Origin of the sequence: Mycobacterium sp. 1482292.6, assembly GCF_001672995.1 — a bacterium.
In the GTDB taxonomy this organism is placed as follows: Bacteria; Actinomycetota; Actinomycetes; order Mycobacteriales; family Mycobacteriaceae; genus Mycobacterium; species Mycobacterium europaeum_A.
Genome location: NZ_LZKV01000033.1, coordinates 1 through 54,451, shown reverse-complemented (window position 1 = coordinate 54,451; position 54,451 = coordinate 1). Strand labels below are relative to the sequence as shown.

Sequence of the window (54,451 nt, the reverse complement as noted above, 5' to 3'; positions counted from 1 at the left end):
TTATTCGTAGGCCGGGTAGCCGTTCTGCCGCAGCACGGTGGCCAGGTGCACGGCGTTGCGCGCCGCATTTCCGGTGGCCGACGCGACCGGCTCGGGGACGCCGTCGAGGTCGGTGTAGTCGGTGCCCTGCATCGCCTCGCCGTTCCAGTAGGTGCAGCCCTGCGCGGCGATCGAGAACCCGATGTCGTTGAGCGCCTGAAACAGGTCGGCCACGATCTTGTGCGCCCCGTCCTCGTTGCCCACGACCGCGGCCAGCGCCACCTTGCCCACCATCGCCGGTCGGCCCGCGTCGTCGGTGTCGGACAGCTCGGCATCGAGGCGCTCCAGGACGCGCTGGGCGACGCTGGACATGTGGCCGACCCAGGTGGGCGTCGACACGATGACGATGTCCGCCGATTTGATCTTGTCCAGCAGCGCCGGCCACTCGTCGCCGGGACCCATGTCCGCCTCGACCCCGGGCAGCAGCGCCAGGTCCACGCAGCGCACCTTCTCACCCTCGACGCCCGCGCTGCGCAGCTGATCGAGCAACTGGTCGGCGAGCAGTTCGCTGCTGGACGGCGCCGGGCTCTTCTTCAACGAGCAGACCAACGCGATGGCGCGCAGGGACGGGGTTGCGGCTGAGGACATGGTGCTCACGTACCCCGACCGGGCAACGACAAACGAGGCCCGCGCCCGAGCGGCCTATCCCGGCACCCGGTGCAGCACGCAATCACCGCACAGCGAACCCGCGGGCAGCCGATAGAAGAGGCAGCAGCTGCGGCGCCGGAATCCCAGCTGCGGGCCGGTGATGACACCGGATCCGGCCAGCACGCCGGTGTCCAGCAGCGACCCGGTCAGCTCGGTGGTCTTGCGGTGCAGGTCGGGCCGCGCCGCCACCAGGGCCCGTGCGACGCCCACCAGCGCGGAGGCGATGTTGCCCGCGAGCAGGGCGGGCGCCAGGTTGACCCGCAGGCCGGCGGCGAGCGGTTGCAGGTGTTCTTCGACGACCACCCGGTACAGCGCGTCGTGCGAATCGACGGGCTGCCCGACGGGCCTGGGCAGTCGTAACCGGGCGTCGTCGTCGGCGCGTTGCAGGTCATCGAGGTCGGGGACGACGCCGTGGCCGATCGCGCAGGCGAGCACCGGTGACCACAGCCGGGTGGCGTGGGCGAGGTGGACCAGCGACGCGCCGATCCGCAGGTCCGTCGTGTGGTAGCGGCGGGCGGTGGCGTCGATCAGGTCGGCGCAGCCGTCGGCGTAGGACCGCGCGACCGGATGCCATCCCGCCGGGTCCCCACCCACGGTCAGCGCGAAAAAGCCTCCGTAGGAAGCCGTTTCGGCCAGCTGGGGGGAGATGTCCATGGGTTCGCGACCGCCTCTCGGGGGGATCCGCCCCCGAAGAGGCCCGTCGGCGCCTTTCGATCGCCGATGTTGCCACACGCGCCGGGGCGCAACGGCGTGTCGAACTTGAATCGAACACCTGTTCGGCTAGTGTGGTGAGCGTTCGGCCAGTCAACTTGTCGGTGACCTTCTCTAGTGTCACCGCCAACCGACCGATACCGGTCAGACGAACACCGACTATAGGAGAGACACCATGGCGCAAGCCCCCGACCGCGAGAAGGCTCTCGAACTGGCGATGGCCCAGATCGAAAAGAGCTACGGCAAAGGCTCGGTGATGCGTCTCGGCGACGAGACGCGTCAGCCGATTTCGATCATCCCCACCGGATCCATCGCGCTGGACGTGGCCCTGGGCATCGGCGGGCTGCCCCGTGGCCGGGTCGTGGAGATCTACGGCCCGGAATCGTCGGGTAAGACCACGGTCGCCCTGCACGCGGTGGCCAACGCCCAGGCCGCCGGCGGCGTCGCCGCCTTCATCGACGCCGAGCACGCCCTGGACCCGGAGTACGCCAAGAAGCTCGGCGTGGACACCGATTCCCTGCTGGTCAGCCAGCCCGACACGGGGGAGCAGGCCCTCGAGATCGCCGACATGCTGATCCGCTCCGGCGCGCTGGACATCCTGGTCATCGACTCGGTGGCCGCGCTGGTGCCGCGCGCCGAGCTCGAAGGCGAGATGGGCGACAGCCACGTCGGGCTGCAGGCCCGGCTGATGAGCCAGGCGCTGCGCAAAATGACTGGCGCGCTGAACAATTCGGGCACCACCGCGATCTTCATCAACCAGTTGCGCGAGAAGATCGGGGTGATGTTCGGCAGCCCCGAAACCACCACGGGTGGAAAGGCGTTGAAGTTCTACGCGTCGGTGCGCATGGACGTGCGCCGGATCGAGACGCTCAAGGACGGCACCAACGCGGTCGGTAACCGCACCCGGGTCAAGATCGTCAAGAACAAGGTGGCGCCGCCCTTCAAGCAGGCCGAGTTCGACATCCTCTACGGCCAGGGGGTCAGCCGGGAAGGCTCGCTGATCGACATGGGCGTGGAGCAGGGCTTCATCCGCAAGTCCGGCTCCTGGTTCACCTATGAGGGCGAGCAACTCGGCCAGGGCAAGGAGAACGCCCGCACGTTCCTGAAGGAAAACGACGAAGTCGCCAACGAGATCGAGAAGAAGATCAAGGAAAAGCTCGGCATTGGCGCGGTCGTGACCGATGGCTTGTCCGATGACAGCGTCCTGCCCGCCCCCGTCGACTTCTGAGCCCTCCCGCGAGGAGCAGGCGCGAGCGCTGTGCCTGCGCCTGCTCACCGCGAGAGCGCGCACCCGCGCCGAACTGCGCGGCCGGCTGGCCAAGCGCGGCTATCCCGACGACGTCAGTGCGCGGGTGCTCGACCGGTTGGCCTCCGTTGGCCTGATCGACGACGCCGACTTCGCCCAGCAGTGGGTGCAGTCCCGCCGGACCCACGCCGGGAAAAGCAAGCGCGCCTTGGCCGCCGAACTGCACACCAAGGGCGTCGACAACGACGTGATCACCTCGGTGCTCGCCGGGATCGACGCCGGCGCCGAGCGGGACCGGGCGGAGCAGTTGGTCCGGTCCAAGCTGCGCCGGGAAACGCTGAACGACGACGATGCCCGGGTGACCCGCAGGCTGGTGGGGATGCTGGCGCGCCGTGGCTACAGCCAGAACATGGCGTGCGAGGTCGTCTTCGCCGAGCTGGCCGCCGAGCGGGAGCGGCGCCGGGTCTAGCCCTGACGTGCGGTTTCTCGCGTGCCGACCGGCCGCCGTACCATGGCCGGGTGACTTCGATGGTGCGAGAGACCGTGGCGGCGGACGCCGCACCGGCGCGCACCTACCAAGTCCGCACCTACGGCTGCCAGATGAACGTCCACGACTCGGAGCGGTTGGCGGGCCTGCTGGAAGCGGCCGGATACCGACGCGCGGCCGAGGGTGCCGACGCGGACGTCGTCGTGTTCAACACCTGCGCGGTCCGGGAGAACGCCGACAACAAGCTGTACGGCAACCTCAGCCACCTGGCGCCCCGCAAGCGCGGCAATCCCGAGATGCAGATCGCCGTCGGCGGCTGCCTGGCCCAAAAGGACCGCGACGCGCTGCTGCGCAAGGCGCCCTGGGTCGACGTCATCTTCGGCACGCACAACATCGGGTCGCTGCCCACCCTGCTGGAGCGGGCCCGGCACAACCAGGTCGCCCAGGTGGAAATCGCCGAGGCGCTGCAGGAGTTTCCGTCGTCACTGCCCAGCGCTCGCGAATCCGCCTATGCCGCTTGGGTTTCCATCTCGGTCGGATGCAACAACAGCTGCACGTTCTGCATCGTCCCGTCGCTGCGGGGCAAGGAGGTCGACCGCAGCCCGGACGACATCCTGGCCGAGGTCAGGTCACTGGTGGCCGACGGCGTGCTCGAGGTCACGCTGCTGGGCCAGAACGTCAACGCCTACGGGGTGTCCTTCGCCGACCCGGCGCTGCCGCGGGACCGCGGCGCCTTCGCCCGCCTGCTGCGGGCCTGCGGCGACATCGACGGGCTGGAGCGGGTGCGGTTCACCTCGCCGCACCCGGCCGAATTCACCGATGACGTCATCGAGGCCATGGCGCAGACGCCCAATGTCTGCCCCGCGCTGCACATGCCGCTGCAGTCCGGGTCGGACCGGGTGCTGCGCGCGATGCGGCGCTCGTACCGCGCCGAGCGCTACCTCGGCATCATCGACCGGGTCCGGGCCGCCATGCCGCACGCCGCCATCACCACCGACCTGATCGTCGGGTTCCCCGGTGAGACCGAAGCGGACTTCGCGGCCACGCTGGACGTGGTGCGGGCGGCCCGCTTTTCGGCCGCGTTCACCTTCCAGTACTCCAAGCGGCCCGGCACCCCGGCCGCTGAACTCGACGGGCAGATCCCGAAAGCCGTTGTGCAGGAACGCTATGACCGGCTGATCGAGCTGCAGGAGGCGATCTCGCTGGAGGGCAACCAGGCGTTGATCGGTCAGACGGTCGAATTGTTGGTCGCCACCGGCGAAGGGCGCAAGGACAGCCGCACCGCCCGGATGAGCGGGCGGGCCCGCGACGGCCGGCTGGTGCACTTCGCCGTCGACACACCGGGCGACATCAGGCCCGGCGACATCGTCACCACGGCGATCACCGGGGCCGCGCCCCACCACCTCATCGCCGACGCGGGCGTCCTCACCCATCGCCGCACCCGGGCGGGTGATGCCCAGGCCGCCGGGCAGCGCCCACGCGGCATCGGCCTTGGCATGCCCGCCCTCGGGCCGCCCATCGGCCCGGCCGAACCCCTTGGATGTGCACGATGAAAAAAGAGACGAACAACGAAGATTTGCAGCTCGGCGCCCTGCGCACCGAGATCGAGGCCGCCGAACGCCGGGTGGCTCGCGGAATCGACCCGGGCCCGCGGGCCTTCTTCGTGTCGATCCTGGTGTTCGTGCTGCTGGCGTCGTTTGTCTTGCCGCACACCGGCGACGTGCGCGGCTGGGACGTGCTGTTCGGTAGCCACCACGCCGGTGCGGCCGCCGTGGCTTTGCCGTCGCGGGTGTTCGCCTGGCTGGCGCTGGTGTTCGGCGTGGGCTTCTCGATGCTGGCGCTGGTGACGCGGCGCTGGGCGCTGGCCTGGGTCGCGCTGGCCGGCACCGCCATCGCGGGCGCCGCGGGCATGCTGGCGATCTGGTCGCGCCAGACCGTCTCCGCGGGCCACCCGGGGCCGGGCTGGGGTCTGATCGTCGCCTGGCTGACCGTGCTCGTGCTGACCTACCACTGGGCGCGGGTGGTCTGGTCGCGCACCATCGTGCAACTGGCCGCCGAGGAGCAGCGGCGCCGCGTCGCGGCCGCGCAGCAGTCGACCTCGCTGCTGGACGGTCTGGACGAGCCCGCCGCCGGGACCACCGACGACCCCGGACCGACCAAGGGCGCCTGAGGGCGCTAAGGCTTGCGGGTCAGGGCCTCAACGGCCGCCTGCGCCCACTGCCGCCACTGCTCGGCGTTGGCTCGAGCCTCGTCGGCCTCCTTGGTCCGGCCCGCCGCGGCGGCCTTCTGAGCCTGCTGTTCGTACTGCTCGGCGCGGGCCTGGAACTGCTCGGCGCGGGCCTGCGCCTGCGGGTCGGACCAGCCGACGTCGCCGGCGTCGCGCACCTTCTTCTCGACCGCGCGCAGCCGCCGCTCCAACTCGGCGGACCGCTCGCGCGGCACCTTGCCAATCGCATCCCACTTCTCGGTGATCGCGCGCAGCGCCGCGCGGGCGGCGTCGTGGTTGCTGGTGTCGAGCTTCTCCGCCTCGGCCAGCAGCGCCTCTTTGGCGGCCGCGTTGGCCCGGAACTCCGCGTCCTTTTCCGCCGTCACGGCGTTGCGGGCGGTGAAGAACACGTCCTGGGCGGCCTTGAAACGCCGCCACAAGGCGTCGTCGACCTCCCGCGTCGCCCGCCCGGCCGCCTTCCACTCGGTCAGCAGTTTGCGGAATTCCGCGCTGGTCGCGGTCCAGTCGGTCGAGTCGGACAGCTCCTCGGCCCGCTCGCACAGGCGTTCCTTGGCCTGGCGGATCCCCGAGCGCTCCCGGTCCAGCTCGGCGAAGTGCGATCCCCGCCGCCGGTTGAACGCCTCCCGAGCCGCCGAATAGCGCTTCCACAACGCGTCGTCGACCTTGCGGTCCACGCCGGTGATCGTCTTCCACTCGTCGAGGATCGCGCGGAACCGGTCGCCGGTGGCCTTCCACTGCGTCGAGTTGGCGGCCAACTCCTCGGCCTCCGCGGCCAGCGCCTCCTTGCGGGCGGTCTGGGTGGCCCGGTGCTCCTCACGGCGGGAGCGCTCCGCGGCGACCGTCGCCTCGGCGTGCTCGGCGATGGTGGTCAACCGGCCCGCCAGCGCATCGATGTCACCCAGCACGGCCGCCGTCGGCAGCGTCTCGGCCAGCTCGGCCGCGTGCGCCTTGATCTTGCGCGCGTCACCACTTCCCGACGCCAGGCGCTCCTCCATCAGGGTGACCTCGGTGGCCAGGTCATCGAAGCGCCGGCCGAAGTGGGCGAACGCCGCCTCCCGGTCGCCGGCCTGCCAGGAGCCGATGATGCGCTCGCCGGCGCTGCTGATCAGCCACACTGTGCCGTCGTCGTCCACGCGGCCGAACTGGTGCGGATTGCTGGGCGGCGGCATCACCAGCGGGTGCGCGGTGGTGGGTCGCGGTGTCGGCCGGGGGCCGGGACGCGGCCCCGGGCGCGGCACTGGCCGAGCCGAATCGTCGCGAGGCTCGTCAGACGTCATGCGCTCGTCACTACCTTTCGCAACCTTCCGCGCGGTCCGAGTCCCGCGCACCTGCCGCGCGTAGCGGCACCATAGTCCTGCAGCTGCCGGAACCCCCAGGGTTCGCCCAACAGCCGTCTAACGATATTCAAGCAGCTTGCCCTGCCCCACGCCGCCACCTTGGCATTCCTGACCGGACCGGCACCAGCACGGCGCCGGCACCCTGTGGATGCTTCGGCGGCGGTGGCCATCGCCTCCCCGCCGGCCCGCGACCGCGCGCGTAGCCGCCTTGAGGACCGCGACCGGCGGCGCGCCGGGCGGGCGGGGAGATGTTGTGACACTTGTCCCATCCGGGGCGGCGCGCGGCGGGCGAAAGACGCTGGCAGCGAAAGGCCTTTGCCATCGCGCACAGCTACCTGTGTAGTTCTCTTAGAGTTATCCCACGCGTTGCATAGATTGCTGAAGTAGTAGTTGAACGGTTACCTGCGGCGCAGTTAGCAACGTGTGGAACGTCATAGATTTGTAGTTGAACTGAACGCAAATTGTGCGTGTATTTGCCTGCGCCCCGGGGAAAGCTGGGTCGGACAGTCTAGGGGCGGAGGGGTCGAGAATGTCGAAGGTTGATGTCGCGGCGTTGCTTGCAGTGTGCGCGGCGCTGGCATCCGCGGTCGGCGACGTGATCCGGCAGCGCTCCGCGCACGAGATCACCGACAAGCCGGTCGGCCATCTGGAACTGTTCCGCATGTCGTTGCGGGACGCCCGATGGTGGCTGGGCGGCCTGGCCGCGATCGCCAACTACAGCCTGCAGGCCGCCGCCCTGGCCTGGGGTTCGGTGGTGCTGGTGACCGCCCTGCAGGTGACCGCGCTGCTGTTCGCGCTGCCCATCTACGCGCGCCTCGCCCATCACCGGGTGCAACCCCGGGAGTGGATGTGGGCGCTCATCCTGGCGGCCGCGCTGGCGGTCGTCATCATCGTCGGGGATCCGGCGGCCGGCGTGCAGCGGGCGCCGCTGCAGACCTGGATCATCGTCGCCCTGGTGATGGTGCCGCTGCTGGTGGCCTGCGTGGTGACGGCGCGGCTGCGGGCCGGCAGCCCGTTCGCGGCCGTCCTGCTCGCGGTGGTGGCGGGCTCCTCGCTGGCGCTGTTTGCGGTGCTGACCAAGGGCGTCGTCGAGATGTCCGAGCGCGGCCCGGTGGCCGTGCTGACCTCGCCGGAGTTCGTGCCCTGGCTGCTGGTGGCCCTGTGCGGGATGATCTTCCAGCAATCGGCGTTCCGCGCCGGCGCGCTGACCGCGTCGTTGCCGACGATGACGGTGGCCAAGCCGGTGGTCGCCGGCCTGCTCGGGGTGCTGGTGCTGGGTGAGACGCTGAATGCCCATGGCCCCAAGGCGTTCGTGCTGGTGGGCGCGGTCGCCGTCGTCATCGGCGCCACGATCGCCCTGGCCCGCGGCGAGGCCGCCAGCATCGATCAGTCCGATTCCCGCGGAGACGGTGCCTCGCGAAAAGTGCCGCCCCGGGCGGCACCGACCGAAGGCGACTTCGGCCCCTTCAGTGACCGTCTGGTGGTGGCCGACACCTCCGGGTGGTGACCTCTGCGGCCACGTTAGTTTGGTGGCGTGCTCAGCGCGATCGCGATCGTCCCGTCGGCGCCGGTCCTGGTGCCCGAACTGGCCGGAGCGGCCGCCTCCGAGGTGGCCGAGCTTCTCGCCGCGACGCTTGCCGCGGCGGCGCTGTTGCCCGACCGCTGGGTGGCGATCGGAACGGGTCCTGACGACGACGAGTTCGGTCCCGACACCGTGGGCACGTTCGCCGGTTTCGGCGTCGACGTGCCCGTCCAGTTGTCTCCGCGGCCCCACGACGCCGCGACGCCGGTGCCGCTTCCCGTGTGCGCGTTGCTGGCCGGGTGGGTGCGTGGCCAGGCGCAGCCGCAGGCCAGCGCACGGGTCCGGGTTTACCGCGGCGACCGCGACGCCGCCGCCGCGTGCAAGCTCGGCAACCGCCTGCGCGCGCAGATCGACCGGTCACCCGAGCCGGTCGGGGTGCTGGTGGTGGCCGACGGCGCGAACACGCTGACACCGGCCGCCCCCGGCGGGTACGACCCCAACAACGCCGCCGCGCAAGAGGCCCTGGACGACGCGCTGGCCAGCGGCGACGTCACCGCCCTGCGCCAGCTGCCGGACCAGATCCTGGGACGGGTCGCGTTCCAGGTGCTGGCCGGCCTGGCCGGTCCCGGGCCCCGATCGGCCAAGCAGCTGTACCGCGGAGCGCCCTACGGGGTGGGTTATTTCGCCGGCGCCTGGCAGTTGTGACGGCCGTGCGCCCCCTGGCGATCATCGGGCCCACGGGCACCGGCAAGTCGCAGCTGGCCCTCGACTTCGCCGACCGGGTCGAGCGGCTCGGTGTGCGCGCCGAGATCGTCAATGCCGACGCCATGCAGCTCTATCGCGGCATGGACATCGGCACGGCGAAGCTGCCCGTCGAGGCCCGCCGCGGCATCCCACATCACCAGCTCGACGTCCTCGACGTCACCGAGACCGCGACCGTCGCCCGCTATCAGGGCGCCGCGGCGGCCGACGTCGAAGCGATCGCGGCCCGGGGCGCGCTGCCCGTCATCGTGGGCGGCTCGATGCTCTACATCCAGTCGCTGCTCGACGACTGGTCGTTTCCCGCCACCGATCCCGCGGTGCGCGCCCGCTGGGAGCAGCGGCTGGCCGAGGTGGGGGTGGGCGAGCTGCACGCCGAGCTGGCCCGGCGCGATCCCGCCGCGGCCGCGGCGATCCTGCCCACCGATGCCCGGCGCACCGTGCGCGCCCTGGAGGTGGTCGAGCTGACCGGTCAGCCGTTCGCCGCCTCCGCGCCGCGGATCGGCGCGCCGCGGTGGGACACCGCCATCGTCGGGTTGGACTGCGACACAACGATTCTCGACGACCGGCTGGCGCGGCGCACCGACGCGATGTTCGATCAGGGTCTGGTCGGCGAGGTAATCGGACTGCTGGAGCGGGGTTTGCGCGACGGGGTCACCGCGTCGCGTGCGCTGGGCTACGCGCAGGTGCTCGCCGCCCTGGATGCGGGCGGTCCGGCGGGCCCGGATGCGGATCGGCTGCGCGAGGCGCGCGAGCAGACCTTCGTCGGCACCCGCCGGTACGTGCGGCGCCAGCGGTCCTGGTTTCGCCGGGACCACCGGGTGCAGTGGCTCGATGCCGCCGATCGCGCCCCGCTCGTCGACGCCGCCGTGCGGGCCTGGCGCCACGTATCCTGAGCAGGTGAAATTCGCCAAGGGCCACGGCACCCAGAACGACTTCGTCGTGCTGGCGGACCCGCAGGCCCAGCTGAGCCTGACCGCGCAGCGGGTCGAAGCGCTCTGCGACCGCCGCCGCGGGCTGGGCGCCGACGGGGTGCTGCGGGTCACCACCGCCGGTGCGGCGCGCTCGGCCGGCGTGCTCGACCGGGTGCCCGACGGTGTGGACCCTGGCGACTGGTACATGGACTACCGCAACGCCGACGGATCTGTCGCCCAGATGTGCGGCAACGGCGTGCGGGTCTTCGCGCACTACCTGCGCGCCAGCGGCATGGAGTCCCGCGACGAGTTCGTGGTCGGGTCGCTGGCGGGCCCGCGGCCGGTCGTCGTGCACCGCGCCGACGCGACCACCGCCGACATCAGCGTCGACATGGGCAAGGCCAACACCCTGGGCCCAGGGAACGCGGTCGTTGGCGGGCGGCGGTTCTCCGGCCTGGCGGTCGACGTCGGCAACCCGCACCTGGCCTGTGTGGACCAGGATCTGACGCCCGACGCGCTGGCGGCGCTGGACGTGGCCGCGCCGGTCAGCTTCGACGCGACCCAGTTCCCGGACGGGGTGAACGTCGAGATCGTCACCGCACCCGCCGACGGGGCGGTGCACATGCGCGTGCACGAGCGGGGAGTCGGCGAGACGCGCTCCTGCGGCACCGGAACGGTGGCGGCCGCCGTCGCCGCGCTGGCCGGTGCCGGTGCGGCCACCGGCGCCCTGACCGTCCGGGTGCCCGGCGGCGAGGTCGTCGTCACCATCACCGAGGCCACCAGCTTCCTGCGCGGACCGTCCGTGCTGGTGGCCCAAGGAGAACTCAGCGAGGAATGGTGGCGCGAACAGCAGCGTTAAATCGAGTGCACAAAACCTTTTTCGCGTGCATCATCTTGTATTGCCTATGACACATCCCGAATTCCGCGATCACTCTCCGGCCGCACCGGAGCCCAGCACGGGCGAACTCGCCCTCGAAGATCGGTCGGCGCTGCGCCGCGTCGCCGGCCTGTCCACCGAACTCACCGACATCTCCGAGGTCGAATACCGCCAGCTCCGGCTCGAGCGGGTCGTCCTGGTGGGCGTGTGGACCGACGGCACCGCCGCCGACAGCGAGGCCAGCATGGCCGAGCTCGCCGCCCTGGCCGAAACCGCCGGCTCCCAGGTGCTCGAGGGGCTGATCCAGCGCCGCGACAAGCCCGACCCGTCGACCTACATCGGCTCGGGCAAGGCCCAGGAGCTCCGCGAGGTGGTGCTGGCGACCGGCGCCGACACCGTCATCTGCGACGGTGAGCTGTCCCCGGCGCAGCTGACCGCCCTGGAGAAGGCCGTGAAGGTCAAGGTCATCGACCGCACCGCGCTGATCCTCGACATCTTCGCCCAGCACGCCACCAGCCGGGAGGGCAAGGCGCAGGTCACGCTGGCCCAGATGGAATACATGCTGCCGCGGCTGCGCGGCTGGGGTGAATCGATGTCGCGGCAGGCCGGTGGCCGCGCCGGCGGCAGCGGGGGAGGCGTGGGCCTGCGCGGTCCCGGTGAAACCAAGATCGAGACCGACCGGCGGCGCATCCGCGAGCGGATGGCCAAACTGCGCCGCGAGATCAAGGACATGAAGCAGGTTCGCGATACCCAGCGCAGCCGGCGGGTGCACAGCGACCTGCCCGCGATCGCCATCGTCGGCTACACCAACGCCGGCAAGTCGAGCCTGCTCAACGCGCTGACCGGGGCCGGGGTGCTGGTACAGGACGCGTTGTTCGCCACCCTGGAGCCCACCACCCGGCGCTCCGAATTCGAGGACGGCCGGCCGTTCGTGCTCACCGACACCGTCGGATTCGTCCGGCACCTGCCCACCCAACTGGTCGAGGCGTTCCGCTCCACGCTGGAAGAGGTCGTCGACGCCGACCTGCTGGTGCACGTCGTCGACGGCTCCGACGTCAACCCCCTGGCGCAGATCAACGCGGTCCGCCAGGTGGTCTCCGACGTCATCGCCGACTATGGGACCGACCACGACGGCGGCGCCCCGCAGGAGCTGGTGGTGGTGAACAAGGTCGACGCCGCAAGCGATTTGGCGCTGGCCAAGCTGCGCCACGCCCTGCCCGACGCCATGTTCGTCTCCGCGCGCACCGGCGACGGGATCGACGCGCTGCGCCGCCGGATCGCCGAGCTCGCTGTGCCCGCCGACACCGCCGTGGACGTGGTGATCCCGTACCACCGCGGCGACCTGGTGGCGCGCCTGCACGCCGACGGACGCGTCCAGACCGAGGAGCACAACGCCGAGGGCACCCGGATCAGGGCCCGGGTCCCGACGGCCCTGGCCGGCCGGCTGCGCGAGTTCTCGGCCGACTAACGGGCGTTTGCCCCACGACCGGGCGATGTGCTGCGTCGCGGCGCCCGAGACCCCCGACGAGGGCGGTAGCCGACCCCGCCAGCCGCCGACCAACCGTCCGGTTGGTATATGTTGGGCTGCAGAATCCCAGTCGCCGGAGGTCTTCCATGAGCAGCGCCATCAAATACCAGCGCACTCTTTTCGAGTCAGAGCACGACCTGTTCCGTGAGTCCTACCGGGGCTTCCTCGAGCGCCACGTCGCGCCCTATCACGACGAGTGGGAGAAGGCGAAGATCGTCGACCGCGGCGTCTGGCTGGAGGCCGGCAAGCAGGGCTTCCTCGGCATGGCGGTGCCCGAGGAGTACGGCGGCGGCGGCAACCCCGACTTCCGGTACAACACGATCATCACCGAGGAGACCACCGCGGGCCGCTACAGCGGCATCGGTTTCGGCCTGCACAACGACATCGTGGCGCCGTACCTGTTGGCCCTGGCCACCGAGGAGCAGAAGCAGCGCTGGCTGCCGAAATTCTGTACCGGAGAGTTGATTACGGCGATCGCGATGACCGAGCCGGGCACCGGCAGCGATCTGCAGGGCATCAAGACCCGCGCGGTCAAGCAGGGCGACCATTACGTGCTCAACGGGTCAAAGACGTTCATCACCAACGGAATCAACTCCGACCTGGTGATCGTGGTCGCGCAGACCGACCCGGAAAAGGGCGCACAGGGCTTCTCGCTGCTCGCCGTCGAGCGCGGCATGGAGGGCTTCGAGCGCGGCCGGCACCTGGACAAGATCGGGCTGGACGCCCAGGACACGGCCGAGCTGTCGTTCACCGACGTGCACGTGCCGGCCGAAAACCTGCTGGGCCAGGAGGGTATGGGGTTCATCTACCTGATGCAGAACCTGCCGCAGGAACGGATCTCGATCGCCATCATGGCGGCCGCGGCCATGGAACAGGTGCTGGAGCAGACTCTGCAATACACCAAGGAGCGCAAGGCATTTGGCAAGCCGATCGGCAGCTTCCAGAACAGCCGGTTCGTGCTCGCCGAGCTGGCGACGGAGGCGACCGTGGTCCGCATGATGGTCGACGAGTTCGTGCGCCTGCACCTGGACCACAAGCTGACCGCCGAACAGGCCGCGATGGCCAAGTGGTACTGCACCGAAAAGCAGGTGCACCTGATCGACCGCTGCCTGCAGCTGCACGGCGGTTACGGCTACATGCGTGAATATCCCGTTGCCCGTGCCTATCTGGACGCGCGGGTGCAAACCATCTACGGCGGCACGACCGAGATCATGAAGGAAATCATCGGCCGCAGCCTCGGTGTATAGCGTTTCGTTTGCTGGGTAGCTTCGGCAGCCGCGGTCGAATTTGTCGACCAGCGGTCGATGCGGGCGTGAATTCGGTGGTGGTTCCCATACCGTCGGCGGATGTGTCTCGGGTACGCCGGGCGCGTCGTCGCGCATAGTCAGGCCCGCGATCGCCCCGCGGGCGACGCCTCCTGCACCGCGGGCGGCCGCGTCCGGCGCAATTCGGCTGTGCGAGTCGGCAGTCCGGCGGCGTTCCTCGAGCGCGCGCTCCGGCCGCTTTTCTGTGCGATATCCGCAACACAGCGCGAACGGTGGCCCGGCGGGTCGCGATTGGGCCATGGGCACGCATCATTTCGACATCGGTGTGGTATCCGTTTTTGTAAAATTCGTGATTTGACTTCGCATTTCTTGTTGGTTGGAGCAAAGTTATGCGAGCCCGGCGGTAAGGCTGATCGTGCGCGGGTCCATTTTCCGCGCAAGCACGGCCCGCTCGCCGGTTATGCAGGTAAGGGCATAGCCGCAGATAGATCCCTATCCGCCGGCTGGGAGGCTTGGTGAAGGTGCAGAGAGGTCACATGCGCAAGCTGATCGGAAGCGCGCTGGTCAGCTTGACGACCACCGCACTGGCCGCCGTGCTGCTGGCCCCCACCGCGGTAGCGAGTCCTATCGGCGACGCCGAAGCCGCGATCATGGCCGCCTGGGACAAGGCCGGCGGCGACACCTCACCATTGGGCGCTCGCAAGGGCGACGTGTACCCCGTCGGGGACGGTTTCGCCCTGGACTTCGACGGCGGCAAGATGTTCTTCACCCCGGCCACCGGAGCCAAGTTCGCCTACGGGCCCGTCCTCGACAAATACGAGCAGCTCGGCGGGCCGGCCGGCAGCGACCTGGGCTTCCCGACCATCAACGAAGTGCCCGGTCTATCCGGCCCCGACAGCCGGGTGATCACCTTCTCGGCCAGCGACAAGCCGGTGATCTTCTGGACACCCGAGCACGGCCCGTTCGTGGTGCGCGGCGCGCTGAACACCGCCTGGGACAAGCTGGGCAGCTCGGGCGGGGTGCTGGGCGTGCCGGTCGGCGACGAGACCTACAGCGGCGAGGTGTCCTCGCAGAAATTCAGCGGCGGCCAGGTCTCGTGGAACCGGCAGACCAAGCAGTTCACCACCGAACCGCCGGCGCTGGCCGATCAGTTGAAGGGTCTGCAGGTGGCGATCGATCCCACCGCGGCGATCAACACGGCGTGGCGCGCGGCGGGCGGACCCAGCGGGCCGTTGGGCGCCAAGCAGGGCGGCCAATATTCCGTCGGCGGTGACGGGATCGCTCAGAACTTCGCCGGCGGAAAGGTGTTCTTCACGCCGGCCACCGGCGCGAACGCCGTCGAGAGCGACATCCTGGCCAAATACGAGTCGCTGGGCGGCCCGGTGGGCAGCGACCTCGGATTCCCCACCACCAACGAAACCGACGGCGGCATAGGCCCTTCCAGCAAGGTCTGCACCTTCTCCGCCGCCGACAAGCCGGTCATCTTCTGGACGTCGGAGCACGGCGCGTTCGTCATCCGCGGCGCGATGAAGGCGGCGTGGGACAAGCTCCGCGCCCCCGCCGGCAAGCTCGGCGCGCCGGTCGGCGACCAAACCGTGAACGGCGACGTGATTTCGCAGCAGTTCACCGGCGGCAAGATCTCATGGAACCGGGCCAAGAACACGTTCAGCACGGAACCGGCCAACCTGGCGCCCCTGCTGTCCGGCCTGCAGGTGTCGGGTCAGAACCAGCCCAGCAATTCGGCCATGCCGGCGCACGCCAAGAAGTTCACCTGGCACTGGTGGTGGCTGATGGCCGCCATTCCGGTGTTGGTGCTGCTCGTACTCCTGGCGTGGGTGCTGTTCGGCTGGCGCCGGCGCCGGCCCGGCCAACCCGACGTTGCGGGCTATGCGCCCGACCGCGGCCGCGACTTCGGCTACGACGCCGACGGCCCGTGGGGGCACGACGATTCCGAGCACGACGCCGAGTCGTTCGCGCCGCTGAGCGCGCCGGCCGAACCGGCGCCGGACGTCGGGCGGGTCAGCTGGCAACGTCAGGCTCCGGCCGAGAGCGATTACGGATTCGAGCAGGACGACCCCGACGCCGTCGACACCGACTCCATCCCCGTCGTCTCCGAGGAGATGCTGTCAGAGGCCGACTATCCCGCGGCCGAGTCCGACTACACCGACTACGCCGACGAAGTCCCCGAGCTCGCCGAGCCCGAGACCGCGGACGACGCGGCCTACGTCGACGCCGAGGACCCCGACGCCGACTATGCGCGCCAGGCCTACCCGGACGACGAGTATCCCGACGTCGTCGTTCCCCGCACCCCACCGGACACCGACGCCGTGACCGGCGCCCTGGAGACCGCCGAGCCCGAGGACGACTACCTCGACGTCGCCACGCCCGAGCCCGACGTCGAGTCGGGGGCCGCCAGCGCCACGGGAGCCGACGCGGCGGACGCCGTGGGCGCCGGTGCAGTCGCCGCGGGGACGCCGGCGCGTAGCGGTCGGCACGCCGCCGCCGACGACGCCGAGGACGGCTCGGAAAACGGTCTGGCGGGCCCGGACGGCCGGCCGACGATCCATCTGCCGCTCGACGACCCGTACCAGGCGCCCGACGGATACCCGATCAAGGCCAGCGCCCGTTACGGGCTGTACTACACGCCGGGCAGCGACCTGTATCAGGACACGCTCGCCGAAATCTGGTTGTCGAGCGAGGAAGTCGCGCTGGCCAACGGCTTCACCCGGGCCGACTGACTCCTCGCGCGTCAGACCTTGCGGATGACCGTGACGACCTTGCCGAGCACGCTCGCGTCGTTGCCGGGGATGGGGTCGAACGCCGGGTTGTGCGGCATCAGCCAGACCTGACCGCCGGCGCGTTTGAACGTCTTGACGGTGGCTTCGCCATCGAGCATCGCCGCGACGATGTCGCCGTTGTCGGCGACGTTCTGCTGACGCACCACCACCCAGTCGCCGTCACAGATCGCGGCGTCGACCATCGAATCGCCGACCACCTTGAGCAGGAAAAGCGTTCCCTCGCCGACCAATTCGCGCGGCAGGGGAAAGACGTCCTCGACGGCCTCCTCGGCCAGGATCGGTCCGCCCGCCGCGATACGCCCGAGCACCGGGACGAACGTGGGTTCGGGCAGGGCATCCGAGCCGGCCACCTCGGTGGCGGGCGCCGCCACCTCGTCGTCGGCCCCGCGGACATCGACCGCTCGCGGACGATTGGGATCGCGCCGCAAGTATCCCTTGCGCTCCAGGGTGCGCAGCTGGTGTGCCACTGATGAGGTCGACGTCAGGCCGACGGCGTCGCCGATCTCGCGGATGCTCGGCGGGTAGCCGCGGCTGGTGACCGACGCGCGGATGACATTCAGAATGGTGCGCTGCCGCTCGGTCAGCGAAGGATCCACGGAGTGCAACCGGCCTTCGGGGCCGGGCGGAGAAATGTCGTTGCTGTCGCCCATGGCACTGAATGTAGCCGCCCGACGAACAAGAATCAAACATGTGTTCGAGTGGCGTGTCGCCCTGGATGGAACGCCGGCGGAGAAGGCCCAAAGTCGGGTGAATCACAAATGTGTAACTCTTCGGGATATCGGGTATTTGGGCCTCGTGACAGTGGTAGAGGCCGACGAACTTGTCGGTGGTGTGATCTAGCGTTTGCTCGTGCGACACGCTTCGCTCAAATGTTCGGGTTTCGAACACACAAGCGATTAGTGTCGAACACACGAGCGAGAGCTAGTTGACCGGAGGAACGAAGATGACAGTCATCCACACGCCTGCGCCGCGTATCAGCAGTCTTCGGCGCCCGATCAACGGACCCGTCCAAGGCGTTCGGTACGGACGCGACGGACTGGCCCGGTCTCGCAGGCCCGCGCCGGCCCGCCCGGCGGGTGCGGCGACGCGCTACTACGGCACCGGGGTGGCGATGTCGGTCGCTCCGCACCGCAGGCGGGCCACCACCTGGGCGTCGACGATCGGGCTGGCAGTGGCCGCCGGAGCGATCACGCTGTGGCTGGGTCTCGTCGCGAACGTCGGCCAGGTGCTCAATGGCGACTCCGCCAACTCCGCGGCCCACGTTCCCGACCGGCTCGCGGTCGTCCGCGTCGACGCGGGGGAGTCGCTACAGGACTTCGCGCACCGGGTCGCGCCCGACGCGCCGACCACCCAGGTCGCCGACCGCATCCGCGAGCTCAACGACCTGCACTCGCCCAACCTGATGGCCGGCCAGACCCTGATCGCTCCGGTCGGCTGACAACCGTTGTGCGAAAACGGCTTCGTTAGCCGTGCAGATCGGCGCGCGGGTACGCTCAAAGTCCTGCGGTTGTTTGTCGGCACGGTGAAGGAGCGGTCATGCACTGTCCGTTCTGCCGTCATCCCGACTCCCGGGTGATCGACTCGCGCGAAACCGACGAAGGCCAGGCCATCCGCCGGCGCCGCTCCTGTCCCGAGTGCGGACGACGTTTCACCACGGTGGAGACCGCGGTCCTGGCGGTGGTCAAGCGCAGTGGCGTCACCGAGCCGTTCAGCAGGGAAAAGGTGATCAGCGGCGTCCGCCGCGCCTGCCAGGGCCGCCAGGTCGACGACGACGCGCTGAACCTGCTGGCCCAGCAGGTGGAAGACACCGTGCGCGCCGCGGGTTCCCCGGAGATCCCCAGTCACGAAGTGGGTTTGGCCATCCTCGGGCCGCTGCGCGACCTCGACGAGGTGGCCTACCTGCGGTTCGCCTCGGTGTATCGCTCATTCGAGTCCGCAGCCGATTTCGAACGCGAGATCCAGGCGCTCCGGGATCACCGCGGAGTGGCCACCCCGGGCTGACAGCGCTCCCCGGGCCGTCCCGGCCCGCATCGTCGCCCGGGTCTGAATCGCCCGGCTCCTCCCTGGGCCGTCCCGGCCCGCATCGTCGTCCGGCTGGGTCTGAATCGCCCGGCTCCTCCCCGGGCCGTCCCGGCCCGCATCGTCCCCCGGCTAGGCTCAAATTCATGCCCCCTGACTTGCATCCCGACCTTGCGGCGTTGGCCCCGCTCCTTGGGACCTGGTCCGGCCAGGGCGCGGGAAAGTACCCGACGATCCCGTCGTTCGACTACCTCGAGGAAGTTGTGTTCGCCCACGTCGGTAAACCGTTTCTGGCCTACGGGCAGAAAACCAAGGCGGTGGCCGACGGCAAGCCGCTGCACGCCGAAACGGGATATCTCCGGGTGCCCCAACCGGGCCACGTCGAGCTGGTCCTGGCGCATCCCAGCGGCATCACCGAAATCGAGGTGGGCACCTACTCGGTCAGCGGTGACGTCATCGAAATGCAGATGGCCACCACGGCCGTCGGACTGACCCCCAGCGCCAAAGAGGTGACGGCGCTTGGCCGTTCGTTCCGCATCGACGGCGACGAACTGTCCTACACCGTGCAGATGGGCGCGGTCGGGCAACCATTGCAGGACCACCTCGCCGCGGTGCTGCACCGGCAAGGCTAGACCGCCCGCGTGGCCCGAGCCGTCAATCCAGGTGTCGCACACCGTCGTTGACGACCCGCCCGGCCACCCCGACCCAGCCTTCGGCGCTCCACGTCGTTTCGATGGCGGAGCCCCTGCCCTGGGTGATCCGCAGGCTCTGGCTCAAGTAGTCGGTGATGCGCATCGCCGCCGAACCGGTGGCCTCGTCCTCGACCACACCGAGGTTGGCGGCGAACATCCGCACCCGCAGCGATCCGGTCGCCCGGTCGGTCCAGGCCCACAGGTAGTGCGCGGTGTCGTCGGGGAAGTCCGCCGGGTCGGCGGCGAGAACCTCGTCGGGCGAGCGAACTCGTGCAGGGCGAAGTCGGGCGCCCAATCCGCGCGGGCGTTGATGCGGGCGCGGTCTTCGTCGTAGCCCACCTGCACGAGGCCCGCGGGTACCCGCAGGGTGTTGATCGGTGAACCGTTCTCGCGCAGCCACCACGTCGCGCCGACGGTCGGGTGGCCGGCGAACGGCAGTTCGGTGCGCGGCGTGTAGATGGCGGCGTGTGCGGTTGAGGAACCGGTGGGCGGGAGGTCCACGAAAACCGTCTCGCTGTAGCCCAATTGGGTTGCCAGCCGCTGCCGGTGGGCGGGGTCGACCCGGCGCGCGTCCACCACGCCGAGCGGATTACCGAAGTTGCCGTCCGAATCGGTGAACACCCGCAACACCGTCACGTCGATCCCCATGGCCCGACTGTACGGCGCCGAAGGCGTCCGCATCGATCATGGGATCAGGTGGCGCTGCGTTCGTCGGACCCCATGGCGTTCAGTACGGCGACGCGAGTGGGCGCGGGGCCCGAGACGGCCCGCTCGCCGCCGCCGGTGCGCAGCAAGCTGCGCAGATTGGCCTGATCGTATTCGGCGGGGTCGGTGGAATCGATGAAGCGCTCGACGACGTCGATGAAACGGGCCGGGTCATCGTGGAAGGGGAAGTGGCCGGAGCCTTCGAAGATCTCCAGCCGCGAGCCGGGCATCGCGGCGTGCGCCATCCACGCGTGCCGGACCGGGACCACCACATCCTTTGTGCCCCAAACGATTTGCACCGGGATGGCCTCGGTCAAATAACATCGGTCGAGCATGGTGACGATCTGCCCGCGCCAGTCCACGACCGCCCGCAGCGTCCGGCTGAACGCCGCGGACGCCGTCGGTTCGGGCAGGTCGTCGAGGATGCGCAGCACGTTGGGCAGATCGCGGGCCAGGCCGCTGCTGCCCAGCGCCATGCCCAAAACGCGTCCCATCAGCTGAACCGCCGGCAGCACCAGCGGTAGCCGCAACAGGGCGATCGCCTCGCTGCCCATCGGCAGCGACGCCCACCGCAAGACGAAGTTGACGTCCTTGGTCACGCCACCGGCACCCACCAGGATCAGCCGCTCCACCAAATGCGGGAATTGATAGGCGAATTGCATGGCCACGCCGCCGCCCAGCGAGTGACCGATGATCGTCACCCGCTCGATGTCGAGCACGCTGAGCAGGTCACGCATCCCGTTCGCGTAGGCCGCGATCGAGTAGTCGGCGCGCGGCTTGTCCGATCGCCCGTGCCCCAGCAGGTCCGGGGCGATCACCGTGAATCGCTGGGCGAGCTTGGCCTGCACGGTATTCCACGTGGTCGAGTTGTCGCCGATGCCGTGGATCAGCAGGATCGCCGGCCCGGAACCGGCGATGCGGTAGGCCCGCTTGTAACCGTGGATGGTGCGGAACTCGAGTTTGGGTGCGGTCACTTCACGCACCGGGCGGAGCGTGGGATTGCGCTTCCGCTCGGTCATATCGCCAACCTTGGTGTCGGGCCGGGCTAAGGCGGTCTGGCTAGGGGCTGGTGCTGCGGGGGTCAGGCATGGTCGTCGTCGTCGAACTTCTTCTCCGCTTGCTGGGCCAGAAATCGCTCGAATTCTGCGCCTAGCTCATCGCCGCTAGGCAGATCCTCGTCGCGAGCCAGTAACGATCTGTTCTCCTGAGCGTCGATGAAGGCATCGTACTGGCGCTCCAGCGCGGTCACCACTTGAGCGACCTCCGCGCTCGCCTCGACCTGCTCGTCGATCTTGGCCCGGATCACCTCGGCTGCCTCGGTCAACGCGGTCAGCGGCAGCTCCAGCGACGCGGTCTTGGCGACCTGCTCGAGCAGCGCCTGCGCGGCGGCCGGGTAGTCGGTCTGGGTGAGGTAGTGCGGGACGTGCACGGTATAGCCGACCACTTCGTGACCGTGCTGGCCCATCCGGTATTCGAGCAGGTTGGATGCGCTGCCGGGAACCTGGATCTCCGAGATCCACGGCTGGAAGTTGGCGATCAGTTCCGGATTGTTCGAGTGGGCCGTCATGGTGGTCGGCCGGGTGTGCGGAACCGCCATCGGGACGGTGCCCAGGCCGATGGTCTGGCGCACGCCGAGGCGCTCGGCCAGCAGGCGCACCGCGGTGATGAAGCGCTCCCACTTCAGATCGGGCTCCATGCCGGCCAGCAACAGGAACGGGGTGCCGACCGTGTCGCGCAGCGCGTAGAGGTTCAGCTCGGGCTCTTCGTAGTGGGTGAAGTGATCGGTCTTGAACGTCATCAGCGGCCGCCGGGACCGGTAGTCCAGCAATTCGTCGATCGCGAAGGACGCGACCAGCTCGGTGTCCAGCACCGCCTTCAGATGCGCGGACGCCAGCTTGATGGCATGACCGGCGTCGGAAAAGCCCTCCAGGGCGTGCACCAGCACCGGACCGCGGCCGTCGGACGTCGACAGCTGCGGCGCCGGCAGCTCGAGCTCGTACATCCCGGCCTGCCCCGGCTGGTACCGGTCAGCTGGGTCTTGGTGGTGAGCCATCTGCGATCGCCTCCTCTCGGGGTCCTTCCAGGGTGCCCTACCAAGTGTCCCCCGAATCAGGCGGCACCCACATCGCTCAGCGAACTTTGCGTCACGCTTATAGCTGAAACGTGATAAGTCTCAGGCGTAATCCGAAAGCAACGCGCGAAGGCTCACCCAGGGGCGCGCCAGCAAACCGCGCGGCGCACCGCGACATGTGTGAGTCGGCTTGCCGCCCCCCGGTCAGGCATGATGAAGGCGATGCGCATTCGGATCCTGATGCTCTGCTCGGTGCTGGGGGTGGCGACGTCGCTGACGTCGTGTCACCGGCCCGTCGAGCATGTTTCGGGTGCGCCGGTATCCGCCCCGCGCGTCGGCGGTCCTGTGCAGCGGCTCAGCCAGCCCGAACAGAAGGCCGTCGCCGGTCCGGTCGAGCCGGATCGGCGCATCGGGGCGATCTTCATCGATGGCGGCCCGCTGCACGTGTGCACCGGTTCCGTGGTGCATTCGACGGGTGGCAACCTGATCATGACCGCCGCGCACTGCCTGGCCGGAGCGTCGCTGATCACGTTCGTTCCCGGTTTCGCCGGCGATGCCCCGCCCGGTCCCGCCGATGTGTGGAAGGCCGACGCGGTCTACCTGGACCCGCGCTGGACGGCCAGCAAAGACCCGCACGCCGATTATGCGATCGCGCGGGTCAGCAACGACGCAGGTGCCCCGGTCGAGTCGCGGGTCGGCCTGGCGCTGACGCTGGGCGTGACGCCTCCGCCGGGCAGCCGCGTCACCGTGCTGGGGTATCCGGCCGGCGTGGGGGGCTCGCCCATCGGGTGTCAGGCCAGCACGTCGGTCACCGACACCGGGTTTCCCGCGCTGGCGTGCGAGGGGCTGGTGGACGGCACCAGCGGCGCGCCCTGGGTCAGCGGGACGACGCTGATCGGGGTGATCGGCGGTCTGGAGCGGGGTGGCTGCGCGGCGAACATGTCGTATTCGGCGCCGTTCGATGCGCACACCGCGGAGCTGCTGGCCCGCGCCGAGGCCGGCGGCCCCGGCGATCCGGTCGCGGGCGACCTGCAAGACGCCTGTTAGCGGCGATCGCCAGCGCGGCCGTGGCGATCGCCAGCGCGGCGCAGCCGGGCGCAGCGGGTCGCCACTCCAGTTCGCAGCCGGGCTAGTGGCGGGTCGCCACGGCTAGTGGCGGAACTGGTTGAGCGCCCGGACCTTGTTCATCACGTCGAGCGCCGCTACCTTGTACGCCTCGGAGAACGTGGGGTAGTTGAACACCGCGTCCACCAGGTACTCCACCGTGCCGCCGCAGCCCATCACCGCCTGCCCGATGTGCACCATCTCGGTGGCGCTGGTGCCGAAGATGTGCACCCCGAGCACCTTGAGGTCCTGGGTGGACACCAGCAGCTTGAGCATCCCGTAGGAGTCGCCGGCGATCTGGCCGCGGGCCAGCTCGCGGTACCTGGCCACGCCGACCTCGTAGGGGACTGCGTTCTTCGTCAGCTCCACCTCGGTGGCGCCGACGTAAGAGACCTCGGGGATGGAGTAGATGCCGATCGGTTGCAGCTCTGTGATGCCGTCACTCGCCTCCCCGAACGCGTGGTAGGCGGCCAGGCGGCCCTGCTCCATCGACGTGGCGGCCAGGGCGGGGAAGCCGATCACGTCGCCGACGGCATAGATGTGGGGCACCTTGGTCTGGAAGTTGTCGTCGACGAAAATCCGTCCGCGGTTGTCGGCTTCCAGTTCGGCGTTGTGCAGATCGAGATGATCCGTCTGGCCCTGCCGCCCGGCCGAATACATCACCGTCTCGGCGGGAATCTGCTTGCCGCTGGCCAGGGTGGTGACGGTGCCCGCCGACCCGACGTCGACCGCGGTCACCTCCTCGCCGAACCGGAACGTCACCGCCAGGTCGCGCAGGTGGAACTTCAGCGCCTCGACGACTTCGGGGTCGCAGAAGTCGAGCATGTCCTCGCGCTTCTCCACGACGGTGACCTTGGTGCCCAGCGCGGCGAACATCGAGGCGTACTCGATGCCGATGACGCCGGCGCCGACCACCACCATCGAGGTGGGCAGCGACTTGAGATCGAGGATCCCGTCGGAGTCGAGCACCCGGTGTTCGTCGAACTCGACGCCGGAGGGCCGCGCCGGCCGGGTGCCGGTGGCGATGACGACGTATTTACCAGTGATGGTTATCTTTTCGCGCCGCGACGGGTCCTCGACCTCGATGGTGTGCGGGTCGATGAAACGCCCGTGACCGATCAGCAGGTCGATCCGGTTGCGCATCAGCTGGTTGCGCACCACGTCGACTTCCTTGCCGATCACGTGCTGGGTGCGGGCCAGCAGATCGGCCGGGGTGATCTTCTCCTTCACGCGGTAGCTGGCGCCGTAGAGTTCGCGCTGGCTCATCCCGGTGAGGTAGAGGACCGCCTCGCGCAACGTCTTTGACGGGATGGTGCCGGTCTGCACACACACGCCGCCGAGCATCTGGCCGCGTTCGACGACGGCGACCGACTTTCCGAGTTTGGCCGAGGCGATGGCGGCCTTCTGGCCGCCGGGCCCGGACCCGATGACCACCATGTCGTACTCTTGCGCCGAACTCATGGCTTAAACAGTAAGGCAGCACAACGCACAGTGCTGGGTTCATCCACAGGTCCGCCGCCGCACCCGCGCACCTGAGCACCGCCTGACGGTGGCCGCCGTCAGCGTGGTGCCCATGACGACGCATCCAGCAGACTTCGAACTGTCCCGCCCCGGCGCACTCATCGCGGCGCTGCCGGCCGTTCTCGGCTTCGTTCCCGAAAATTCATTGATATTAGTGTCTTTGGGCGACGGTGAACTCGGGTCGGTGATGCGCGTCGACCTCTCCGAGGAGGTCATCGACCGGGTGGGACACCTGGCGGAGGTCGCCGCGGCGGCGGCCCCCGAGGCCGTGATCGCGGTGATCGTCGACGCGGACGGTGCCTACTGCCCAAGCTGCAACGAGGAATACCGTCAGCTCTCGGTGGCGCTCGCAGAAGCCTTGTCGGAGCACGACATTGAGCTCTACGCCACCCACGTGGTGGACCAGGTGGCGCTCGGCGGGCGGTGGCATTGCGCCGAGGGCTGCGGGTCGAGCGGCGTGGTCGAAGATCCCGCGGCCTCGCCGCTGGCGGCCGCGGCGGTGCTGGAGGGCAGGCGGCTCTATGCGCGTCGTGCCGACCTGCAGGCGGTCATCGCGCCCGACGACCCGGCGCGCAGCGCGGCGCTGGCCGCCGTGGTCGGCAAACAGGCCGCCCGGCGCCGGGCGGCGCATCGTGCGCATCCGGTGCGCTGCACCCGCCGCGACGTGGAGGCGGCGATGGCCGCCGCCTCCCGGGTCGCGGGCGGGGAATCGCTGTCGGACGCGGAGGTGGCGACGCTGGGCTGTGCCCTGTGCGACGCACAGGTGCGCGACATCTTGTATGCCCTGGCGGTGGGGGAGAGCGCCGGCGAGGCCGAGTCGCTGTGGGCACTGCTGGCGCGCACGTTGCCCTCGCCCTGGCGGGTCGAGGCGCTGGTCCTGATCGCGTTCAGCGCCTATGCCCGCGGCGACGGCCCGCTCGCCGGAGTGTCGCTGGCGGAGGCGTTGCGCTGTGACCCCGACCATCGGATGGCGGGCATGCTGGACACCGCGTTGCAATCCGGTCTGCGGCCCGACGACATCAGGGAACTGGCGCTGACCGGTTACCGGCTGGCCAAGCAGTTCGGCGTGCGGCTGCCACCGCGCCGGCCGTTCGGCCGCAGGGTGGGGTAGTGGCAAGCGCGGCGACGGGCGCCAAGCGCCCGGGTCAGACCTTCTCGACCTTGACCGCGTGCGCCATCTCGTGCGGCAGGGTGACGTTCTCGTGGCCCGGGATGACGATGGTGACCCCGGCGGCACTGGTCTCGACGGTGACGCGCGCGTTCGGGACCACACCGGCGTCCTTCAGGCGGGAGATCAGGTCGATGTCGCCCTGGACGTGCTCGGTCAACTGCCGCACCACGACCGCTACCGGCGCGCCGGCGGGCAGCTCGGTCAGCCGGACCAGGGGGCCGTCCTCGGACCAGGACTCCGGGCCCACGCCCAGGTCCAGGAGCCCGGGGATCGGGTTGCCGAAGGGCGAGGTGGTCGGGTTGTTGAGCACCTTCACCAGCCGCCGCTCGACGTCCTCGCTCATCACGTGCTCCCAGCGGCACGCCTCGGCGTGCACCTCTTCCCAGGGCAGCCCGATGACGTCGACCAGCAATCGCTCGGCGAGGCGGTGCTTGCGCATCACGGCAATGGCCAGCGCCCGGCCCTTGTCGGTGAGCTCGAGGTGGCGGTCGCCGGCCACGTGAAGTAAACCGTCCCGCTCCATGCGCGACACGGTTTGGCTGACAGTCGGCCCGCTTTGATCCAGGCGTTCGGCGATTCGGGCACGCAGCGGCGTCACGCCCTCTTCTTCGAGGTCGTAGATGGTCCGCAGGTACATCTCGGTGGTGTCAACCAGGTCGTTCATTCAGCACCCTCCGTCGACGCTGAGTCTACTTGGCCAGCTGCGCGAATGGTTGTAACGCCTCCCAGGCAAGCAGTATGCCCGCCGCGGACGCGGCGGGCATACCGTCTGCTACCTAGCTCGAGTGAGGTGTTAGCTCGCGTACGACCGTAGCCTGTCGGCGCGCTCCCCGTTGCGGAGTTTGGACATTACGTCCCGCTCGATCTGGCGGACCCGCTCGCGGGACAGGCCGAACAGCTTGCCGATCTGGTCCAGGGTGCGCGGCTGACCGTCGTCCAGGCCGAAGCGCAGCCGGATGACCTGGTGCTCACGCTCGTCCAGGGTGGCCAGCACGCTGCGGATGTCGGTGTGCAGCAGCTCGGCGATCACCGCGTTCTCGGCCGACATCGCCTCGGCGTCCTCGATGAAGTCGCCCAGCGGTGCTTCCTCCTCGGAACCGACCGGCATGTCGAGGCTCACCGGGTCGCGACTGTGCTCGAGCAGGTCGTTGATCTTTTCCACCGGGATGCCGGACTCGGCGGCCAGTTCCTCGTCGGTGGCCTCGCGTCCCAGGTTCTGGTGCATCTCGCGCTTGATCCGCGCCAGCTTGTTGACCTGCTCCACCAGATGGACCGGCAGCCGGATGGTGCGGCTCTGGTCGGCCATGCCGCGGGTGATCGCCTGACGGATCCACCACGTCGCGTAGGTCGAGAACTTGAATCCCTTTGTGTAATCGAACTTTTCCATCGCGCGGATCAGCCCGAGGTTGCCCTCTTGAATCAGGTCCAGCAACGGCATGCCGCGACCGGTGTACCGCTTGGCCAGCGACACCACCAGACGCAGGTTGGCTTCCAGCAGGTGACGACGCGCCGCCTGACCATCCCGCACCACGGCCTCTAGATCGCGTTTACGGTTCTCCCCGAGGCGCTTACGCGTTGCGAGCAGGTGTTCGGCGTAGAGCCCGGCCTCGATGCGCTTCGCGAGTTCGACCTCACCCGCCGCATTGAGCAGTGCCGTCTTACCGATTCCGTTCAGATATACGCGCACTAGATCCGCTGCGGGGCTTTGAGCATCCAGATCGCCGTCAAATCTGCTCGTGCTGGCGTTCGCCATAGCGACCTCCCGTTCGGCTTTGTTCTGTCATCGAGTTCAACGACAGATCAGCTCTGAGAGTTCCCAGCGATTCCCTATCTCACACGTCTTGACGTGCAGAAATGTGCCGTCGACCTGAGAAAGTCCTGAGAAGTCCGCGACGGCGGCACCTTCGGCGAAACGACGGCTAGTCGGGATCAATTCCGCCGCGGGCGCCGGGAGGCCAGTCCGGTTGCGGCGGTCGCGGCGCCTCGAGCGCGCGACGTTCGGCCCGCGGGAACAGGGGAATGTGCTGGCGGGCGTCGTCGAACCGGCGCGGCTCCTCGGCGCTGCGCGGCGGCCGATCGTTCGCGATCAACACGGCCATCCAGGGCAACGGGATGGAGGCCGCCACGATCGCCAGGGAGATCAGCCCGTTGTGCCACGCGCCGTAGGCGACCGCAGCCAGGATGAGCGCCGGGATGCGGAATGCCATCAAGGTCAAGTACTTACGGACCCGCGCGCGATGCTGCTCCTCGTACGAGGTCGCGGCGGCGGTGATGAGCACCGGGCGGCTCTTGTTGCCGTCGAAGTCATCGAACCGGTCGTCGAACCCCGGATCGGAGCCGTGCTTCATTTCTCCACTGTCCCACAACTCGCCGATTCCGGCTCGGACGGTTTCTGGGCCGCGCGCAGCGCCCGGCGAGCAGTGCACAATGTCAGATATGCAGACCCAAACGATCGAACGCACCGAGACCGACGAACGCGTCGACGACGGGACCGGCAGCGACACCCCGAAGTACTTCCATTACGTCAAGAAGGACAAGATCGCGGAGAGCGCGGTCATGGGCAATCACGTCGTGGCGTTGTGCGGCGAGGTATTTCCCGTCACCAAGGCGGCCAAGCCGGGCTCACCGGTCTGCCCGGACTGCAAGCAGATCTACGACCGGATGAAGAAGGACTGATCTAGCCGGGCGGCTCCGCCGGCGCGACCTCGCGTTGCGCGGTGATGGGATTCTTGGTCACCGGATTGGACAGCGTGTCCGCCGCCTTCGCCAGCGCGGGCGAGCGCGACAGCAGCCATCTGCGCAGCCGGTGCGCATGCGTCCTGGGCGCGGGGAATTCCTCCTGGATGGCGGCATTGAGTTCGGCGCCGATCATGATCGCGAAGCCCCCGAAGAACGAGAACAGCAGGAATGCGATCGGCGTCGAGAGCGCGCCGTAGGTGTAGCCCGTACTGGTGATCCACTGCAGGTAGATCCGCAGGCCCAGAGTGGCGATCACAAACACCGCGGTGGCCAGCGCCGCGCCGAAGATCAGCCGATGCGTCGGCAGCGGCTCCGGCAACGACACGCGGTACAAGATCACGACCCCGATCATCAAGACGAGGATCAAGGCCGGGTAGTAGCCGTAGCGCAGCGCGTTGGCCAGGCTGACTGGAATGTGCTCACCCACCTTGCGTGGCCCTTGGACCACCAACGGCGCCGTCGCCACCACGAACACCAACCCCACCACGTAGAGGAACAACGCGAACAGGCGTTGGCGCACCGGATGGCGCAATGGCGTCTGGTCGTGCGCCTCGACCACGGAGTCAACGAACGACGAGATCGCCGACGACCCCGCCCACAGCGAGATGATGAAACCCAGCGACACCACCTCGCCGCGGGCGTTGTTGGCGATGTCGCGCACGGTCGGCTCGATGATCTCGTTGACCACGCTGCGGGAGAACACGCTGTGCGCCGTCGAGATCAGCTGACGCAGGATGCTGGGCAGCATGTCGGGGCCGAACAGCGGAGCCACATACGCCAGCGTGCCCAGCAGCCCGAGCAGCAGCGGCGGAAGTGACAACGCCGACCAGAAACCAGCCTGAGCCGACTCCGAGAAAATCGAGTCGTCCCAACTCTTGGAAAGAGTCCTCAGGGTGATTCGCCAAATGTGGTGGCGCGACGGTTTTGCGACCTGCTCGCTCATACCCGTCCAGCATTACCGAAGATCGCTCGCACCGCCCACATTGGCGATGGGCGAGTTCGCCGCGGCTTAGCTTTCGCTGAACTCCAGCACGGCGTCCAGCTCGGTCAGCTTCGCCTCGTGCTCGTTGGCGTGGTGCTGGCAGAAGAGAAGCTCCAGTCCGGAAGGCAGCTTGGCGCGCACTCGGGCCGCAGCACCGCAGCGGTCGCAGCGGTCGGCCCGGGTCAGTTCTGGACTCGTCAGAGTTGCATTCATGGCTTCTCCGTTCTCGTACATTCACTTTCTCAGACGTATGGCGTTTTCGCCTTGTTCCCCGATCGTTATCGGGTGTGTCGTTTCTCACGGCCTGGTCAGGTTTGGTTTGGGCGATCTCTAGGGTTCGAAGTGTGACCTTCGCCTCGGACGTCCTGGTGCATCTGTGCGGAACCGAGCAGTGGGCGCGGGCGCGCCGGCTGGGCGGCATCCTGCCGGAGGACGCCGGCGGTGGTGCGTTCATCCATCTGTCGACGCCCGAGCAGGTGCACCTGCCGGCCAACCGGCTCTACCGCGGCCGCGAGGATCTCGTCCTGTTGCACATCGACCCGGCGCTGCTCGCCGCGCCGGTGCGGTGGGAGCCGGGTGTACCAACCGATCCCGAGTCGATGTTGTTCCCGCATCTGTACGGCCCGCTGCCGGTGGCCGCCGTGGTCCGCGTCACCGCCTACCCGCCGGCCGACGACGGCACCTTCGCGCCGGTGTCGACGTAGGCGTCGGCTTCGATCTCCACCAGTAACTCGGGGGCGATGAGCGCCGCGACCTCGACCATGGTGGCCGCGGGCCGGATCGCGCCGAAGACCTGCTCGTGCACCGCTGCCACCTCGCGCCAGCGCGAGATGTCGGTGACGTAGATGCGGGTACGCACCACGTCGGTGAGCGCCGCCCCCGCTTGACCCAGCGCAATCTCGATGCGGCGCAACGCATCTCGAGTCTGGGCGGCGATGTCGCCGGCGGGCCCGGCGCCGGTCGTTCCGGCCACCGCCACGTGCGGCCCGACGCGCACCGCGCGCGAGTAGCCGACCGCCGACTCGAAGTCGGAGCCGGACGAGACCATTGTGCGGTTGGTAGGCATGCGCCTCACGGTACGACGGCAGAGCCGCCACCGCAGCCGAATTTCTCGGCGGCGGCGCGCGTTTGACTTACCGGATCACACCGACGTCGAGATGGCTTGCGCGCCAATCGTTTCGGTGCGAACGGCTAGTCGAGGTAGTCGCGCAGCACCTGGGAGCGGCTGGGGTGGCGCAGCTTCGACATCGTCTTGGACTCGATCTGGCGGATGCGCTCACGGGTCACGCCGTAAACCTGCCCGATCTCGTCCAGCGTGCGCGGCTGGCCGTCGGTGAGGCCGAACCGCAGGCGTACTACGCCCGCTTCGCGCTCCGAGAGCGTCTCCAGCACCGACTGCAGCTGGTCCTGCAGCAGCGTGAACGACACCGCGTCCACGGCCACCACGGCCTCGCTGTCCTCGATGAAATCACCCAGCTGGCTGTCGCCCTCGTCGCCGATGGTCTGGTCCAGCGAGATCGGCTCGCGGGCGTATTGCTGGATCTCCAGCACCTTTTCGGGCGTGATGTCCATTTCCTTGGCCAGCTCCTCGGGCGTGGGCTCGCGGCCCAGGTCCTGCAGCAGCTCGCGCTGGATACGGCCCAGCTTGTTGATGACCTCGACCATGTGCACCGGGATACGGATGGTGCGGGCCTGGTCGGCCATGGCGCGGGTGATGGCCTGCCGGATCCACCACGTCGCGTACGTGGAGAACTTGTAACCCTTGGTGTAGTCGAACTTCTCGACCGCGCGGATCAGACCCAGGTTGCCCTCCTGGATCAGATCCAGGAACGCCATGCCGCGACCCGTGTAGCGCTTGGCCAGCGAGACGACCAGTCGCAGGTTGGCTTCCAGCAGATGGTTCTTCGCGCGATCACCGTCGCGGCAGATCCACATCATGTCGCGACGCTGGGCGGCGGGCAGTTTGTCGCCGCGCTCGGCAAGTTCGGTCATCAGCTGGGTGGCGTACAGCCCGGCCTCGATCCGCTTGGCCAGCTCAACCTCTTCCTCGGCGTTGAGCAGCGCGACCTTGCCGATCTGCTTGAGGTAGGCGCGAACCGAGTCGGCCGAGGCCGTCAGCTCGGCGTCCTTGCGGGCCTGCCGCAGCGCCTCGGACTCGTCTTCGTCCCACACGAAATCGCCGGAGGCCTTGTCCTTTTCGGACGGCTCGGCGATCTCCTCGTCCTCCTCGGCCGCGGCGTCGGCGGCCTTGGCGGGCTTGGCTGCGGCCTCTTCCTCGGGCTCGTCCTCGCCTTCGGCCTCGTCGGCCTCGACCTCCTCGGCGTCCTCGCCGTCGGACGCTACGTCCTCCTCGAGGTCGTCGAGGGAGAGGTCGGTGTCGATGTCGAGGTCCTCGCCGGGCTCACCCTCGAGGTCGGGCTCGTTGTCCAGATCCTCGACGGCACCGTCGGAATCGAGGGCGTCGGGATCCGCCGGGCCGCCCTTGGCCGCCTTGGTTCCGCGCGCGGTCGGCGCCTTGGCGCCGGCGCCCTTGGCCGCAGCGCGCGTCTTCTTGGGATCGTCGGCCTCGGTGGACGGCGATGCCGCCTTGGCGGCCCGCTTCGCGGGCGCCGAGCCGTTGGCAGACTTGGCCGCCGGTCGCTTGGCGGGGGACGACGGAGACTTCGTGGCGGTGCGTTTCACCGGCCCATCCGTTGCCGGGCTTGCTTTCGTCGCTGCCACTTACACCCCTTCGTTTGGGCTCACTCTCGGTGGGTAGTGGGCATGGTTAACCGAAAGTGTCTGCTATGTCGATGTCGGCGTTGGTATCAGCGTGAGTAGTCGCACGCTGTCGGTTGGGCATTCGCCGAGCACCATTGTAACGACAGTGCGGGGTCCTACGGCTCTGCCGGGCGAAATCAGTGCGTCACGTCCGAGGTGGCGGCCATCGCCGCGCCGACGATCCCGGCCGTGTTGAGCAGGGCCGCGGCCACCACCGGGGTGCGGTTGGTCAGCAGCGGTACCCATTTGTCGGCCTTGCGGCTGATGCCGCCGCCCGCGATGAACAGGTCAGGCCATACCGCGTTCTCGATGCTCACCAGCACCTTGGTCACCTGCTTGGCCCACTTTTCGTAGGACCAGCCGTTGCGCTCCTTCACCGAGGACGCGGCCCGCTGCTCGGCCTCCTTGCCGCCGACCTCGAGATGGCCGAACTCGGTGTTGGGAATCAGCGTCCCGTTGTGAATCACCGCCGAACCGATCCCGGTGCCGAAGGTCAGCAACACCACCAGTCCCGACTGGCCTTTGCCCGCCCCGTAGTGCTCCTCTGCCAGCCCGGCCGCGTCGGCGTCGTTGAGGACGACGACGTCCTGACCGTCCAGTTCGGCCCTGATGATGTCGCGCGCGTTGGTGCCGATCCACGCCTTGTCCACGTTGGCCGCCGTCTGCACGACGCCGTGCGTGACGACCCCGGGATAGGTCACTCCCAGCGGGCCGGTCCAGCCGAAGGCGTCGACCACCTCGGCGATGGTCTTGGCGACCGCCGCGGGCGTCGCGGGCTGCGGGGTCAGCAGCTTCACCCGCTCGCCGATCAGCTGCCCGGTGTCCATGTCGACGATGCCGCCCTTGATGCCACTGCCGCCGACGTCGATGCCGAATCCGCGGCGCTGCGGCCTGCCGTCGCCGGCGGCGATGCCGGGCGTCTCCGTGGTCGAGTCGGTGCTGGTCATCGAATCTCCTCGGCGTGACTGGGCTGTCCGCTCACCTTAGCGCCGCGGCGGTGCGGCCCGCGGCGTCTGCGCGACCCCCGGCGACTGTGATCGGATAGACCGGTGACCCCTTCCGATGACGAGCTTGTGGGGCTGCGATCGGTCGCCGAAACCTTGGCCGCGGAGGCCGCCGCGTTCGTGACGCGTCGGCGGGCAGAGGTTTTCGGCGCCGACGCGGGCTTGCAGACCTCCGACAGTGGCGCGGTGCGATCGAAGAGCACCCCGACCGACCCCGTGACCGTGGTCGACACCGAAACGGAACGGCTGCTGCGCGACCGGCTGGCCGAATTACGGCCTGGGGACCCGATTCTCGGCGAGGAAGGCGGCGGTCCCGACGATCCGGCGGGCACGCCGGCCGGGACGGTCACCTGGGTGCTCGATCCCATCGACGGCACAGTGAATTTCGTCTACGGCATCCCCGCCTACGCCGTGTCGATCGGCGCCCAGGTCGACGGCGAATCGATGGCGGGGGCGGTCGCCGACGTCGTCGGGAACCGGGTGTACTCGGCGGCGCTGGGCCTGGGCGCGCATGTCGCCGACGACGAGGGGACGCAGCCGCTGCAGAGCGCCGCCGTCGACGATCTGTCGATGGCGTTGCTGGGCACCGGTTTCGGCTATTCGCGCCAGCGCCGCGCGGCACAGGCGGCGTTGTTGGCGCGCATGCTGCCGGTGGTCCGCGATGTCCGCCGGATCGGTTCGGCGGCACTGGATCTTTGCATGGTCGCCTCGGGCCGGCTCGACGCCTTCTACGAGCACGGTCTGCAGGTGTGGGATCGCGCCGCGGGGGCGCTGATCGCCTCCGAGGCGGGAGCTCGGGTGGTCCTGCCCGCGCCCGGAGCGGCCGGGGCGGGCCTGGCGCTGGCCGCCGCGCCCGGAATCGCCGACGAACTGCTGGCCGTGCTGGAGCGCTTCAACGGCCTGGATCCGATTCTGGATTGACCGCCCGCGTCAGCAGCTGCTGGCGTGAATCTTGGCCAGCAGCGTGGGATCTGAGGGTTCGGTGGCGCCGGGACGCAGGGTGGCGAGCACGGCGTCGATGTCGTCGTTGTGCGCCAGCGCGCTGAAGTCGGTGCCCAGCGCCAGGTCGACGGAGTCGTCGGCGCGGTTGTCGTTGAACAGTTCGGTGCACGGCGCGACCAGCCACACGGCGGCCGCGGTGGCCTGTCCGGCGGTGCCGAAACGGATTTGGCCCTGACAGGTAAGCCTGGTGCCCGCATACAGCGGGTCGTTGGCGGCGGTCGGCTGGGCGAAGCCGAGGTCCTTCATGGCGCCGGCGACGTCGCCGGCCTGGCCGCCCCGGCCGCTGGCGTTGAGGACGCGAACCTTGGTGTCGGCCAGCTTGGCGGGCGTGACGTCCATCATGGCGCTGCGCGACACCTGCTCGCCGAGCTGGGCCGGCGCCGAACCGGCCGACTGCGGCGGGGGATTGCACACCGCGGCCTCGTGCACCTTGGCGGGGCGCGTCAGCGCGATCGTCCAGACGACGCCGGTGGCCACTGCGAGAAGAACCACCACGATGATGGCGGGCCGGGGGTTGCGGCGCCGAAAAGGCCGACCGTGCTTGTCAAACGCTGTACCCTCGGTGATTTGCGTGACCACAGGTGCACTCTAGCCGCACGCTAAACCCACTGTTCAGAGACGAGCGCAAGGGTGAAAATAGAGGTGTGACGTAAATCACACCTTAATGGGCCGCGATACGGGCACGAATCATTTGGTGGATGCGTTCGACGCTGGTACAAAGCGATGCTTGGATATCGCGGGCATGCAGAGGCAATAGGGCAGGGGAAGAGATATGCCTACCGACTATGACGCTCCACGGCGCACCGAGACGGACGACGTTTCGGAGGACTCGCTGGAGGAGCTCAAAGCGCGACGGAACGAGGCGGCTTCGGCCGTCGTCGACGTCGACGAATCTGAATCCGCTGAGAACTTCGAACTGCCGGGTGCCGACCTGTCCGGGGAAGAACTGTCGGTGCGCGTGATTCCGAAGCAGGCCGACGAGTTCACCTGCTCGAGCTGCTTTCTGGTGCAACACCGCAGTCGGCTGGCCAGCGAGAAGAACGGCGTGATGATCTGTACCGACTGCGCGGCCTGATAGCTGCGCCTACCGTGTCAGGGCCGACAGCACCCGCTCGGGGTGACGGCAGCTCACCAGCCAGTACGGCGTCGGATCGTCCGGGTCGTCGAGCACGACCAGGATCATCGGCCCCACCCATGCCCTGTGTAGGACGTACGCGGCCGGGTCGAGCTGGCGGCCCAGCGCCGCGGACTTGGCCGACGGGGCTATCTGCGCGGACCGGGCGATCGCGGTGACCGGCAGGTGCGCCGGACCGGCCCACAGCTGCACTTCGCCGGGCACGGTCGGGTCGCCGGTCACCCGGATCTCGATGCGGCCCAGCCACAACAGCGCCGCGGCCGCCACCGCGAACAGCGCTGCGTACGGCCACCAGGTCGATTGGCGGGTGACGCCCATGTTGAATTCGAAAGCGATGATGCCCGCGAGCGCAAAGGCCGGTGGCCACCACCACCACGGGACCCACAATCGTTCGCGATACCGCACGTTGTGCGGCGCGACGCGCGTATCGGACACGCAGTCAAGGGTAGTCTGTGCCCCCGTGTCGACCAGTCTGGCCATCGTGCGCCTTGACCCCGAGCTTCCGCTGCCCAGCCGCGCCCACGAGGGCGACGCCGGGATCGATCTGTACAGCGCCGAAGACGTCAAACTCGAGCCGGGGCGGCGCGCCCTGGTGCGAACGGGGGTCGCAGTCGCCATCCCGTTCGGCATGGTCGGCTTGGTGCATCCGCGGTCGGGTTTGGCTGCGCGAGTGGGACTTTCGATCGTCAACAGCCCGGGTACCATCGACGCGGGCTATCGCGGCGAGATCAAGGTTGCGCTGATCAACCTGGATCCGACCGATCCGATCGTGGTGCACCGCGGCGATCGCATCGCCCAGTTGCTGGTGCAGCGAGTCGAATTAGTGGAGTTGGTCGAGGTGTCGTCGTTCGACGAGGCCGGGCTGGCCGAAACATCCCGTGGCGATGGTGGTCACGGTTCCTCCGGCGGACATGCGAGTTTGTGATGGCATTCGGTAAGCGCACACCCAAAGACGACGACGCCACCAGCGCCGACACCTCGACGGCCGACGAGGTGGCGGCCCGCGACGCCGACGAGCCGGCCCCCGAGGAGCTCGAAGGACCGTTCGACATCGAGGACTTCGACGACCCGGCGGTCGCGGAGCTGGCCCGCCTAGACCTGGGCTCGGTGCTGATTCCCATGCCGGAGGCCGGGCAGCTGCAGGTCGAGCTGACCGAAACCGGTGTGCCGAGCGCGGTCTGGGTCGTCACGCCCAACGGCCGGTTCACCATCGCCGCCTATGCCGCGCCGAAGACGGGCGGCCTATGGCGTGAAGTGGCCAGCGAGCTCGCCGAATCGCTGCGCAACGACTCGGCCCAGGTGAGCATCAAGGACGGCCCGTGGGGTCGCGAGGTGGTGGGCACCGCCACCGGCGTCGTGCGCTTCATCGGCGTCGACGGCTATCGCTGGATGATCCGCTGCGTCATCAACGGCCCCCACGAGACGATGGAAGCCCTGGAGCAGGAGGCGCGAGCGGCCTTGGCGGACACCGTGGTTCGGCGTGGCGACACGCCGCTGCCGGTGCGCACGCCGCTGACCGTGCAGCTGCCCGAGCCCATGGCCCAGCAGCTGCGCGAAGCCGCCGCCGCGCAGCAGCAGGCCGCCCAGCAGCAGGCCGAGGGGCAGCAGGCGCCGTCCAACGAGCCGGCCGCGCGTCGCAGCGCCGACGGGTCGGCCATGCAGCAGCTGCGCACCACCACCGGCGGCTGACCCGGCTTCGTGGCGCTGCCGCGGATGCGGCAGCAAGATCCCAGCCGGGCGCTGCGGGTCGCCACCAGCGGGCTAGAGTTCGGCCAGCGCGCTCAGGCAGGCCGCACCCAGGGCGGCGGGATCGGCCCCGATCTGATCGAGCGTCACCGTGCGCAGCGCCGCGCGCGGCGCCGCCGCGACCCAGTCGATTCCGGCCTGTAACGGGTGGATCGGGTCGTCGACCGCGGACGCCACCCCCAGCGGCGCGGCCAGCCCGGCCAGCTCGTCGCAGCTCGGCGCGACGTAGGCGGCGGCTTCTTCCATGGCGTCGGGTAGGTGTGGCCACTGGGCGCCCCACGACCGGGTCAGCTCGTCGGCCAGCCACGGCGGGCTGGACGCCCGCATCTGCGTTGTGGTGGCCGCCAGTCCGTCGGCGCGCAACTGTGACGCCGAATACCGCGCCGCCAGCGCCGCGGGCGCTGCCCCGGGGGCGCCGGCCCAGGCCGGCAGCGCGGCCAGCACCGCGATGGTGCGGTCGGGATGGACCAGCGCCCAGGCGGCCGCCACCGCCGCGCCGATCGAGACCCCGCCCACCGCGATCGGCCCGCCGTGCGCCGCGCCGTCCAACGCCGCGAGATAGCCCTCGATCAACCGGTCGGGCCGCGGCGGCGGGGTCACCAGCAACGCCCCAACCTCGGATAGGGGACGGGAAAACGCCCGGTGAACGTAGTCGTCGTCGGAGCCGGTTCCGGGCAACAACACCGTCGTGACACCGCGCAGATCGACCACCACCACTAGATAGTGCCCCGCCGTTCATGCGCCCTCCAACACGAGGTTTGAGTCGGTTGGCGCTGGGGAACCAAGAGGTCTACGGTGTCCGTTGGCATAAATGGAAGCGTCGAGGCTTATCAGCATTGTCAGGAGTGGCCATGGGGGCCCAAGGGTATCTGCGCCGGCTGACCCGTCGGTTGACGGAGGATCCGGAGCAACTCGATTCGGAGGAACTGTCCGACGAGGTCGCAAGCACCGGCGCGCAACGCGCGATTGATTGCCAGCGGGGCCAGGAGGTCACGATGGTGGGCACGCTGCGAAGCGTCGAGTGCAACGGCAGGGCCTGTTCCGGCGGGGTCCGTGCCGAATTGTTCGACGGCAGCGACACCGTCACGCTGGTGTGGCTGGGACAGCGTCGCATCCCGGGCATCGACTCGGGCCGCACGCTGCGGGTGCGTGGACGCCTCGGCAAGCTGGAGAACGGTAACAAGGCGATCTACAACCCGCACTACGAAATTCAGCGGTGACTGACCCCGAAGATCCGGGGGCAACCCCGCCGCAGTCGGGCACGTCGGAAAACATGAGCACCAACCGCATCAGCCCGGAACGCCTGCTCGCACAGGCGGGCGGGGTCAGCGGTGTCATCTATTCCTCGCTCCCGGTGGTGGTCTTCGTCATCGCCTCGAGCGTCTCCGGGCTGGTTCCCGCGATCGTGGCCGCGCTGGCGGTGGCCGCGCTGATCCTGGTGTGGCGGCTGATCCGCCGCGACTCCCCGCAGCCGGCGTTCTCGGGTTTCTTCGGGGTCGCGCTGTGCGCGCTGATCGCCTACCTGCTGGGCGAGTCCAAGGGCTATTTCCTGCTGGGCATCTGGATGTCGCTGGTGTGGGCGGTCGTCGTCGCGGCGTCGGTGCTCATCCGCCGGCCCCTGGTGGGTTACGCGTGGAGCTGGGCCACCGGGCGCGGCGACCGCTGGCGCGAGGTGCCGCGGGCGGTCTACGCCTTCGACGTGGCGTCGGTGGGTTGGGTGCTGGTGTTCGCCGCGCGGTTCGTGGTGCAGGGGCTGCTGTATGACGCCGACCGGACCGGTTGGCTGGCGGCGGCGCGGATCGGGATGGGCTGGCCGCTGACCGCGCTGGCCGCGCTGGCCACCTATGCGGCGATCAAGTCGGCGCAGCGCGCCATCGCCGCAGCCGATGCCCCCGCGGTCGAAATGGAGCCCGACGCCGTCACCGACTGATCAGTCCTGATGGTGGCGACCCGCTACGCCCGGCTCCGCCGCGCTGGCGATCGCCACTAGCCGCCCGGGCTGTGGCTGCCCAGCAGCAGCTTCTGCAGGTCCTCTTCCGCCTCGGCGACGGCGACGAACAGCAGCTCGTCGCCGCCCTCCAGCGGCTCGTCCTCCTCGGGCACGATCACGCGCGGGCCACGCAGGATCGTCACCAGCGAGGTGTCGCGCGGCAGCTGCAACTTGCGCACCGGCTTGCCGCCCCACGGCGTGTCGTCGGGCAGGGTGATCTCGACGAGGTTGGCCTGGCCCTTGCGGAATTCCATCAGCCGCACCAGATCTCCGACGGCGACGGCCTCTTCGATGAGCGAGGCCAGCATGCGCGGCGTCGACACCGCCACGTCGACCCCCCACGCGTCGGTGAACAACCACTCGTTGCGAGGGTCGTTGACCCGGGCCACCACCCGCGGGACCGCGAACTCGGTCTTGGCCAGCAGGCTCAGCACGACGTTGGCCTTGTCATCGCCGGTCGCGGCCACCACCACGTCGAACTCCTGCAGGTGCACCGACTCCAGCAGGCTCAGTTCGCACGCGTCGCCCAGCCGCCAGTGCGCGGCCGGGATCGCGTCGACGTCGACGTGATCGGGGTTGCGTTCGATCAGCGTCACGTCGTGGCCGTTGCCGATGAGTTCCCGGGTGACCGAGCGCCCGACCGCGCCGGCGCCGGCGACAGCTACCTTCATCGGCGCCGCTCCTCAACAGGGTGTTCGGTCGAATTCATCACAGCTCTTCGCTCGGTGGTAGCGCGGCGATGGCCACCGCCTCGGCGGCGCGGCCGGAGATCGCGGCCACATAAACCTGGTCGCCGGCCTGGATCACCGATTTGGGCTCCGGCAGCACGCCGGCGCCGAACCGGATCAGAAACGCGACCCGGGCGCCGGTGGCCTGCTCCAGGTCGGTGACCCGATGCCCGATCCAGTCCTCGTGCAGGACGACCTCGGACACGGCGACCGTGCCGGTCGGATCGCGCCACTTGGCCGTCTCCGACTCGCGCAGCAACGCGTTGAGCAGGCGGTCGGTGGTCCAGGGCACAGTGGCGATGGTGGGAATGCCCAGCCGCTCGTAGACCTCGGCGCGCTTGGCGTCGTAGATGCGGGCCACGACCCGCTTCACGCCGAAGGTCTCGCGCGCCAGTCGCGCCGAGATGATGTTGGAGTTGTCGCCGGACGACACCGCGGCGAACGCGTCGGCCTCCTCGATGCGGGCCCTCAGCAGCACGTCTCGGTCGAATCCCTGCCCCAGCACCCGCTCGCCGGCGTATTCGGGGCTGAGCCGGTTGAAGGCGGTGCTGTCCCGGTCGATGACCGCGACGTCGTGACCGATGCGGGAGAGCCCGTCGGCGACCGATGAACCGACCCGGCCGCAGCCCATCACCACTACTCGCAACTTGAGGTCCTCTCGGCCGCGTCAACCGGCAACCCACGTCGGCCAGCCGTTTCGGTCGGCGAACATTCTCCTACGAACGCTACCGCCAAACCCGTCTGGGCTTACTCTTGGCTCTCGTGTCCAAACTTTCAACCGCCACTCGTCGGTTGCTTATCGGCCGGCCGTTTCGCAGCGACCGGCTGAGTCACACTCTGCTGCCCAAGCGGATCGCCTTGCCGGTGTTCGCCTCCGACGCGCTGTCCTCGGTGGCGTATGCGCCCGAGGAGGTCTTCCTGATGCTCTCGGTGGCCGGGGTGACGGCGTACGCGCTGACACCCTGGATCGGGCTTGCGGTGGCCGCGGTGATGCTGGTGGTGGTGGCCAGCTACCGCCAGAACGTGCACGCCTACCCGTCCGGTGGCGGCGACTACGAGGTGGTCACCACGAACCTCGGCGACACCGCCGGCCTCGTGGTCGCCAGCGCGCTGATGGTGGATTACGTTCTCACCGTTGCGGTCTCGACGGCCTCGGCGATGGCGAACATCGGCTCGGCGATCCCGATCGTGGCCGAGCACAAGGTGTTCTTCTGTGTGGCCTCCATCCTGCTGGTGATGGCGCTGAACCTGCGGGGGGTGCGCGAGTCGGGGGTCGCGTTCGCGGTGCCGACGTACGCGTTCATCATCGGGGTCCTGGTGATGATCGGCTGGGGGCTGTTCCGGATCTTCGTGTTGGGTAATCCGCTGCGGGCCGAGTCGGCCGGTTTCCAGATGCACGCCGAGCACGGCCAGGTCGTCGGTTTCGCCCTGGCGTTCTTGGTGGCGCGGTCGTTTTCCTCGGGGTGTGCGGCGCTGACGGGTGTCGAGGCGATCAGCAACGGGGTGCCGGCGTTCCAGAAACCCAAGTCGCGCAACGCCGCGACCACCCTCCTGATGCTCGGTGGCATCGCGGTGACGCTCTTGATGGGCATCATCGTGCTGGCCCAGAAGATCGGGGTTCAGCTGGTCGAGGACCCCGCGACGCAGCTGGGCGGCGCGCCGAAGGGCTACTACCAGAAGACCTTGGTCACCCAGCTCGCCCAGACGGTGTTCGGGAGCTTTCACATCGGGTTTCTGCTGATCGCCACGGTGACCGCCCTGATTCTGGTGCTGGCGGCCAACACCGCGTTCAACGGGTTCCCGGTGCTCGGCTCGATCCTCGCGCAGCACAGCTACCTGCCGCGCCAATTGCACACCCGCGGAGACCGATTGGCGTTCTCCAACGGCATCCTGTTCTTGTCCGGGGCGGCGCTGCTGGCGATCATCGCGTTCCGCGGTGAGGTCACCGCGTTGATCCAGCTGTACATCGTCGGGGTGTTCATTTCGTTCACGCTGAGTCAGATCGGCATGGTCCGGCACTGGAGCCGGTTGCTGCGCACCGAGACCGATCCGCGGGCGCGGCGCAAGATGATGCGCTCGCGGGTGGTCAACACGGTCGGGTTGCTGTCCACCGGCGCGGTGCTGTTGGTGGTGTTGGTGACGAAGTTCGTCTCCGGCGCGTGGATCGCCCTGTTCGCGATGAGCCTGCTGTTCGGCGTGATGAAAATGATTCACCGGCACTACAACACCGTGAACCGCGAATTGGCCGAGCAGGCCGCCGCGCAGGACGACGTGGTGCTGCCCAGCCGCAATCACGCCGTGGTGCTGGTCTCGAAATTGCACCTGCCGACCCTGCGTGCGCTGGCTTACGCCAGGGCCACCCGGCCCGACGTTCTCGAGGCGGTGACGGTCAGCGTCGACGATGCCGAGACCCGCGACCTGGTGCACAAGTGGGAAGAAAGCGATATCAGCGTCCCGCTCAAGGTCATCGCCTCGCCGTATCGCGAAGTCACCCGTCCCGTCCTGGAATACGTCAAACGGGCCAGGGAGGAGTCCCCGCGCACCGTGGTGACGGTGTTCATTCCGGAGTACGTGGTGGGCCACTGGTGGGAGCAGGTGTTGCACAACCAGAGCGCCCTTCGGCTCAAGGGGCGGCTGTTGTTCATGCCGGGCGTCATGGTGACTTCGGTTCCGTGGCAATTGAGTTCGTCGGAACGACGCAAGACCTTGCAGCCGCACGTGGCGCCGGGCGACGCTCGCCGGGGAATCTTCGATTGACCCGCGAATCGACCCGCGCGTCGCGCGCGTCGGCGCCCCCGGTGGGGGAGCTGACGTTGACCACCGATGCCCCCGCCAACGGCGGCAGCTGCGTCGCCCACCACGAAGGCCGCGTGGTGTTCGTCCGGTACGCGCTGCCCGGCGAGCGGGTGCGGGTCCGGGTCACCGCGGATCGTGGATCCTATTGGCACGCAGAGGTTCTCGAGGTCCTCGAGCCGGCGCCGGGGCGCACCGCGTCGCTGTGTCCGATCGCCGGGGTGGGCGGTGCCGGCTGTTGCGACCTGGCGTTCGCGGTGCCCGAGGTGGCCCGCGCACTCAAGGCCGAAGTGGTGGCCAACCAGCTCGAGCGCCTGGGCGGGCATCGCTGGAGCGGTGAGGCCGAGCCCTTGGCGGATTCGGCGCCGACGGGGTGGCGCACCCGGGTCCGGCTCGACGTTGGCCCCGACCGTCGGCCCGGCTTTCACCGGTATCACAGCGACGACCTGGTGACCGACCTGCGCTGTGCGCAGCTGGCGCCCGGCATGCTCGACGGGATCGACGACATCGAATGGCCGCCGGCGGCGCAGCTGCACGTGGCCGTCGACGACGACGGCACCCGCCACGTCGTGCGCACGCTGCGGCAGGGCAGGCACACGGCGACCAAGGTGATCCAGGGGCGCTACGAGGCGGTGCAGCGGGTGGCCGGGCGCACCTGGCAGGTGCCGGTGACCGCCTTCTGGCAGGCGCACCGCGACGCGGCGGGCGTCTACAGCGACCTGATCGCCGACTGGGCACAGCTCGGCGCTGGGATGCGCGCGTGGGATTTGTACGGCGGCGCAGGCGTTTTCGCCGCCGTGCTCGGCGACGCCGTGGGCCGCTCCGGGCGGGTGCTCAGCGTCGACACCTCGCGCGGCTCGACCCGCGCCGCGCGGGTCGCCCTGGCCGATCTGACCCAGGTGCAGATCGTCACCGACTCGGTGCGGCGCGCGCTGGCCGCGCAACGAGACCGCGCCGCGAAAGCCGATGTGGCGGTGCTGGATCCGCCGCGGGCGGGAGCCGGGCGCGAGGTCATCGACCTGCTGGCCGCCGCCTGCGTCCCTCGCGTTGTGCACATCGGTTGTGAGGCAGCATCGTTCGCCCGTGACGTCGGGCTCTACCTCAAACACGGTTACACCGTGGAGAAGATCAGGGTGTTCGACGCGTTCCCGCTGACCCATCACACCGAATGCGTGGCGCTGCTGACCCGCTAGGGAGTCTGTCGCGACGACGGTCCTCCTGGCGCATCACCGCAATGCCGCCCGGGTGAGTGTCACGACCGGCTAGACTGCGTCGCGGTGTGCCGGGAAGTCTGGTCGGCGATGTCTTGAAGGAACACTGTCGATCGATCGAAAGGCCCGCGTGCATACCATCAAAGAACGGGCCGTGGCTGTCGAGTCTTGTCGAACGTGTGCGCGGGACGTGCTCACCGGGTTGCTGCCGTCGTGAACGAGACTGTTCGTTACGCGCTGTTGGTGTTGCTCTCCAGCGCGGTCGGTTTGGTTGCGGTGCTGGCGAATCGGCTAACCGAGCGGGTCAAGGTCCCGGTGCCATTACTCGTGTTGGTCGGAGCCGCCGTCGCGGTGCACGCGGTGCCCGCGGTGCAGCCTCCCTCCGAGCGGGTCGTGGAACGGGTCATCACCATCGCGCTCGTGCTGGTGTTGTTCGACGGCGGCATGCATATCGGGCCGGCGCGCTTCCGCGCGGCGGCGGCCCCGATCCTGTCGGTGGGCGTCGTGGGCACCGCCCTCACCGCAGCAGGGGCGGCACTGGTGCTGCACTACGTATGCGGAATCAGCTGGTTTCCCGCGGTGCTCGTGGCCACGGCCGTGGCGCCGACCGATCCGGCCGTGGTTTTCTCCGTTTTGGGCAAACGCGAGATCAGCGGCCGCAGTGGCACCATCCTGGAGGGCGAGTCGGGTGCCAATGATCCGGTCGGCATCTCCTTGATGTCCAGCCTGATCGCCGCCGGTGGCCTCAGTGCAGCCGGATTCGCCAGCGTGGGAACACAATTCGCTCTACAGATGGCGGTCGGCCTGGCCGTCGGGGTGCTCGGCGGTCGCGTCCTGCTCGTCTTCATGCGTCGCGTCGCCTTGCCGAGCGAAGGTCTCTATTCGCTACGAACGCTGGCATCCTGCCTGATGTTGTACGGCATTGCCACGCTCGCGCATGGCTCGGGATTTCTGGCCGTGTTCGTCGCCGGCATCGTGATCGGCGACGCCCGCGCGCCCTACAAGCCGGAGATCAAGCGATTCCACGCCGCCCTGGCGGGTCTTGCGGAAATCGTCGCGTTCGCCATTCTGGGTTTGACCGTCGATCTCAATGTCCTTGCCCATCCTGACGTGTGGGGTTGCGGGCTCGTCCTCGCCGTGGCCCTAACCGTGCTGATTCGGCCGTTGGCGGTGGGCTCCTGCTTGGTTCCCGTGCGATTGCGGCGAAACGAACGGGCCTTCGTTCTTTTCGCCGGGCTCAAGGGCGCAGTGCCCATCCTGCTGGGCGAGTTCCTGCGCGCTGCTCACGTCGCCGACGCCGAACGCCTCTACGGCATCGTGGTCGTCGTCGTCGTTGTCTCGGTGCTGGTGCAGGGCAGCTCGGTGCCTGGTGTCGCCAGGTTGTTGCACCTGCCCATGCGCACGGTGGAGACCCGGCCATGGCAGATAGGTGTGCGACTCGCCGACGAGCCGCAGGGGGTTCATCGCTTCAGCGTCGCGACCGGTTCCGTCGCCGAGCGTTCCACGGTCGAAGGTCTCGGCGACCGCGTCGGTGACATCTGGGTGAGCATCGTGGTCCGCGCGACCGGCCTGGTGCCGGTGCGGGGCGACACCGAACTGGAGGCCGGGGACGAGGTCGTCATCCTGGCCGACCCCGACCTTCATGACACGCTCGCCGGACTGTTCGGCCCCGCGCAGCAGCGATGAACGTCGCCACGTTCGTCAGTAGTGTTCTCCACAGCGCTGCGTAGACTGACTGGATGCTGGAACAGATCCGCGGGCCCGCTGATCTGCAGCACCTTTCTGCGCATCAGCTTCGCGATCTGGCCGCCGAGATTCGCGAGTTCCTGATTCACAAGGTTGCTGCCACCGGGGGACACCTGGGGCCCAATCTGGGCGTGGTCGAGCTGACGCTCGCCCTGCACCGGGTGTTCGACTCACCCCACGATCCGATCATCTTCGACACCGGCCATCAGGCCTACGTGCACAAGATGCTGACCGGGCGCGCCCACGACTTCGAAAGCCTGCGCAAGAAGGGCGGCCTGTCCGGGTATCCGTCGCGCGCCGAGAGCGAGCACGACTGGGTGGAGTCCAGCCACGCCAGCGCGTCGTTGTCCTACGCCGACGGCCTGGCCAAGGCCTTCGAGCTGAGCGGACACCGCAACCGGCACGTGGTCGCTGTGATCGGCGACGGCGCGCTCACCGGTGGCATGTGCTGGGAGGCGCTGAACAACATCGCCGCCTCCGGCCGGCCCGTCATCATCGTCGTCAACGACAATGGCCGCAGCTACGCCCCGACGATCGGCGGTGTCGCCGATCATCTGGCTTCGCTGCGGCTGCAGCCGGCCTACGAGCAGGCCCTGGAGAAGGGCCGCGACGCGCTGCGCGCGCTGCCGCTGGTCGGCAGGCTCGCCTACCGCGTGATGCACAGCGTCAAGGCCGGCATCAAGGACTCGCTGTCGCCGCAGCTGCTGTTCACCGACCTGGGACTGAAGTACGTGGGTCCGGTCGACGGCCACGACGAGCGCGCGGTGGAGGCCGCGCTGCGGCACGCCCGCGGTTTCGGCCGCCCGGTGATCGTGCATGTGGTGACCCGCAAGGGGATGGGCTTCGCCCCGGCCGAGGACGACGAGGCCGAGCAGATGCATTCCTGCGGTGTGATCGACCCGGTCACCGGCCAGGCGACCAAGATCGCCGGGCCCGGCTGGACGGCGACGTTCTCCGACGCGCTCATCGGCTACGCCCACAAGCGCCGCGACATCGTGGCCATCACCGCGGCCATGCCCGGCCCGACCGGGCTGACCCCGTTCGGGCAGCAGTTCCCGGACCGCCTGTTCGACGTCGGCATCGCCGAGCAGCACGCGATGACGTCGGCGGCCGGGCTGGCGATGGGCGGCATGCACCCGGTGGTGGCCATCTATTCGACGTTCCTCAACCGGGCCTTCGACCAGATCATGATGGACGTGGCGCTGCACAAGCTGCCCGTCACCATGGTGCTCGACCGGGCCGGCATCACCGGTGCGGACGGCGCCAGCCACAACGGCATGTGGGACCTGTCGATGCTGGGCATCGTGCCCGGCATGCGGGTGGCCGCACCCCGGGACGCCACCCGGTTGCGCGAGGAACTCGGTGAGGCGCTCGACATCGGCGACGGCCCCACGGCGCTGCGCTTCCCGAAAGGCGATGTGGGCGAGGACATCCCGGCGATCGAGCGTCGCGGCTCCGGCACCTCGGGCGTCGATGTGCTCGCGGTCCCGGCCGGCGGCTGCAACCACGACGTGCTGCTGATCGGCGTCGGCGCGTTCGCGCCGATGGCGCTGGCGGTGGCCAGGCGGCTACAGGACCAGGGGATCGGCGTCACGGTCATCGACCCGCGCTGGGTGCTGCCGGTGTCGCCGAGCATTCTCGAGCTCGCGGAGCAGCACAAGCTGGTCGTCACGTGCGAGGACAACGGGGTCAACGGCGGCGTCGGCTCGGCGGTGTCGGCCGCCCTGCGCCGCGCGGAGATCGACGTCCCGTGTCGCGACGTCGGACTGCCGCAGCAGTTCTTCGAGCAGGCTTCCCGCGGTGAGCTGCTGTCCGATCTGGCGCTGACCGACCAGGACGTGGCCCGCCGCATCACCGGCTGGGTCGCCGCGCTGGGCAGCGGCGTCGCCGAAGCGGAGATCCGCGAGCACCTCGACTAGTGCCGATGGTGGCGACCCGCTTCGCCCGGCTGCGGCGCGCTCGCGATCGCCACTATCCAGCGGGCTCGGTGCCTTCCGGCGCCTGCAGCGCCTTGGCCAGCACCGGGTCCACCAATTCCCGCTGCCACGGCCGGGCCTGGCCGGCGCGCAGAAAGTTCTCGACGGCGTCGAGCGGATCGGGGGCGGGCGCCCAGTCCCAGCACAGCCGTCGCACCAGGTCCGGTGACACCAGGTTCTCGGTGGGGACGTGGACCCGCCCGGACACCTCCGACAGCGCCGAGCGCGCGGCCTCCAGCCGGGCGGCGGCCTCCGGTTTGCGCCTGCTCCACCGCGACGGCGGCGGCGGGCCGTTCGGCGCTTCGCTGTCGGTGGGCGGGTTTTTGTTGCGCCGGGCCTCATCCAGCGCCGCCAGCCACGTCGCGGCGCTGCGCCGCTGATTGCGCCCCCCGAACACGGGCAACGCGACCAGTTCCTCGACGGTCGTCGGGTTGGCCAGGGCGGCGTCGATGATGGCCGAGTCGGGCAGGATGCGCCGCGGCGCGATGTCGCGGCGCTGCGCGATCCGGTCGCGGGTCAACCACAGTTCGCGCACCGCGGCCAGGCCACGCTGATCGCGCACCCGATGGATGCCCGACGTCCGCCGCCACCGGTCCCGGCGCGTGGCGGCGCTCGGATCTTTCGAACCCACCTCGCGCAGATAATCGAATTCCTGTGCGGCCCAATCACTTTTGCCCTGCTCGGCCAGCACATCGGCGATCGCCGCGCGCAGCTCGATGAGCAGCTCGACGTCCAGCGCGGCGTAGTTGAGCCATTCGGCGGGCAGCGGCCGTTTGGACCAGTCGGCCGCGCCGTGGCCCTTGGCCAGCCCGAAGCCCAGCAGCCGCTCGACCATGGTGGCCAGGTTTACCCGGTCGAACCCGGCCAGCCGTCCGGCGAGTTCGGTGTCGTACAGTGCCGGCGGCCGCATGCCCACCTCCGCCAGACACGGCAGGTCCTGATCGGCGGAGTGCAGGATCCATTCGTCGCTGCCCAGCACCTCGGCCACCGGCCGCAGGGCCTGGCGCGGGTCGGCGCCGTGGCTCACCGGATCGATGAGCACCGTGCCGGAGCCGGCCCGCCGGATCTGGATCAGGTAGGCCCGGTTGGAGTAGCGGAAACCCGACGCCCGCTCGGCGTCCACCGCGAACGGCCCGTGCCCGCGGTCCAGCCGCTGCGCGGCGGCCTCGATGTCGCCGACGCTCACCGAGATCGGCGGGACGCCTTCGGAAGGGCGCGGCAGCGGGGTGGGCGCCGGGTCGGTGCCCGCGTCGCCGGGCACGCTGCTGCCCGGCCCGTCGGCCGCCGGTTCGCCCATGCTAGGCGCGTGACCGTGAGCTCAGGTCGGTGACTCCAGCGGGTGGTAGGCCCGCGGCGTGCTCCAGCACCTCGCAGAACGCCTCGACATGACCGCCGACCGCGGGTGAGGTCGCGGTCCACGACGCGCGCAGCTCGAGCTGGTGGGCGCGCGGCGGCCCGGAGATGTCTCCGTAGCGCACCGATGTGGTGGCGGTGACGGTGCCGCCCAGGGCGACGACTTGTTCCATACGTGACTCCAGTGCCTCGACTAGCCAACTCCACGCTACTTCGGGCAGCAGCGGGTCAACCGCCTCACTGGGGTCGAGGTCGGCCTGGATGTAGGCGACCATGCGGATGGTGCCGTCCCACGCGTCGGCCCCCTCGGGGTCGTAGAGCAGGATCAGCCGGCCGAAGGCGTCGCCGTCGGACCGTTCGGGAATGATGTCGCGGTCGGGATGTTTGACCTCGGCGCCCAGGGCGTAGCTGTGGGGAGCCAAGCGTTGCGGCGGCCGGATGGGACCCAACTCGATCTCCGGCCGCACGACGACGGCGTTCATCGCCGCTACCGCCTCGCGGAAGGGGGCCGGTTCGGATGAGGTCACTTGGCGCCGCTCCTGTCCATCCCGACCGTTCTGCGTCGTCACGGCACGGGTCACAGGGATCGACGGTAGACCCACAGCCCGACACGCCGCGACAGGCGCGCCGCGTTTCAAACCCGCCGCGACCAAGCCGTTACCGGGCCTCCACCAAAGCTATATGTGCAGCTCAGACGGCGCTCAGCGGGTAAAACGCGCGGGACGTTTCTCGCGGTGGGCCGCCAGGCCTTCCTGCACGTCGGGGCCGCTGAAACTGAGGAATTCCAGGCCCACCGAGGTCTCGAAGGTAGGGCCCATCATGCGGTACCAGTGGTTGAGGCTGCGCTTGGTCCACCGGATCGCGTTCTGTGCGCCCTGCGCCAGGTTCTCGGCGATGCGGCTGGCGGTGGACAGCACGCCGTCGTCGTCGACGCAGGTGGACACCAGCCCGATCCGCTCGGCCTCCTCGCCCAGCAGCGTCTCGCAGGTCAGCAGGTAGTACTTGGCCTTGGCCATGCCGACCAGCAGCGGCCAGCAGATCGCGGCGTGGTCGCCGGCCGCCACGCCGAGCTTGGTGTGCCCGTCGATCAGCTTCGCGGTGCGGCCCGCCACCGAGATGTCGGCCAGCAGGGCCACCACCAGGCCCGCGCCCACCGCCGGCCCGCGGATCGCCGACACGACGGGGGTGTCGCAGTTGATCATGTTGTGCACCAGGTCGCGGGCCTCGCGCATGATGCGGAGCCGGCCCTCGTAGTCGTTGATGGTCTCGTCGATCAGGTCGAAGCTGCCGCCGGAGGAGAACGCCTTGCCCTCGCCGCGGACCAGGACGGCGCGCACCGCCGGGTCGCGGTCGATCACCGGCCAGATGTCGGCGAGGTCGCGGTGCATCTGCGGGCCGACCGAATTCAGGCCGGGGGAGTCCAGCACCAGGGTCAGCACCCCGTTGTCCCCGAGCTCGCGGCGCAGGCTTGGAAACTCGTCGTAGTTGACTGGCATCGGGTTGATGTTACGCAACCGGCCATCGGCCCCCATGGCAGCATTGAGGCTGATGAGTACTCGCCGCGACCTTCCCGAGTCGCCGTATCTGGCGGCCGTGAGCGGGCGCAAACCCAACCGGGTGCCGGTGTGGTTCATGCGCCAGGCCGGTCGCTCGCTGCCCGAATACCGGGCGCTGCGGGCCCAGACCGACATGCTGTCGGCTTGCTTCGACGCCGAGTTGGTCTGCGAGATCACCCTGCAGCCGGTGCGCCGCCACGACGTCGACGCGGCGATCTTGTTCTCCGACATCGTGGTGCCATTGCTCGGGGCGGGCATCGACCTGGACATCGTCGCCGGGGTGGGGCCGGTGATCGAGTCACCGGTGCGCACCGCTGCCGACGTCGCCGCCGTCAAACCGCTTGAGCGGCAACGGGTTCAGCCTGTTGCCGCCGCGGTGTCGCTGCTGGTGTCCGCGCTGGGCAACGTCCCGCTGATCGGCTTCGCGGGCGCGCCGTTCACCCTGGCGTCCTATCTGATCGAGGGCGGCCCGAGCCGTAACCATGCGCGCACCAAGGCGATGATGCTGGCCGAGCCGGACACCTGGCATGCGCTGATGGAGAAGCTGACCGACATCACGGTGGGTTTCTTGCGGGTGCAGCTGGAGGCCGGGGTGGACGCCATTCAGGTGTTCGACTCGTGGGCCGGGGCGCTGTCCCTGGCGAACTACCGCACCTACGTGCAGCCGCACAGCGCCCGGGTGTTCGCCGCCCTGGCCGACTACGGCGTCCCGATGACCCACTTCGGGGTCGGCACCGCCGAACTGCTGGGCGCGATGTCGTCGGTCGGCGCGAACGTGGTGGGCGTCGATTGGCGAACCTCGCTGCCCGATGCGGCCGCCCGCGTCCAACCCGGCACGGCGTTGCAGGGCAACCTCGATCCGGTGGTGGTGTTGGCGGGCTGGCCGGTGGTGGAACGCGCGGCGCGCGCGGTGGTGGACGACGGCCGGCGCGCCATCGATGCCGGCGCCGCGGGCCACGTCTTCAACCTGGGCCACGGTGTGTTGCCCGAAACCGATCCCGGTGTGCTGACCGACCTGGTGTCGCTGGTCCACTCCCTATGAGTTCCCCCTCGTATTGCGTTGTGGGGGGTGGTATTTCGGGCCTGACGGCGGCCTATCGGCTGCGCGCGGCCGCCGGCGACGGCGCGGCGATCACGCTGTTCGATCCGGGTGACCGGCTCGGCGGCGTGCTGCGCACCGAGCCGGTCGGCGGACAGCCGATGGATCTGGGCGCCGAGGCATTCGTGCTGCGCCGCCCCGAAATGCCGGCGCTGCTCGCGGAGCTGAATCTGACTGAGCGCCAGCGGGTTTCGACCGGCGCACGCCCACTGATCTACAGCCGCCAGGAGTTACGGCCGCTGCCCGTGGGCACCGTCGTCGGGATCCCGTCGTCGGCGGCCTCAGTGGCGGGACTGGTCGACGAGGCCACGGTGGCCCGCGTCGAGGCCGAACCCAGCCACCCGCTGGCGTGGCGGGCGGGCAGCGACCCTGCGGTGGCCGACCTGGTGGGCGAGCGGTTCGGCGACCAGGTGGTGTCGCGGTCGGTGGATCCCCTGCTGAGCGGGGTGTATGCGGGCTCGTCGGCCACCATCGGGCTGCGCGCGGCGGCCCCGACGGTCGCGGCGGCCCTGGACCGCGGCGCGACCAGCCTGACCGACGCCGTCCGGCAGGCGCTGCCGCCGGCCACCGGCGCGCCGGTGTTCGGGGCGCTCGAGGGCGGCTACCAGGTGCTGATCGACGAGATCGTGGCGCGCGGTCGCCCGCGCCGGGTGCGCGCCGCGGTCTCGCGGCTGGAGCCCGCCGCCGCCGGCTGGGCGGTGGTCGACGACGCCGGCACTCGCTGGCCCGCCGACGCGGTGATCCTGGCCGTCCCGGCGGGGGAGTGTGCCCGCCTGCTGGCCGGGATCGCCCCCCGCAGCGCCGCCGCGGCCGGACGCATCACCAGCGCCTCGTCGGTGGTGATGGCGCTGGCCGTGCCCGGCGACACCGCGTTCCCGCAGTGTTCGGGCGTGCTGGTGGCGACCGGTGAGCGGCTGCGGGCCAAGGCCATCACGCTGTCGTCGCGCAAATGGGGGGTCCGCGGCGACGCGCAGCTGTTGCGGCTGTCGTTCGGGCGGTTCGGCGATCGCGTCGCGGCGGACACCCCCGACGACGAGCTGCTGAGCTGGGCGCTGGGCGACCTGGCCGCCGTGTTCGGGCTGACCGTCGACCCCGTCGACGCCCGCATCCAGCGCTGGATCGACGCGATGCCGCAGTACGGCCCCGGCCACGCCGAGCTGGTCGCCGAGGTGCGCGCGGGGCTGCCCCCGACGCTGGCGGTGGCCGGCAGCTACCTGGACGGCATCGGCGTGCCGGCCTGCGTGGGCGCGGCCGGGCGCGCGGCGGAGCGGGTGATCGGGGCCATCGGAGGCTTCGACGCGCAAGTGGCACGATAGGTTTCATGGCCAAGCTCGACTACGACTCGCTCAATTCCCAGATCCGCTACCTGATGTTCTCGGTGTTCTCCGTCGAGCCGGGTGAGCTGGGCGACCAGCGCGGCGACGTCATCGATGAGGCGTCGACGTTCTTCAAGCAGCAGGAGGAGCGCGGCGTCGTGGTGCGCGGCCTCTACGACGTCGCGGGTCTGCGGGCCGACGCCGACTTCATGATCTGGACCCACGCCGAGCGCGTCGAGGCGCTGCAGGCCACCTACGCCGACTTCCGGCGCACGACGGCGCTCGGGCGGGTCAGCGCCCCGGTGTGGAGCAGCGTGGCGCTGCATCGGCCGGCCGAATTCAACAAGAGCCACATCCCGGCGTTTCTGGCCGGCGAGGAGCCCGGCGCCTACATCTGCGTGTATCCCTTTGTTCGGTCCTATGAGTGGTACCTGCTGCCCGACGACGAGCGCCGCCGCATGCTCGCCGAGCACGGCATGGCCGCGCGCGAGTACAAGGACGTGCGCGCCAACACCGTCCCGGCCTTCGCGCTCGGGGACTACGAGTGGATTTTGGCCTTCGAGGCTCCCGAACTGCACCGCATCGTCGACCTGATGCGCGAGCTGCGTGCCACCGACGCCCGCCGGCACACCCGCGAGGAGACGCCGTTTTTCACCGGCCCCCGGGTGCCCGTCGAGCAGCTGGTGAATGCGCTGCCATGACAACGCCTTTCGACCCCAACGACCCGACCCGATTCGAGGAGATGTACCGCGACCAGCGGACGTCGCACGGCCTGCCGGCCGCCACACCGTGGGACATCGGCGGCCCGCAGCCGGTGGTCCAGCAGCTCGTCGCGCTGGGCGCGATCAAGGGTGAGGTGCTCGACCCGGGGACCGGACCGGGCCACCACGCCATCTACTACGCGTCCAAGGGGTTTTCGGCGACCGGCATCGACGGCTCGGCGACCGCCATCGAGCGCGCCCGCGAGAACGCCCAAAAGGCCGGTGTGACGGTCAATTTCGAGCTGGCCGACGCCACCAAGCTGGACGGGTTCGACGGCCGGTTCGACACGGTGGTCGACTGCGCCTTCTACCACACCTTCAGCACCGAGCCCGAGCTGCGCAGTTCGTACGTGCGGGCGCTGCACCGCGCCACCAAGCCCGGTGCCCGGCTGTACATGTACGAGTTCGGCGAACACAACGTCAATGGCTTTAAGATGCTGCGGTCGTTGTCCGAGAACGACTTTCGTGACGTGCTTCCGGACGGCGGCTGGGAGATCACCTATCTGGGCACCACCACGTATCGGGTCAACATCAGCGTCGAGTCCATCGAGGCGATGGCCCAGCGCAACCCCGACATCGCCGATCAGGCCGAGAAGCTGCTGGAGCGCTTCCGGGTGATCGAGCCGTGGCTCGAGGGTCAACGGGCGCACGCCCCGTTCTGGGAAGTGCACGCCACCCGGGTGGACTGACACCCATACAGGCCCGCGCCCCCCATACCGCGAAACTTAACCTGCTGCGATCCTTTTCGGCGTGTCGTCGCAACTGGTTAAGTGTCGCGATATCCGCGACGGATGAGCGCACGGCGCACGCGGCCCACAACGTCGTCGGCTTGTCGTCGGCGATCACCCGGACGACCATCCACCCCAGGTCATCGAGCTTGCGTAGCCGGCTCTGGTCACGCGCGTACTGCTTG

55 protein-coding genes and 1 pseudogene are annotated in these 54,451 nt (G+C 69.3%); 32 read left to right on the top strand and 24 right to left on the bottom strand.

Going from position 1 to position 54,451, the window contains the following annotated elements; translation table 11 throughout:
* Both A5624_RS02180 and A5624_RS02175 read right to left on the bottom strand, forming a co-directional pair.
* Positions 1-627, bottom strand: coding sequence for a flavodoxin family protein (locus tag A5624_RS02180; RefSeq protein ID WP_066860941.1), 627 nt, complete (start codon positions 625-627; stop codon positions 1-3).
* A gap of 54 nt (positions 628-681) precedes the next feature.
* Positions 682-1,341 (bottom strand): (2Fe-2S)-binding protein, encoded by a 660-nt coding sequence (locus A5624_RS02175; protein WP_066860778.1) that lies wholly within the window; start codon positions 1,339-1,341, stop codon positions 682-684.
* A gap of 232 nt (positions 1,342-1,573) precedes the next feature.
* On the opposite strand from A5624_RS02175, the gene recA reads away from it, so the two are divergent.
* From recA to A5624_RS02155, 4 genes are read left to right on the top strand one after another with little or no spacing between them, the layout of a single operon-like run.
* Positions 1,574-2,626 (top strand): recombinase RecA, encoded by a 1,053-nt coding sequence (recA, locus tag A5624_RS02170; RefSeq protein WP_066860775.1) that lies wholly within the window; start codon positions 1,574-1,576, stop codon positions 2,624-2,626.
* The gene (gene recX / locus A5624_RS02165; RefSeq protein ID WP_066860771.1) at positions 2,592-3,113 is read left to right on the top strand and encodes a recombination regulator RecX; all 522 of its coding nucleotides are present in this window, start codon (positions 2,592-2,594) and stop codon (positions 3,111-3,113) included. The genes recA and recX overlap by 35 nt, the downstream gene beginning before the upstream one ends.
* Before the next feature lie 59 nt (positions 3,114-3,172).
* Entirely contained in the window at positions 3,173-4,684 is a 1,512-nt protein-coding gene (gene miaB, locus A5624_RS02160; RefSeq protein WP_197518903.1) for a tRNA (N6-isopentenyl adenosine(37)-C2)-methylthiotransferase MiaB, read from the top strand.
* Positions 4,681-5,301, top strand: a complete 621-nt coding sequence (locus tag A5624_RS02155; RefSeq protein ID WP_066860768.1) for a hypothetical protein — start codon at positions 4,681-4,683, stop codon at positions 5,299-5,301. Before miaB ends, A5624_RS02155 begins: the two co-directional genes overlap by 4 nt.
* Before the next feature lie 5 nt (positions 5,302-5,306).
* Here A5624_RS02155 and A5624_RS02150 read toward each other — a convergent pair whose 3' ends face one another.
* Positions 5,307-6,635 carry a DUF349 domain-containing protein gene (locus tag A5624_RS02150; protein ID WP_066860765.1) on the bottom strand — a complete coding sequence of 443 codons (1,329 nt, stop codon included), beginning with the start codon at positions 6,633-6,635 and terminating at the stop codon, positions 5,307-5,309.
* A gap of 589 nt (positions 6,636-7,224) precedes the next feature.
* Here A5624_RS02150 and A5624_RS02145 point away from each other — a divergent pair.
* From A5624_RS02145 to A5624_RS02115, 7 genes are all read left to right on the top strand, one after another.
* Positions 7,225-8,202: a DMT family transporter gene (locus A5624_RS02145; protein WP_066860762.1), complete on the top strand. Its 978-nt coding sequence runs from the start codon at positions 7,225-7,227 to the stop codon at positions 8,200-8,202.
* A gap of 27 nt (positions 8,203-8,229) precedes the next feature.
* Positions 8,230-8,922, top strand: coding sequence for a hypothetical protein (locus A5624_RS02140; protein WP_066860759.1), 693 nt, complete (start codon positions 8,230-8,232; stop codon positions 8,920-8,922).
* Between the two features lie 5 nt (positions 8,923-8,927).
* Positions 8,928-9,872 carry a tRNA (adenosine(37)-N6)-dimethylallyltransferase MiaA gene (gene miaA / locus A5624_RS02135; RefSeq protein ID WP_066860935.1) on the top strand — a complete coding sequence of 315 codons (945 nt, stop codon included), beginning with the start codon at positions 8,928-8,930 and terminating at the stop codon, positions 9,870-9,872.
* Between the two features lie 4 nt (positions 9,873-9,876).
* Complete coding sequence (gene dapF / locus A5624_RS02130) at positions 9,877-10,749, top strand: diaminopimelate epimerase (RefSeq protein WP_066860932.1); 873 nt, start codon at positions 9,877-9,879, stop codon at positions 10,747-10,749.
* 46 nt (positions 10,750-10,795) lie between these two features.
* Complete coding sequence (gene hflX / locus A5624_RS02125) at positions 10,796-12,235, top strand: GTPase HflX (RefSeq protein WP_066860756.1); 1,440 nt, start codon at positions 10,796-10,798, stop codon at positions 12,233-12,235.
* Between the two features lie 146 nt (positions 12,236-12,381).
* On the top strand, positions 12,382-13,542 hold the full coding sequence (locus A5624_RS02120) for an acyl-CoA dehydrogenase family protein (RefSeq protein ID WP_007774924.1): 1,161 nt from the start codon (positions 12,382-12,384) through the stop codon (positions 13,540-13,542).
* Between the two features lie 554 nt (positions 13,543-14,096).
* A complete protein-coding gene (locus A5624_RS02115; RefSeq protein WP_066860753.1) occupies positions 14,097-16,298 on the top strand; it encodes an LGFP repeat-containing protein in 2,202 nt (733 codons plus the stop codon).
* An 11-nt stretch (positions 16,299-16,309) separates the two neighbouring features.
* On the opposite strand, the gene lexA is transcribed toward A5624_RS02115, so the two are convergent.
* Positions 16,310-17,008, bottom strand: coding sequence for a transcriptional repressor LexA (gene lexA / locus A5624_RS02110; protein WP_066860750.1), 699 nt, complete (start codon positions 17,006-17,008; stop codon positions 16,310-16,312).
* Between the two features lie 293 nt (positions 17,009-17,301).
* Between lexA and A5624_RS02105 the strand changes: the two genes are divergently transcribed.
* The 3 genes from A5624_RS02105 to A5624_RS02095 all read left to right on the top strand — a co-directional run bounded on the left by A5624_RS02105 (position 17,302) and on the right by A5624_RS02095 (position 19,009).
* On the top strand, positions 17,302-17,796 hold the full coding sequence (locus A5624_RS02105) for a LysM peptidoglycan-binding domain-containing protein (protein ID WP_066860747.1): 495 nt from the start codon (positions 17,302-17,304) through the stop codon (positions 17,794-17,796).
* Between the two features lie 98 nt (positions 17,797-17,894).
* A complete protein-coding gene (gene nrdR / locus A5624_RS02100; protein WP_066860744.1) occupies positions 17,895-18,359 on the top strand; it encodes a transcriptional regulator NrdR in 465 nt (154 codons plus the stop codon).
* 164 nt (positions 18,360-18,523) lie between these two features.
* The gene (locus A5624_RS02095) at positions 18,524-19,009 is read left to right on the top strand and encodes a peroxynitrite isomerase (RefSeq protein WP_066860741.1); all 486 of its coding nucleotides are present in this window, start codon (positions 18,524-18,526) and stop codon (positions 19,007-19,009) included.
* A 22-nt stretch (positions 19,010-19,031) separates the two neighbouring features.
* Here A5624_RS02095 and A5624_RS02090 read toward each other — a convergent pair.
* The 3 genes and pseudogenes from A5624_RS02090 to A5624_RS02080 form a co-directional block, all read right to left on the bottom strand.
* Positions 19,032-19,717, bottom strand: a pseudogene (locus tag A5624_RS02090) (PhzF family phenazine biosynthesis protein).
* A 44-nt stretch (positions 19,718-19,761) separates the two neighbouring features.
* Entirely contained in the window at positions 19,762-20,793 is a 1,032-nt protein-coding gene (locus tag A5624_RS02085) for an alpha/beta fold hydrolase (RefSeq protein WP_066860738.1), read from the bottom strand.
* Between the two features lie 62 nt (positions 20,794-20,855).
* The gene (locus tag A5624_RS02080; RefSeq protein WP_066860735.1) at positions 20,856-21,827 is read right to left on the bottom strand and encodes a proteasome assembly chaperone family protein; all 972 of its coding nucleotides are present in this window, start codon (positions 21,825-21,827) and stop codon (positions 20,856-20,858) included.
* Positions 21,828-22,055: 228 nt separating this feature from the next.
* On the opposite strand from A5624_RS02080, the gene A5624_RS02075 reads away from it, so the two are divergent.
* Complete coding sequence (locus A5624_RS02075) at positions 22,056-22,892, top strand: serine protease (RefSeq protein WP_066860732.1); 837 nt, start codon at positions 22,056-22,058, stop codon at positions 22,890-22,892.
* Positions 22,893-22,994: 102 nt separating this feature from the next.
* On the opposite strand, the gene sthA is transcribed toward A5624_RS02075, so the two are convergent.
* Positions 22,995-24,410 carry a Si-specific NAD(P)(+) transhydrogenase gene (gene sthA, locus A5624_RS02070; RefSeq protein ID WP_066860729.1) on the bottom strand — a complete coding sequence of 472 codons (1,416 nt, stop codon included), beginning with the start codon at positions 24,408-24,410 and terminating at the stop codon, positions 22,995-22,997.
* A gap of 112 nt (positions 24,411-24,522) precedes the next feature.
* Between sthA and A5624_RS02065 the strand changes: the two genes are divergently transcribed.
* Positions 24,523-25,581 carry a DUF4192 domain-containing protein gene (locus tag A5624_RS02065; RefSeq protein ID WP_066860929.1) on the top strand — a complete coding sequence of 353 codons (1,059 nt, stop codon included), beginning with the start codon at positions 24,523-24,525 and terminating at the stop codon, positions 25,579-25,581.
* A gap of 34 nt (positions 25,582-25,615) precedes the next feature.
* On the opposite strand, the gene A5624_RS02060 is transcribed toward A5624_RS02065, so the two are convergent.
* From A5624_RS02060 to A5624_RS02050, 3 genes are all read right to left on the bottom strand, one after another.
* The gene (locus tag A5624_RS02060; protein ID WP_066860726.1) at positions 25,616-26,305 is read right to left on the bottom strand and encodes a metal-dependent transcriptional regulator; all 690 of its coding nucleotides are present in this window, start codon (positions 26,303-26,305) and stop codon (positions 25,616-25,618) included.
* Positions 26,306-26,434: 129 nt separating this feature from the next.
* Positions 26,435-27,394 carry a sigma-70 family RNA polymerase sigma factor SigB gene (gene sigB, locus A5624_RS02055; protein ID WP_007774892.1) on the bottom strand — a complete coding sequence of 320 codons (960 nt, stop codon included), beginning with the start codon at positions 27,392-27,394 and terminating at the stop codon, positions 26,435-26,437.
* A gap of 166 nt (positions 27,395-27,560) precedes the next feature.
* The gene (locus A5624_RS02050) at positions 27,561-28,007 is read right to left on the bottom strand and encodes a DUF3099 domain-containing protein (protein WP_112710554.1); all 447 of its coding nucleotides are present in this window, start codon (positions 28,005-28,007) and stop codon (positions 27,561-27,563) included.
* Between the two features lie 70 nt (positions 28,008-28,077).
* Between A5624_RS02050 and A5624_RS02045 the strand changes: the two genes are divergently transcribed.
* A complete protein-coding gene (locus A5624_RS02045) occupies positions 28,078-28,317 on the top strand; it encodes a DUF3039 domain-containing protein (protein ID WP_044485021.1) in 240 nt (79 codons plus the stop codon).
* Between the two features lies 1 nt (position 28,318).
* On the opposite strand, the gene A5624_RS02040 is transcribed toward A5624_RS02045, so the two are convergent.
* Complete coding sequence (locus tag A5624_RS02040) at positions 28,319-29,323, bottom strand: YihY/virulence factor BrkB family protein (RefSeq protein WP_066860718.1); 1,005 nt, start codon at positions 29,321-29,323, stop codon at positions 28,319-28,321.
* A gap of 66 nt (positions 29,324-29,389) precedes the next feature.
* Positions 29,390-29,575, bottom strand: coding sequence for a hypothetical protein (locus A5624_RS02035; RefSeq protein WP_007774888.1), 186 nt, complete (start codon positions 29,573-29,575; stop codon positions 29,390-29,392).
* A gap of 131 nt (positions 29,576-29,706) precedes the next feature.
* Here A5624_RS02035 and A5624_RS02030 point away from each other — a divergent pair, with 131 nt between their 5' ends.
* A complete protein-coding gene (locus tag A5624_RS02030; RefSeq protein WP_066860714.1) occupies positions 29,707-30,066 on the top strand; it encodes a DUF952 domain-containing protein in 360 nt (119 codons plus the stop codon).
* Here the strand turns inward: A5624_RS02030 and A5624_RS02025 are convergent.
* The 3 genes from A5624_RS02025 to ppgK all read right to left on the bottom strand — a co-directional run bounded on the left by A5624_RS02025 (position 30,021) and on the right by ppgK (position 33,069).
* Entirely contained in the window at positions 30,021-30,428 is a 408-nt protein-coding gene (locus A5624_RS02025; protein WP_066860710.1) for a RidA family protein, read from the bottom strand. The genes A5624_RS02030 and A5624_RS02025 overlap by 46 nt on opposite strands.
* 125 nt (positions 30,429-30,553) lie before the next feature.
* Positions 30,554-32,083, bottom strand: a complete 1,530-nt coding sequence (locus A5624_RS02020; RefSeq protein WP_156748751.1) for an RNA polymerase sigma factor — start codon at positions 32,081-32,083, stop codon at positions 30,554-30,556.
* 176 nt (positions 32,084-32,259) lie between these two features.
* On the bottom strand, positions 32,260-33,069 hold the full coding sequence (ppgK, locus tag A5624_RS02015) for a polyphosphate--glucose phosphotransferase (RefSeq protein WP_066860703.1): 810 nt from the start codon (positions 33,067-33,069) through the stop codon (positions 32,260-32,262).
* Between the two features lie 102 nt (positions 33,070-33,171).
* Here ppgK and A5624_RS02010 point away from each other — a divergent pair, with 102 nt between their 5' ends.
* On the top strand, positions 33,172-34,047 hold the full coding sequence (locus A5624_RS02010; protein WP_066860700.1) for an inositol monophosphatase family protein: 876 nt from the start codon (positions 33,172-33,174) through the stop codon (positions 34,045-34,047).
* Between the two features lie 9 nt (positions 34,048-34,056).
* Here A5624_RS02010 and cei read toward each other — a convergent pair whose 3' ends face one another.
* Complete coding sequence (gene cei / locus A5624_RS02005; RefSeq protein WP_066860698.1) at positions 34,057-34,707, bottom strand: envelope integrity protein Cei; 651 nt, start codon at positions 34,705-34,707, stop codon at positions 34,057-34,059.
* A 193-nt stretch (positions 34,708-34,900) separates the two neighbouring features.
* Here cei and A5624_RS02000 point away from each other — a divergent pair, with 193 nt between their 5' ends.
* Positions 34,901-35,203 carry a DUF4193 domain-containing protein gene (locus A5624_RS02000; protein WP_036468275.1) on the top strand — a complete coding sequence of 101 codons (303 nt, stop codon included), beginning with the start codon at positions 34,901-34,903 and terminating at the stop codon, positions 35,201-35,203.
* A gap of 9 nt (positions 35,204-35,212) precedes the next feature.
* Here the strand turns inward: A5624_RS02000 and A5624_RS01995 are convergent, their stop codons facing one another.
* Complete coding sequence (locus tag A5624_RS01995; protein WP_066860695.1) at positions 35,213-35,698, bottom strand: DUF3093 domain-containing protein; 486 nt, start codon at positions 35,696-35,698, stop codon at positions 35,213-35,215.
* A 25-nt stretch (positions 35,699-35,723) separates the two neighbouring features.
* Between A5624_RS01995 and dut the strand changes: the two genes are divergently transcribed.
* Positions 35,724-36,188: a dUTP diphosphatase gene (gene dut / locus A5624_RS01990; RefSeq protein WP_066860692.1), complete on the top strand. Its 465-nt coding sequence runs from the start codon at positions 35,724-35,726 to the stop codon at positions 36,186-36,188.
* Positions 36,185-36,952: a DUF3710 domain-containing protein gene (locus tag A5624_RS01985; protein WP_066860689.1), complete on the top strand. Its 768-nt coding sequence runs from the start codon at positions 36,185-36,187 to the stop codon at positions 36,950-36,952. Before dut ends, A5624_RS01985 begins: the two co-directional genes overlap by 4 nt.
* A 72-nt stretch (positions 36,953-37,024) precedes the next feature.
* On the opposite strand, the gene A5624_RS01980 is transcribed toward A5624_RS01985, so the two are convergent.
* On the bottom strand, positions 37,025-37,723 hold the full coding sequence (locus A5624_RS01980) for a hypothetical protein (RefSeq protein ID WP_066860926.1): 699 nt from the start codon (positions 37,721-37,723) through the stop codon (positions 37,025-37,027).
* A gap of 137 nt (positions 37,724-37,860) precedes the next feature.
* On the opposite strand from A5624_RS01980, the gene A5624_RS01975 reads away from it, so the two are divergent.
* Complete coding sequence (locus tag A5624_RS01975) at positions 37,861-38,229, top strand: OB-fold nucleic acid binding domain-containing protein (RefSeq protein ID WP_066860686.1); 369 nt, start codon at positions 37,861-37,863, stop codon at positions 38,227-38,229.
* Positions 38,230-38,282: 53 nt separating this feature from the next.
* Positions 38,283-38,939, top strand: coding sequence for a DUF3159 domain-containing protein (locus A5624_RS01970; protein ID WP_066860682.1), 657 nt, complete (start codon positions 38,283-38,285; stop codon positions 38,937-38,939).
* Between the two features lie 56 nt (positions 38,940-38,995).
* Here A5624_RS01970 and A5624_RS01965 read toward each other — a convergent pair whose 3' ends face one another.
* Together A5624_RS01965 and A5624_RS01960 are read right to left on the bottom strand one after the other, a co-directional pair.
* Positions 38,996-39,670, bottom strand: a complete 675-nt coding sequence (locus tag A5624_RS01965; protein WP_066860680.1) for a TrkA family potassium uptake protein — start codon at positions 39,668-39,670, stop codon at positions 38,996-38,998.
* Positions 39,671-39,707: 37 nt separating this feature from the next.
* Positions 39,708-40,373, bottom strand: coding sequence for a TrkA family potassium uptake protein (locus A5624_RS01960; RefSeq protein WP_156748749.1), 666 nt, complete (start codon positions 40,371-40,373; stop codon positions 39,708-39,710).
* Between the two features lie 116 nt (positions 40,374-40,489).
* Here A5624_RS01960 and A5624_RS01955 point away from each other — a divergent pair, with 116 nt between their 5' ends.
* The 4 genes from A5624_RS01955 (at position 40,490) to dxs (ending at position 47,396) form a co-directional block, all read left to right on the top strand.
* Positions 40,490-42,484, top strand: a complete 1,995-nt coding sequence (locus A5624_RS01955; RefSeq protein WP_066860676.1) for an APC family permease — start codon at positions 40,490-40,492, stop codon at positions 42,482-42,484.
* 41 nt (positions 42,485-42,525) lie between these two features.
* The gene (locus A5624_RS01950; RefSeq protein ID WP_066860673.1) at positions 42,526-43,713 is read left to right on the top strand and encodes a class I SAM-dependent RNA methyltransferase; all 1,188 of its coding nucleotides are present in this window, start codon (positions 42,526-42,528) and stop codon (positions 43,711-43,713) included.
* Between the two features lie 231 nt (positions 43,714-43,944).
* Positions 43,945-45,417, top strand: coding sequence for a cation:proton antiporter (locus tag A5624_RS01945; protein ID WP_066860670.1), 1,473 nt, complete (start codon positions 43,945-43,947; stop codon positions 45,415-45,417).
* 53 nt (positions 45,418-45,470) lie between these two features.
* Positions 45,471-47,396: a 1-deoxy-D-xylulose-5-phosphate synthase gene (dxs, locus tag A5624_RS01940; protein ID WP_066860667.1), complete on the top strand. Its 1,926-nt coding sequence runs from the start codon at positions 45,471-45,473 to the stop codon at positions 47,394-47,396.
* Between the two features lie 52 nt (positions 47,397-47,448).
* On the opposite strand, the gene A5624_RS01935 is transcribed toward dxs, so the two are convergent.
* The 3 genes from A5624_RS01935 to A5624_RS01925 all read right to left on the bottom strand — a co-directional run bounded on the left by A5624_RS01935 (position 47,449) and on the right by A5624_RS01925 (position 50,302).
* Entirely contained in the window at positions 47,449-48,750 is a 1,302-nt protein-coding gene (locus A5624_RS01935) for a ribonuclease D (RefSeq protein ID WP_066860664.1), read from the bottom strand.
* A gap of 1 nt (position 48,751) precedes the next feature.
* The gene (locus A5624_RS01930) at positions 48,752-49,375 is read right to left on the bottom strand and encodes a DUF3000 domain-containing protein (protein WP_082972678.1); all 624 of its coding nucleotides are present in this window, start codon (positions 49,373-49,375) and stop codon (positions 48,752-48,754) included.
* A 132-nt stretch (positions 49,376-49,507) separates the two neighbouring features.
* A complete protein-coding gene (locus A5624_RS01925; RefSeq protein WP_066860920.1) occupies positions 49,508-50,302 on the bottom strand; it encodes an enoyl-CoA hydratase/isomerase family protein in 795 nt (264 codons plus the stop codon).
* Positions 50,303-50,354: 52 nt separating this feature from the next.
* Between A5624_RS01925 and hemE the strand changes: the two genes are divergently transcribed.
* Genes hemE through A5624_RS01905 form a run of 4 tightly spaced genes read left to right on the top strand, consistent with a single transcriptional unit; the run spans position 50,355 to position 54,227 of the window.
* Positions 50,355-51,404, top strand: coding sequence for a uroporphyrinogen decarboxylase (gene hemE / locus A5624_RS01920; RefSeq protein WP_066860662.1), 1,050 nt, complete (start codon positions 50,355-50,357; stop codon positions 51,402-51,404).
* Positions 51,401-52,777 (top strand): protoporphyrinogen oxidase, encoded by a 1,377-nt coding sequence (locus A5624_RS01915; RefSeq protein WP_066860660.1) that lies wholly within the window; start codon positions 51,401-51,403, stop codon positions 52,775-52,777. The genes hemE and A5624_RS01915 overlap by 4 nt, the downstream gene beginning before the upstream one ends.
* A gap of 5 nt (positions 52,778-52,782) precedes the next feature.
* Positions 52,783-53,478 carry a hydrogen peroxide-dependent heme synthase gene (gene hemQ, locus A5624_RS01910; protein WP_066860656.1) on the top strand — a complete coding sequence of 232 codons (696 nt, stop codon included), beginning with the start codon at positions 52,783-52,785 and terminating at the stop codon, positions 53,476-53,478.
* A complete protein-coding gene (locus A5624_RS01905) occupies positions 53,475-54,227 on the top strand; it encodes a class I SAM-dependent methyltransferase (RefSeq protein WP_066860649.1) in 753 nt (250 codons plus the stop codon). The genes hemQ and A5624_RS01905 overlap by 4 nt, the downstream gene beginning before the upstream one ends.
* Positions 54,228-54,451: the final 224 nt, after the last annotated feature.

Bases quoted from the DNA above. Each gene is read 5' to 3' on its own strand.
- A5624_RS02105 (WP_066860747.1), top strand. From the start codon at position 17,302: ATGACAGTCATCCACACGCCTGCGCCGCGTATCAGCAGTCTTCGGCGC.
- A5624_RS01975 (WP_066860686.1), top strand. From the start codon at position 37,861: ATGGGGGCCCAAGGGTATCTGCGCCGGCTGACCCGTCGGTTGACGGAG.
- A5624_RS02155 (WP_066860768.1), top strand. From the start codon at position 4,681: ATGAAAAAAGAGACGAACAACGAAGATTTGCAGCTCGGCGCCCTGCGC.
- A5624_RS02040 (WP_066860718.1), bottom strand. From the start codon at position 29,323: ATGAGCGAGCAGGTCGCAAAACCGTCGCGCCACCACATTTGGCGAATC.
- ppgK (WP_066860703.1), bottom strand. From the start codon at position 33,069: ATGACCAGCACCGACTCGACCACGGAGACGCCCGGCATCGCCGCCGGC.
- sigB (WP_007774892.1), bottom strand. From the start codon at position 27,394: ATGGCGAACGCCAGCACGAGCAGATTTGACGGCGATCTGGATGCTCAA.
- hflX (WP_066860756.1), top strand. From the start codon at position 10,796: ATGACACATCCCGAATTCCGCGATCACTCTCCGGCCGCACCGGAGCCC.
- dxs (WP_066860667.1), top strand. From the start codon at position 45,471: ATGCTGGAACAGATCCGCGGGCCCGCTGATCTGCAGCACCTTTCTGCG.
- A5624_RS02045 (WP_044485021.1), top strand. From the start codon at position 28,078: ATGCAGACCCAAACGATCGAACGCACCGAGACCGACGAACGCGTCGAC.
- A5624_RS01970 (WP_066860682.1), top strand. From the start codon at position 38,283: ATGAGCACCAACCGCATCAGCCCGGAACGCCTGCTCGCACAGGCGGGC.
- A5624_RS02080 (WP_066860735.1), bottom strand. From the start codon at position 21,827: ATGGCTCACCACCAAGACCCAGCTGACCGGTACCAGCCGGGGCAGGCC.
- A5624_RS02175 (WP_066860778.1), bottom strand. From the start codon at position 1,341: ATGGACATCTCCCCCCAGCTGGCCGAAACGGCTTCCTACGGAGGCTTT.
- A5624_RS02150 (WP_066860765.1), bottom strand. From the start codon at position 6,635: ATGACGTCTGACGAGCCTCGCGACGATTCGGCTCGGCCAGTGCCGCGC.
- sthA (WP_066860729.1), bottom strand. From the start codon at position 24,410: ATGAGTTCGGCGCAAGAGTACGACATGGTGGTCATCGGGTCCGGGCCC.
- A5624_RS02145 (WP_066860762.1), top strand. From the start codon at position 7,225: ATGTCGAAGGTTGATGTCGCGGCGTTGCTTGCAGTGTGCGCGGCGCTG.
- A5624_RS02075 (WP_066860732.1), top strand. From the start codon at position 22,056: ATGATGAAGGCGATGCGCATTCGGATCCTGATGCTCTGCTCGGTGCTG.
- A5624_RS02035 (WP_007774888.1), bottom strand. From the start codon at position 29,575: ATGAATGCAACTCTGACGAGTCCAGAACTGACCCGGGCCGACCGCTGC.
- hemE (WP_066860662.1), top strand. From the start codon at position 50,355: ATGAGTACTCGCCGCGACCTTCCCGAGTCGCCGTATCTGGCGGCCGTG.
- A5624_RS01935 (WP_066860664.1), bottom strand. From the start codon at position 48,750: ATGGGCGAACCGGCGGCCGACGGGCCGGGCAGCAGCGTGCCCGGCGAC.
- A5624_RS02180 (WP_066860941.1), bottom strand. From the start codon at position 627: ATGTCCTCAGCCGCAACCCCGTCCCTGCGCGCCATCGCGTTGGTCTGC.
- A5624_RS01965 (WP_066860680.1), bottom strand. From the start codon at position 39,670: ATGAAGGTAGCTGTCGCCGGCGCCGGCGCGGTCGGGCGCTCGGTCACC.
- A5624_RS02085 (WP_066860738.1), bottom strand. From the start codon at position 20,793: ATGACCGAGCGGAAGCGCAATCCCACGCTCCGCCCGGTGCGTGAAGTG.
- A5624_RS02000 (WP_036468275.1), top strand. From the start codon at position 34,901: ATGCCTACCGACTATGACGCTCCACGGCGCACCGAGACGGACGACGTT.
- A5624_RS02025 (WP_066860710.1), bottom strand. From the start codon at position 30,428: ATGCCTACCAACCGCACAATGGTCTCGTCCGGCTCCGACTTCGAGTCG.
- A5624_RS02115 (WP_066860753.1), top strand. From the start codon at position 14,097: ATGCGCAAGCTGATCGGAAGCGCGCTGGTCAGCTTGACGACCACCGCA.
- A5624_RS02060 (WP_066860726.1), bottom strand. From the start codon at position 26,305: ATGAACGACCTGGTTGACACCACCGAGATGTACCTGCGGACCATCTAC.
- lexA (WP_066860750.1), bottom strand. From the start codon at position 17,008: ATGGGCGACAGCAACGACATTTCTCCGCCCGGCCCCGAAGGCCGGTTG.
- nrdR (WP_066860744.1), top strand. From the start codon at position 17,895: ATGCACTGTCCGTTCTGCCGTCATCCCGACTCCCGGGTGATCGACTCG.
- A5624_RS01905 (WP_066860649.1), top strand. From the start codon at position 53,475: ATGACAACGCCTTTCGACCCCAACGACCCGACCCGATTCGAGGAGATG.
- A5624_RS01925 (WP_066860920.1), bottom strand. From the start codon at position 50,302: ATGCCAGTCAACTACGACGAGTTTCCAAGCCTGCGCCGCGAGCTCGGG.
- recX (WP_066860771.1), top strand. From the start codon at position 2,592: ATGACAGCGTCCTGCCCGCCCCCGTCGACTTCTGAGCCCTCCCGCGAG.
- recA (WP_066860775.1), top strand. From the start codon at position 1,574: ATGGCGCAAGCCCCCGACCGCGAGAAGGCTCTCGAACTGGCGATGGCC.
- A5624_RS02065 (WP_066860929.1), top strand. From the start codon at position 24,523: ATGACGACGCATCCAGCAGACTTCGAACTGTCCCGCCCCGGCGCACTC.
- miaB (WP_197518903.1), top strand. From the start codon at position 3,173: ATGGTGCGAGAGACCGTGGCGGCGGACGCCGCACCGGCGCGCACCTAC.
- A5624_RS02095 (WP_066860741.1), top strand. From the start codon at position 18,524: ATGCCCCCTGACTTGCATCCCGACCTTGCGGCGTTGGCCCCGCTCCTT.
- hemQ (WP_066860656.1), top strand. From the start codon at position 52,783: ATGGCCAAGCTCGACTACGACTCGCTCAATTCCCAGATCCGCTACCTG.
- A5624_RS01915 (WP_066860660.1), top strand. From the start codon at position 51,401: ATGAGTTCCCCCTCGTATTGCGTTGTGGGGGGTGGTATTTCGGGCCTG.
- A5624_RS02120 (WP_007774924.1), top strand. From the start codon at position 12,382: ATGAGCAGCGCCATCAAATACCAGCGCACTCTTTTCGAGTCAGAGCAC.